This window comes from Nocardia acididurans (assembly GCF_016741815.1).
GTDB classification, from domain to species: domain Bacteria; phylum Actinomycetota; class Actinomycetes; order Mycobacteriales; family Mycobacteriaceae; genus Nocardia; species Nocardia acididurans.
Map to the genome: position 1 here is coordinate 1 of NZ_JAERRJ010000018.1, position 57,244 is coordinate 57,244.

At 67.0% G+C, this 57,244-nt stretch carries 55 protein-coding genes (1 of these 55 cut by a window edge); 17 read left to right on the plus strand and 38 right to left on the minus strand.

Annotation, left to right across the window (positions count from 1 at the left end; genetic code table 11):
- Nucleotides 1-438: 438 nt before the first annotated feature.
- Genes JK358_RS34860 through JK358_RS34900 form a run of 9 tightly spaced genes read right to left on the minus strand, consistent with a single transcriptional unit; the run spans nt 439 to nt 9,077 of the window.
- Nucleotides 439-1,407, minus strand: a complete 969-nt coding sequence (locus JK358_RS34860) for an MlaD family protein (RefSeq protein ID WP_201956572.1) — start codon at nt 1,405-1,407, stop codon at nt 439-441.
- Nucleotides 1,404-2,477 carry an MlaD family protein gene (locus tag JK358_RS34865; RefSeq protein ID WP_232852436.1) on the minus strand — a complete coding sequence of 358 codons (1,074 nt, stop codon included), beginning with the start codon at nt 2,475-2,477 and terminating at the stop codon, nt 1,404-1,406. Before JK358_RS34865 ends, JK358_RS34860 begins: the two co-directional genes overlap by 4 nt.
- Nucleotides 2,477-3,574, minus strand: coding sequence for an MlaD family protein (locus JK358_RS34870; RefSeq protein ID WP_201956587.1), 1,098 nt, complete (start codon nt 3,572-3,574; stop codon nt 2,477-2,479). Before JK358_RS34870 ends, JK358_RS34865 begins: the two co-directional genes overlap by 1 nt.
- Nucleotides 3,574-4,599, minus strand: coding sequence for an MlaD family protein (locus JK358_RS34875; protein WP_232852437.1), 1,026 nt, complete (start codon nt 4,597-4,599; stop codon nt 3,574-3,576). The genes JK358_RS34870 and JK358_RS34875 overlap by 1 nt, the downstream gene beginning before the upstream one ends.
- Nucleotides 4,587-5,612, minus strand: coding sequence for an MlaD family protein (locus JK358_RS34880; RefSeq protein WP_232852438.1), 1,026 nt, complete (start codon nt 5,610-5,612; stop codon nt 4,587-4,589). Before JK358_RS34880 ends, JK358_RS34875 begins: the two co-directional genes overlap by 13 nt.
- A gap of 3 nt (nt 5,613-5,615) precedes the next feature.
- The gene (locus JK358_RS34885) at nt 5,616-6,644 is read right to left on the minus strand and encodes an MlaD family protein (protein WP_201956590.1); all 1,029 of its coding nucleotides are present in this window, start codon (nt 6,642-6,644) and stop codon (nt 5,616-5,618) included.
- 20 nt (nt 6,645-6,664) lie between these two features.
- A complete protein-coding gene (locus JK358_RS34890; RefSeq protein WP_372440785.1) occupies nt 6,665-7,528 on the minus strand; it encodes an ABC transporter permease in 864 nt (287 codons plus the stop codon).
- Complete coding sequence (locus JK358_RS34895) at nt 7,525-8,421, minus strand: MlaE family ABC transporter permease (RefSeq protein ID WP_201956607.1); 897 nt, start codon at nt 8,419-8,421, stop codon at nt 7,525-7,527. The genes JK358_RS34890 and JK358_RS34895 overlap by 4 nt, the downstream gene beginning before the upstream one ends.
- A gap of 23 nt (nt 8,422-8,444) precedes the next feature.
- A complete protein-coding gene (locus JK358_RS34900; protein ID WP_232852439.1) occupies nt 8,445-9,077 on the minus strand; it encodes a LapA family protein in 633 nt (210 codons plus the stop codon).
- A gap of 229 nt (nt 9,078-9,306) precedes the next feature.
- Between JK358_RS34900 and JK358_RS34905 the strand changes: the two genes are divergently transcribed.
- Complete coding sequence (locus JK358_RS34905; RefSeq protein ID WP_201956609.1) at nt 9,307-10,317, plus strand: AraC family transcriptional regulator; 1,011 nt, start codon at nt 9,307-9,309, stop codon at nt 10,315-10,317.
- Between the two features lie 119 nt (nt 10,318-10,436).
- On the opposite strand, the gene JK358_RS34910 is transcribed toward JK358_RS34905, so the two are convergent.
- Nucleotides 10,437-11,393, minus strand: coding sequence for an SRPBCC family protein (locus tag JK358_RS34910; RefSeq protein ID WP_201956612.1), 957 nt, complete (start codon nt 11,391-11,393; stop codon nt 10,437-10,439).
- The gene (locus tag JK358_RS34915; RefSeq protein ID WP_201956615.1) at nt 11,390-13,018 is read right to left on the minus strand and encodes a hypothetical protein; all 1,629 of its coding nucleotides are present in this window, start codon (nt 13,016-13,018) and stop codon (nt 11,390-11,392) included. The genes JK358_RS34910 and JK358_RS34915 overlap by 4 nt, the downstream gene beginning before the upstream one ends.
- A gap of 267 nt (nt 13,019-13,285) precedes the next feature.
- On the opposite strand from JK358_RS34915, the gene JK358_RS34920 reads away from it, so the two are divergent.
- Nucleotides 13,286-14,308 (plus strand): AraC family transcriptional regulator, encoded by a 1,023-nt coding sequence (locus JK358_RS34920; RefSeq protein WP_201956626.1) that lies wholly within the window; start codon nt 13,286-13,288, stop codon nt 14,306-14,308.
- A 1,154-nt stretch (nt 14,309-15,462) separates the two neighbouring features.
- Complete coding sequence (locus JK358_RS34925; protein ID WP_201956629.1) at nt 15,463-16,806, plus strand: lipase family protein; 1,344 nt, start codon at nt 15,463-15,465, stop codon at nt 16,804-16,806.
- Between the two features lie 66 nt (nt 16,807-16,872).
- Here JK358_RS34925 and JK358_RS34930 read toward each other — a convergent pair whose 3' ends face one another.
- Nucleotides 16,873-17,283, minus strand: a complete 411-nt coding sequence (locus JK358_RS34930; RefSeq protein ID WP_201956645.1) for a VOC family protein — start codon at nt 17,281-17,283, stop codon at nt 16,873-16,875.
- Nucleotides 17,284-17,317: 34 nt separating this feature from the next.
- A complete protein-coding gene (locus JK358_RS34935; protein ID WP_201956673.1) occupies nt 17,318-17,662 on the minus strand; it encodes a TfoX/Sxy family protein in 345 nt (114 codons plus the stop codon).
- Nucleotides 17,663-17,775: 113 nt separating this feature from the next.
- On the opposite strand from JK358_RS34935, the gene JK358_RS34940 reads away from it, so the two are divergent.
- Nucleotides 17,776-18,792, plus strand: coding sequence for a helix-turn-helix transcriptional regulator (locus JK358_RS34940; protein ID WP_201956676.1), 1,017 nt, complete (start codon nt 17,776-17,778; stop codon nt 18,790-18,792).
- Between the two features lie 41 nt (nt 18,793-18,833).
- On the opposite strand, the gene JK358_RS34945 is transcribed toward JK358_RS34940, so the two are convergent.
- The 6 genes from JK358_RS34945 to JK358_RS34970 all read right to left on the minus strand — a co-directional run bounded on the left by JK358_RS34945 (nt 18,834) and on the right by JK358_RS34970 (nt 22,507).
- Nucleotides 18,834-19,286 carry a VOC family protein gene (locus tag JK358_RS34945; protein ID WP_201956678.1) on the minus strand — a complete coding sequence of 151 codons (453 nt, stop codon included), beginning with the start codon at nt 19,284-19,286 and terminating at the stop codon, nt 18,834-18,836.
- Nucleotides 19,287-19,337: 51 nt separating this feature from the next.
- Complete coding sequence (locus tag JK358_RS34950; protein ID WP_201956681.1) at nt 19,338-20,234, minus strand: VOC family protein; 897 nt, start codon at nt 20,232-20,234, stop codon at nt 19,338-19,340.
- A gap of 34 nt (nt 20,235-20,268) precedes the next feature.
- Nucleotides 20,269-20,652, minus strand: a complete 384-nt coding sequence (locus JK358_RS34955) for a VOC family protein (RefSeq protein WP_201956685.1) — start codon at nt 20,650-20,652, stop codon at nt 20,269-20,271.
- Nucleotides 20,653-20,677: 25 nt separating this feature from the next.
- The gene (locus JK358_RS34960) at nt 20,678-21,379 is read right to left on the minus strand and encodes an NADPH-dependent F420 reductase (RefSeq protein WP_201956688.1); all 702 of its coding nucleotides are present in this window, start codon (nt 21,377-21,379) and stop codon (nt 20,678-20,680) included.
- Nucleotides 21,379-21,771, minus strand: coding sequence for a VOC family protein (locus tag JK358_RS34965; RefSeq protein WP_201956701.1), 393 nt, complete (start codon nt 21,769-21,771; stop codon nt 21,379-21,381). The genes JK358_RS34960 and JK358_RS34965 overlap by 1 nt, the downstream gene beginning before the upstream one ends.
- 154 nt (nt 21,772-21,925) lie before the next feature.
- Nucleotides 21,926-22,507, minus strand: coding sequence for a TetR/AcrR family transcriptional regulator (locus tag JK358_RS34970; protein ID WP_201956703.1), 582 nt, complete (start codon nt 22,505-22,507; stop codon nt 21,926-21,928).
- Nucleotides 22,508-22,758: 251 nt separating this feature from the next.
- On the opposite strand from JK358_RS34970, the gene JK358_RS34975 reads away from it, so the two are divergent.
- Entirely contained in the window at nt 22,759-23,769 is a 1,011-nt protein-coding gene (locus tag JK358_RS34975) for a helix-turn-helix domain-containing protein (protein ID WP_201956717.1), read from the plus strand.
- A gap of 430 nt (nt 23,770-24,199) precedes the next feature.
- Nucleotides 24,200-24,442, plus strand: coding sequence for a hypothetical protein (locus JK358_RS34980; RefSeq protein WP_201956720.1), 243 nt, complete (start codon nt 24,200-24,202; stop codon nt 24,440-24,442).
- A gap of 353 nt (nt 24,443-24,795) precedes the next feature.
- Here the strand turns inward: JK358_RS34980 and JK358_RS34985 are convergent, their stop codons facing one another.
- The 6 genes from JK358_RS34985 to JK358_RS35010 form a co-directional block, all read right to left on the minus strand.
- Complete coding sequence (locus JK358_RS34985) at nt 24,796-24,942, minus strand: hypothetical protein (protein ID WP_201956723.1); 147 nt, start codon at nt 24,940-24,942, stop codon at nt 24,796-24,798.
- 89 nt (nt 24,943-25,031) lie between these two features.
- Nucleotides 25,032-26,003: a glycine betaine ABC transporter substrate-binding protein gene (locus JK358_RS34990; RefSeq protein WP_201956726.1), complete on the minus strand. Its 972-nt coding sequence runs from the start codon at nt 26,001-26,003 to the stop codon at nt 25,032-25,034.
- Nucleotides 26,000-26,737: an ABC transporter permease gene (locus JK358_RS34995; RefSeq protein WP_201956728.1), complete on the minus strand. Its 738-nt coding sequence runs from the start codon at nt 26,735-26,737 to the stop codon at nt 26,000-26,002. The genes JK358_RS34990 and JK358_RS34995 overlap by 4 nt, the downstream gene beginning before the upstream one ends.
- The gene (locus JK358_RS35000; protein WP_201956741.1) at nt 26,734-28,059 is read right to left on the minus strand and encodes an ATP-binding cassette domain-containing protein; all 1,326 of its coding nucleotides are present in this window, start codon (nt 28,057-28,059) and stop codon (nt 26,734-26,736) included. The genes JK358_RS34995 and JK358_RS35000 overlap by 4 nt, the downstream gene beginning before the upstream one ends.
- Complete coding sequence (locus JK358_RS35005; RefSeq protein WP_201956745.1) at nt 28,056-28,700, minus strand: ABC transporter permease; 645 nt, start codon at nt 28,698-28,700, stop codon at nt 28,056-28,058. Before JK358_RS35005 ends, JK358_RS35000 begins: the two co-directional genes overlap by 4 nt.
- 200 nt (nt 28,701-28,900) lie before the next feature.
- Complete coding sequence (locus JK358_RS35010; protein WP_201956748.1) at nt 28,901-29,644, minus strand: nuclear transport factor 2 family protein; 744 nt, start codon at nt 29,642-29,644, stop codon at nt 28,901-28,903.
- A gap of 114 nt (nt 29,645-29,758) precedes the next feature.
- Here JK358_RS35010 and JK358_RS35015 point away from each other — a divergent pair, with 114 nt between their 5' ends.
- The gene (locus JK358_RS35015) at nt 29,759-30,301 is read left to right on the plus strand and encodes a TetR/AcrR family transcriptional regulator (protein WP_201956752.1); all 543 of its coding nucleotides are present in this window, start codon (nt 29,759-29,761) and stop codon (nt 30,299-30,301) included.
- 3 nt (nt 30,302-30,304) lie between these two features.
- Here JK358_RS35015 and JK358_RS35020 read toward each other — a convergent pair whose 3' ends face one another.
- Together JK358_RS35020 and JK358_RS35025 are read right to left on the minus strand one after the other, a co-directional pair.
- Entirely contained in the window at nt 30,305-30,844 is a 540-nt protein-coding gene (locus JK358_RS35020) for a TerD family protein (RefSeq protein ID WP_201956754.1), read from the minus strand.
- A 30-nt stretch (nt 30,845-30,874) separates the two neighbouring features.
- Nucleotides 30,875-31,042, minus strand: a complete 168-nt coding sequence (locus JK358_RS35025) for a hypothetical protein (protein WP_201956756.1) — start codon at nt 31,040-31,042, stop codon at nt 30,875-30,877.
- Nucleotides 31,043-31,060: 18 nt separating this feature from the next.
- Here JK358_RS35025 and JK358_RS35030 point away from each other — a divergent pair, with 18 nt between their 5' ends.
- Nucleotides 31,061-31,720 (plus strand): hypothetical protein, encoded by a 660-nt coding sequence (locus JK358_RS35030; RefSeq protein WP_201956760.1) that lies wholly within the window; start codon nt 31,061-31,063, stop codon nt 31,718-31,720.
- A gap of 9 nt (nt 31,721-31,729) precedes the next feature.
- Here the strand turns inward: JK358_RS35030 and JK358_RS35035 are convergent, their stop codons facing one another.
- Nucleotides 31,730-33,976, minus strand: a complete 2,247-nt coding sequence (locus JK358_RS35035; protein ID WP_201956764.1) for an acyltransferase family protein — start codon at nt 33,974-33,976, stop codon at nt 31,730-31,732.
- Between the two features lie 201 nt (nt 33,977-34,177).
- Nucleotides 34,178-36,703 (minus strand): rifamycin-inactivating phosphotransferase, encoded by a 2,526-nt coding sequence (rph, locus tag JK358_RS35040; protein WP_201956778.1) that lies wholly within the window; start codon nt 36,701-36,703, stop codon nt 34,178-34,180.
- A gap of 265 nt (nt 36,704-36,968) precedes the next feature.
- Between rph and secY the strand changes: the two genes are divergently transcribed.
- The 4 genes from secY to JK358_RS35060 all read left to right on the plus strand — a co-directional run bounded on the left by secY (nt 36,969) and on the right by JK358_RS35060 (nt 42,557).
- Entirely contained in the window at nt 36,969-38,288 is a 1,320-nt protein-coding gene (gene secY, locus JK358_RS35045) for a preprotein translocase subunit SecY (RefSeq protein ID WP_201956781.1), read from the plus strand.
- A 14-nt stretch (nt 38,289-38,302) separates the two neighbouring features.
- Nucleotides 38,303-39,067 (plus strand): LuxR C-terminal-related transcriptional regulator, encoded by a 765-nt coding sequence (locus tag JK358_RS35050; protein ID WP_201956784.1) that lies wholly within the window; start codon nt 38,303-38,305, stop codon nt 39,065-39,067.
- A gap of 80 nt (nt 39,068-39,147) precedes the next feature.
- Complete coding sequence (locus tag JK358_RS35055) at nt 39,148-40,962, plus strand: tetratricopeptide repeat protein (protein WP_201956788.1); 1,815 nt, start codon at nt 39,148-39,150, stop codon at nt 40,960-40,962.
- 158 nt (nt 40,963-41,120) lie between these two features.
- Nucleotides 41,121-42,557 carry a TerD family protein gene (locus JK358_RS35060; RefSeq protein ID WP_307817886.1) on the plus strand — a complete coding sequence of 479 codons (1,437 nt, stop codon included), beginning with the start codon at nt 41,121-41,123 and terminating at the stop codon, nt 42,555-42,557.
- Here JK358_RS35060 and JK358_RS35065 read toward each other — a convergent pair.
- Nucleotides 42,512-43,606: a YihY/virulence factor BrkB family protein gene (locus JK358_RS35065; RefSeq protein WP_201956790.1), complete on the minus strand. Its 1,095-nt coding sequence runs from the start codon at nt 43,604-43,606 to the stop codon at nt 42,512-42,514. The two genes, JK358_RS35060 and JK358_RS35065, sit on opposite strands and share 46 nt — an antisense overlap.
- Nucleotides 43,607-43,728: 122 nt before the next feature.
- On the opposite strand from JK358_RS35065, the gene JK358_RS35070 reads away from it, so the two are divergent.
- The gene (locus JK358_RS35070) at nt 43,729-45,441 is read left to right on the plus strand and encodes a DEAD/DEAH box helicase (RefSeq protein WP_307817887.1); all 1,713 of its coding nucleotides are present in this window, start codon (nt 43,729-43,731) and stop codon (nt 45,439-45,441) included.
- Between the two features lie 69 nt (nt 45,442-45,510).
- On the plus strand, nt 45,511-47,061 hold the full coding sequence (locus JK358_RS35075; protein WP_201956792.1) for an APC family permease: 1,551 nt from the start codon (nt 45,511-45,513) through the stop codon (nt 47,059-47,061).
- A 27-nt stretch (nt 47,062-47,088) separates the two neighbouring features.
- Here the strand turns inward: JK358_RS35075 and JK358_RS35080 are convergent, their stop codons facing one another.
- Together JK358_RS35080 and JK358_RS35085 are read right to left on the minus strand one after the other, a co-directional pair.
- Nucleotides 47,089-47,538 carry an excalibur calcium-binding domain-containing protein gene (locus JK358_RS35080; RefSeq protein WP_201956795.1) on the minus strand — a complete coding sequence of 150 codons (450 nt, stop codon included), beginning with the start codon at nt 47,536-47,538 and terminating at the stop codon, nt 47,089-47,091.
- Between the two features lie 159 nt (nt 47,539-47,697).
- A complete protein-coding gene (locus tag JK358_RS35085; protein ID WP_307817888.1) occupies nt 47,698-48,465 on the minus strand; it encodes an AraC family transcriptional regulator in 768 nt (255 codons plus the stop codon).
- A 54-nt stretch (nt 48,466-48,519) separates the two neighbouring features.
- Between JK358_RS35085 and JK358_RS35090 the strand changes: the two genes are divergently transcribed.
- The gene (locus JK358_RS35090; RefSeq protein WP_201956810.1) at nt 48,520-49,086 is read left to right on the plus strand and encodes a class I SAM-dependent methyltransferase; all 567 of its coding nucleotides are present in this window, start codon (nt 48,520-48,522) and stop codon (nt 49,084-49,086) included.
- Between the two features lie 52 nt (nt 49,087-49,138).
- Nucleotides 49,139-49,588 carry a GNAT family N-acetyltransferase gene (locus JK358_RS35095; RefSeq protein ID WP_201956824.1) on the plus strand — a complete coding sequence of 150 codons (450 nt, stop codon included), beginning with the start codon at nt 49,139-49,141 and terminating at the stop codon, nt 49,586-49,588.
- A 143-nt stretch (nt 49,589-49,731) separates the two neighbouring features.
- On the opposite strand, the gene JK358_RS35100 is transcribed toward JK358_RS35095, so the two are convergent.
- The 6 genes from JK358_RS35100 to JK358_RS35120 all read right to left on the minus strand — a co-directional run bounded on the left by JK358_RS35100 (nt 49,732) and on the right by JK358_RS35120 (nt 55,877).
- The gene (locus JK358_RS35100) at nt 49,732-50,292 is read right to left on the minus strand and encodes a hypothetical protein (protein ID WP_201956827.1); all 561 of its coding nucleotides are present in this window, start codon (nt 50,290-50,292) and stop codon (nt 49,732-49,734) included.
- A 1-nt stretch (nt 50,293) separates the two neighbouring features.
- Nucleotides 50,294-52,018 carry a DEAD/DEAH box helicase gene (locus tag JK358_RS35105; RefSeq protein WP_201957081.1) on the minus strand — a complete coding sequence of 575 codons (1,725 nt, stop codon included), beginning with the start codon at nt 52,016-52,018 and terminating at the stop codon, nt 50,294-50,296.
- 270 nt (nt 52,019-52,288) lie between these two features.
- The gene (locus JK358_RS39670; RefSeq protein WP_231084934.1) at nt 52,289-52,483 is read right to left on the minus strand and encodes a DUF7455 domain-containing protein; all 195 of its coding nucleotides are present in this window, start codon (nt 52,481-52,483) and stop codon (nt 52,289-52,291) included.
- Nucleotides 52,484-52,951: 468 nt separating this feature from the next.
- Nucleotides 52,952-54,193: an RNA-guided endonuclease InsQ/TnpB family protein gene (locus JK358_RS35110; RefSeq protein ID WP_307817889.1), complete on the minus strand. Its 1,242-nt coding sequence runs from the start codon at nt 54,191-54,193 to the stop codon at nt 52,952-52,954.
- 36 nt (nt 54,194-54,229) lie between these two features.
- Nucleotides 54,230-54,673, minus strand: coding sequence for an acyl-CoA dehydrogenase family protein (locus JK358_RS35115; RefSeq protein ID WP_201956840.1), 444 nt, complete (start codon nt 54,671-54,673; stop codon nt 54,230-54,232).
- Between the two features lie 169 nt (nt 54,674-54,842).
- Complete coding sequence (locus JK358_RS35120) at nt 54,843-55,877, minus strand: AraC family transcriptional regulator (protein ID WP_201956843.1); 1,035 nt, start codon at nt 55,875-55,877, stop codon at nt 54,843-54,845.
- Between the two features lie 135 nt (nt 55,878-56,012).
- Between JK358_RS35120 and JK358_RS35125 the strand changes: the two genes are divergently transcribed.
- Nucleotides 56,013-57,244: the 5' portion of an aldehyde dehydrogenase family protein gene (locus JK358_RS35125; protein WP_201956846.1), read on the plus strand. 94 nt of this gene lie beyond the right edge of the window; the window shows 1,232 of its 1,326 coding nt (coding positions 1-1,232); its start codon is at nt 56,013-56,015; the stop codon falls past the right edge of the window.

A 57,244-nucleotide genomic window follows, 5' to 3' on the forward strand; every position in this document is an offset into this window, starting at 1 on the left:
TTTGGCATCAGATTTGGCATCACGACAGGGCAGGAACCGTAGGACTGCGGGGGACCAAGCGGACACGGTGAACGATTGATATCCCGCTGACCTGCACGCATGGGACGCAGCGGTTCGGGGTTGCACAGGTGAAACCGCGTCCCGTTGGCTCATAACCCAGAGGTCGCAGGTTCAAATCCTGTCCCCGCTACTCACGAGGGCGGTCCTGACCAGTGGGTTTCAGGACCGCCCCCCACTTTTGTCGAGGTTTCTGACAGCGGCGTTGGCATCACGCCGAAACGGTCATGTCGGTCAGCGGCTGAAACCTCTTGAAATGTATGGCTACCAGGCGCTTTCGATGGGACACAGCGGGATGCATGGGACTGCGATCGTTAGGTTGCCAGCCCTGATCGCACGACCTCGCTGGAGCCGCCACGATTGGATGGGTAGCGTAGTGGGCTATCGCGGAGTGATCTGTAGTTGCAGAGCGCCGTTCGGGGATACGCCGGCCAGGGCCTGTTCGATCAGCGCCGACAGGTCGATGCCCGTGGTGGAGGCCGCAGCGCTGTCGATCAAGGGGCCGACGACGGGGTAGAGCTTTTGTAGGTCGGGACCGATGCGTTCGACTCGATCGATGACCTTGGGCAACAGTGACAGCAATCCATTGTCGTCGGTGTAGGCCTGGGGTACGGGTCTGGCGTTGATCAGGTGTTGCAGTGCGTCGACCACCTGGTTCACCTTGACGCCGAACTCGGCGAATTGCGGTCCCGCCTCCGACATTTGGGCCCCGGCCTCGGCGACCTGCGCACCGGGGACCTGGGCATTGATCAGCAGTTGGCGGATCTGCGGCATGCGTGCGAGCAGAGTGGCCGCGAGGAGATCCGAGGCCCGCGCCAGCGTGGGGACGAGCGCTGCAGTGCCGCCCAGGGCCTGAGTCATGGTCTGCACCAATGATTTCAGGGTGTTCGGATCGAGTTGGCGCACCAGGTCGGTGAGGTTGCCCGCGAGCTGAGGCAACGGCAGCGGTGTGCGGATGCTCGTAGTGCGGATCATTTCGCCGTCGCTCAGATAGGGGCCGTTCCCGGTGGTGGGACGGAAGTTGATGTAGGGCTCGCTCAACGCCGACAGGCTTTCGATGACCACCGAACTGTCGGCCGGTATTCGCGCCCCAGGGTCGAGCAGGAAGTGGACTTCGACCCCGTTGACGGTGTTACGCACCGAGTCGATCTGTCCGACACGCACTCCCGACAGCAGCACCGGCGAGCGCGGCACCAGATTGGCCGAATCGGGGATCAGCATGACCGCGCCGGTGTGGCGGGTGAACCAGTCGACGCGGGCGATGCCGGTCAGGAGGTAGGCGACCGCGAGGACCGTGATCACCGCGATCGAGCCCAGCGACAGTATCGAGGACAGTTTGGGTCGTCTCATCGGACCATTCCGATCATTCTCAAGGTCGCCACGATCCGATCGACCTGATCGGGCGTGGACACCGGCGTGGCCGAGGCTTCGGTGTGTACGTGTACGCCACGAATGTCGACGGTGGGCCGCTGCGCCCACGGAATGAGCTTGTCGCGCAGAAAGGCGGTGAGCTGGTTGAGATTCGACGGTGCGGTCAGATCCAATGGCCGAGCCGAGTTGAACAGCATCGGGACGAACGCGCGGGCTGTGGCATTGCCGCTCTCGGCCAGTGGTGTGAGCCACGTCCAGGCGTGGGCGATACCGCCGAGCGAGCCGACGATGCCGATCACGTGGATCAATGACTGGGTGATGTTGGTGAGGTCGACAACCCCCTGCGGGGTGAGGATCTCCCCGAGCTGTTGCTTGTTGTCCAGCAGCAACCGCGCGTTGACGTCGATCGACTGGAGAAAGACATCGATGCTGTCGGTGTGCTGGGCGGCATCGACGAGGTCGTTCTTCAGAATGGCGGCGATGCGGGCGATTTCGCCCGGGTCCGAGGGCAACGCCGCATTGACCTGGTCGACGAAATCCTGCGCGGATTGCAGCGAACCACCGGAGACGAAGGTTGCCACCCCGGAGAGCAGGTCCTCGACTTGGAGTGCCGGTTTGGTCTGACTCTGCGGGATCGTGGCGCCCTCGTCGAATGTGGGCCCGGTGGCCGCGGTGGGGATGTCCAATCCGATGAAGAGGTCCCCGAGCAGTGTGTCCTGCCGCAATTGCGCGGTGGTCGTGATCGGCAATCGGGTCGAGGTCTGGATCTCGACGTCGGCTATCACCGAACCGGGCGCCGTGTCCGAGGGATCGATGACACGAACGTGCCGCAACAACCCGATCTGCGCGCCGTTGGCCATCACCCGCGCCCGCGACGGCAGATTCAGGGCGTTGCCGAACTGAATGTGGACGGTGTACGTCTCACCCCGCACACCGGTGCCGGGCACCGTCAGCGCGGCCGGGTCCACGCCGCAACCGAGCGTCGTCAGCAACGCGGTGCTCAGCGCCGCCGCGGCCAGCACCCGCCGAATCATGCTCGGCCGCACCATCATCGGCCTCCCATCAAACTCAGCACCAGATCGGTGAGATCGAGGCCGCTCATGCCGTTGTCGGCCGCGACGCATTTGCCCGGGTCGAGGACGGCGACCGCGGCGCAGATCTGGTCGGCGGCAGGCTGTGCCAGCGCGACCTTCGGCGCGGCGTAGGAGATCATGGTTGCTCCGGTCTGAGGGTCGGGGACGGTCCGAAACGCGCTGACCACCGCGGGTGTCATGCCGATCAGCCGCTGCAAGGAGCCGACATCGGAGGCAATGAGCTCCAAGGTCGGCACGGCGCGGTCGAGCAGTTCGAGGATCGTGCCCGCGTACTTGGTGCTGATGTCATTGAGCCACGGCAGGATGACGACCACGGAATCGATCAGCTCCACGACCTGGTTCCACACCTGATTGGTCAGCTCGATGACGCTCGCGAGGCCGGCGAGCATCTCGTGCAGGTCGCCCCAGCCGTCGGCGACGCTCTGTGACAGCGACGACAACGTGTCGATCAGCGATCCGATATGGGCGATCGATTCATCCGGTGACTGCAAAGCCGCCGCCAGTTGAGTGATGATGTCGTGCAGTTTGGGTCCGGTGCCGGTGGTAGCGGCGTCGAACGCGGTGATCGCCGCGGCGAGGGTCTGCTGCCCGGCGGGGTCACCATCGCCGTTGAGCTGTTTGGCGAGCGTGGTCACCGCGTCGAGGGTCGCGGAAATGCTTTTGGGCGTGGCGGTCTGCGTGATGCAGGTGCCGGGATCCCAGTCATCGCCTTTCGTGGTGTTGACGGCGAGACGACGGTCGGCGACGAGGGTGTCCGACACGGTGGCCGCCGTCGTCTTCCCGCGCAGCGGGTGCGCGGCGTCGATCCTGAAATCGACACGCACACCGGTGCCTTCGGGACGGATGCCGGTGACCGTGCCGACCCGGATCCCGCGCAAGCTCACTTCGTTGCCGGTGTAGAGGCCGATCGCGTCGGGCATGATCGCGCAGTAGGCGATCTGCTTCTTCAAAGGTTGCAACAGCACCAGCGCGGCGACGCCGGCGAGTACCGCCGCCAGCACCGCGCCCATCGCGGACAGGAAACCGCGCGAGCCGAAAAGTCTGGCCAGCATCAGCATCCCCTCCCCGGGGTCGGCACGCACACCGGCCGCGGGGTCACCGTGGTACCCGACTGGTCGATGCCGATGCCCTCGGGCGTGATCATCGATTGCAGGCGCTGCCCGGCCTGGGCGAGGTCATCGGCCACCACGCCCAGCTTCTGCCCGAGCTGGTCGAGATCGGGTTTGGCGGCCAGCAGCCGGTCGGTGAGCGGTTCGAGCTGTTGGGTCCACGCCGGTTCCAGCGCGGCGATGCGGGAGACCAGTTCGGTGGTGACCTGCAACGCGGTCAGCACTTCCCCGCGACGGTTGAGCACCTGGGACTCCATCTGCCCGAGCTTGGTCAGCATCGCGCCGACGATCTTGCGGGATTCACTGAGCATGCTGAGGTACTCCTCGGCCACCGCCAGCGCATTGCGCAGATCCTGGTTCTGGGTGTTGATGATCCCGACGATCGTCGACATCCCGTTGACTACGGAGTCGATCGAGCCGGGGCTGTTCTGCAGGGCTGCGGTGAGGTCGGCGACGCTGCTCCGCAAGGTGTTTCCGTCGATCCCGGACACGACCCGCTGAGCATCCTGGAACGTCTGAGCCAGGCTGTAAGGCAACCGAATTCGTTCCGCTGGAATGGTTTTCGACCCGAGCGGGGCGTCGCCCGAGGGTGACACGGCGATGTAGTGCCCGCCGATCGGGGTCAGCATCCGAATGTCGAGGGTGGTCGTATCACCCAGGGCGACACTGGTTTTCACGGTGAAGCGCATGAGCACCGCGTCGTCGGTGAGTTCGACGCTCTGCACCGAGCCGACCGAGATGCCCGCGATGCGCACATCGTCGCCGGGCCGCACCGAGTCGGCTTCGTTCAAAACCGCCGAATAGGTGTGCTTGCCCAGCGGTACGAAGTACATCACCGCGCTGGCCACGATCATCAAGACGGCGGCGGCCAGTCCCGCGACGCCCAGTAGCCGCTGCGAGCGTGCGCTGGTGTCGGTCCCGTATCGCAGTCCCCACAGCCTGCGGGCCATGCCTGTTAGCCGTTGCATACCGAAATCCTTTGCCCTGCAATGAGAACCGCCAGCGCAGTGGGGACCTCGGCGACGCCGTTGCGGCAGGTCATGTCGATCTGGCCGGCGGCCGGGCCCGACGGGATCACCGCGATCAACGACTGGACCAACCCGGGAATCTTGTTGAGCAGATCGATCGCGGCGTCGGGATCGGGGAAAGCCAGGCGCAGATCGGCTTGCAGATCCGGATTGTCAGGGTGGGTCAGCCCGATCGCGGCCAGCAGATTGTTGAGCGCGCCCAGGATCGGCGGCGCGACACCCACGAAATCCATCAGTCCGTCGAACTGCTTCTGGAGATTGACGAAGATGTCGGAGATCCCCTTGATCAGGGTCGCCGCCTCGGGGGACTTGCCACCGATCTGCTGGGAGACCTGTTCGAAGTTCCGCAGTAGCACCGAGATCAATGCCTGGCGATCGCTGGCGTATTGCGACAGCGTGCCGATCGCCTCGAGGGTCGGGCTGACCGCGGAACCGTCACCTTCGATCACCGCGATCGCATTGCGGGTGAACTGGTTCAGCGCGTCCGGGGAGAATTCCTTCAGCACCGGCGCCATGCCGTTGAACAAGGCGGTGATGTCGAAGGATCCGGTGGTGTGGTCGGTGTCGAAGAGGCTTCCGGAGTCCCGTCGCGGTCCCGCCGTATCGGGTTGTTTGACGTCTATGTAGCGCTGTCCGGCCAGGTTCTGGTATCTGATCGCCAGCGTGCTGGTCTGGTAGACCGGGCGATCCCGGACCACGGTGAATCGCACGCGAGCGCGCGTGCCGTCGAGGTCGATGGCGGTCACCTTGCCGACCGCGACACCGAACATGCGGACGTCGGCATTGGTGCGCAACCCGCTCGCGTCGGTGAACATCGCTTCGAATGTGCTGGTGGCACCGGAGATCGGCCGCTGGATCACCAGCACGATGGCCGACAGCAGGCCCACGATCACGGCGGTGAACGCGACCACGCGGACCACCAGCGCACGATTGGACAATCGGTTGATGATCATCGGTCACCTTCCCGGTGTAGTGATGTCGGTGAGTCCACCGCCGAGCAGCGGTACCGCGATCCCCGGCATGGCCCGCAACGCGACCTCGAGCTGAACGCGCACGCCGTCCGGCGTGGTGGCGAAGGATTGGTCGAGTCGCTTCAGCAATTCCGACAGATCGGCGTGGGCACGGTCGGGATCGGGCACGGTCTCGGCCAGCCGCGCCAGCAGCACCGCCGTGGAACCGGCGTAGTCGCCGAAGTGCCGGTGCACGGATTCGCCGAGTTGGCTGACCATCGGCAGCAGTTGGTCGACCACCAGGGTGACGGCCACATTGAACTGATCGAGGTTATTGCGCAGCAGGTCCGTCGCGTACACGGCGTCGACGAGTTTGACGAAGCCATTGCCGAATTGGGCGATCCCGGTGGCGAAGGACCCGTATTGGCCGATGAGGAACGAGGTCGAGTACCGCTGAGTGTCGGCGACGGTGCGGCCCAACTCCAATACGGTCTGCAACAGCGGCGCGAAGGAACGCAGCTGGGTTCCGGCTTGGCTGAGCACCTCGGTCATCTGCGGGGTGAGGATGCTGGTCGTGGTCTCCGACAATGATTGCATCAGTGTTCCCATGGTGACATCGGCGATCTGACTCTCGGCCAGGTCGATGACCGCGCCGTTGCGCAGGGCCGCTCCGCCGCTGTCGGGGCGCAGGATCACCTCGCTGAGCCCGAACAGGTTCGACGGCGCGTACTCGACGTCGAAACGATCTGTCAGGCCGGCGATCTGGGCGTTCTCGAGCGCCAAGGTGAGGACCTGATCACCCTCGGGCCGGCTTTCGACCTCGGTGACCTCACCGACCCGTACGCCGTGCAGCCGCACTCCGGCACCGGTAATGATGCCGTCGGCACTTCGGCTGATACGCAGTTGAATTCGCGTCGCACCGGGGTCCGGTCGCGTGGTGACGCACCAGGCGGTGATCGTGATCGCGAGGACGGTGATCACCACCAGGGCACCGGCGAGGAGCGCGCGCCGCGGGGTCGCGCCGACCCCAGGCATTCCATAGGCAGGCAATGTGCTTATCCCGTGAACGTGATGGACGAGTTGAGACCCCACAGCAGCACCGTCAGCGCCATGTCGAGGGTGATGATCGCGATGAAGCTTGCGCGCACGGCGTGACCGCTGGCCACCCCGACGCCCTCGGGACCGCCGGTGGCGAAAAACCCGTAATAGCAGTGGATCAGGATGATGACGACACTGAAGACGAGGATCTTCACAGTCGCCGCGACGATGTCGTGGAGATTGACGAATTGAAAGAAGTAGTGGTTGTACACCCCGACCGACTGGCCGTGCACCACCAGCACCATCGCCGAACACGACAGGTAGCTCAGTAGCAGAGTCACGAGGAAGGTTGGCACCACGGTGATCGCGCCCGCGATGATCCGGGTGGTCACTACGAACGGGATCGACCGCAGACCGAGCGATTCCAGTGCGTCGATCTCCTCGGAGATGCGCATGGATCCGATCTCGGCGGTCATCCGGCAGCCGGCCTGCCCGGCGAATCCGACCGCGGCGACGATCGGTGCGAGCTCGCGGGTATTGGCGAAGGCGGAGATGACGCCGGTCAGCGGCCCCAATCCGACCATGTTCAACGCGGTGTAGCCCTGGATGCCGACACCGGCCCCGATGGCGATACCCATGATGACCAGCACCGGCACTGTGCCGCCGCCGACGATCACCGAGCCGCGTCCCCAGGTCAGGTCGGTGATCATGCGCATGGTCTGCGGGCGATAGCGACGCAGCGTCGATGGGATGGCCGCGAGCGCCTCCCAGACGAAGAGGAAGACGAAGCCGCCCGTTTCGATTGCCTTGCCGGGCGTCATCTTTTGGGGCAGACGAACCATTCGGCCCAGCCCGAACGGCAGATACGGTGCAGCCATCACGCCACCTGGATCGGATAGAACATGGCCACCAGCTGCGTCATCGCGACATTGACCACCGCGATCGACACCACCGACAGCACCACCGACGCGTTGACCCCGTCGGCGACTCCACGCGGGCCGCCCTTGGCTTCCAGACCCCGCTGACAGCCGATCAGGACGACCAGCAGACCGAATATCGATGCCTTGGCGAACGAGATGGCCACATCGATCAGGGAGGCGAACGCGCCGAAGGTCGCCCAGTAGCTGCCCGGAGTCACACCCTGGATACCGGTCGCGACCGCGTATCCCGACAGCACGCCGACGAAGACGATCAAGACATTCAGCAGGGGAGCGACGAACAGCATGGCGACCATTCGCGGGATGACCAGCCGGTGGACCGGATTGATCCCCATTGTTTTCAGGGCGTCGATCTCCTCGCGGATCGAGCGAGCGCCCAGGTCCGCGGCGATGGTGGCGGCGCCGGCGCCGCCGAGCAGCAGTCCGGTGGCCATCGGTGCTCCCTGCTGGATGATTCCCAGCCCGCCCGCCGCGCCCAGCATCGAGTCCGCGCCGACCTGGTGAACCAGGTTGCCGACCTGCACTGACACGACGACGCCGAAGGGAATGGCCATCAAGACCGCCGGGAGCGCGGTGACAGTGATCAAATACCAAGTCTGACGCAAGGTTTCGGTCCACTGGAACCGTCGCGTCACCAGATCGGTCACCGCGCCGACGGTCGACTCCACCCCGAGCGCCACCACCCGGCCCAGTGTCTCGAGACTCGACCACACCGTGTCGCTGGCATTGCGCCGGAGGATTCCGATGAGGCCGTCGTGACCTCGGGACGAGCGCGGCCCAGTGGGATCGGTGAGTTGCCCAGCGCCGGGCAAGAATTGCTTCGGAGCGCTTTTCATCGCGGAAACTGTTCTGCCCCTGATCATTTCGACGGCAGAGCCGCAGTCATGCCGCCGACGTCGGAGATCATCCATCCGGCGCCGCGATCCAGGGTGATGCTGTAGGTGACGGTCGTCTGAGTTCCGGCTGGGCTCTGCGAACTGCTCGAGGTCACGTTGAGGAACACATCGACCACGTACACGCCGTTCTTGTCCGACATCACCTTCGCGGCCACCGGCGTAGCCGTCGACGTCCACTGCAGGGGCGCCAGGATCTCACCGAGCTTCGGTCCGGTGGCATCGAACTTGTTCGCCAGCACCGAGGTGGTGTTGGCCTTGAGCCGCACGATCCACTCGTCCATGTGCTGGTAGTCGACGGTGGCCGCCCCCACGGCGTACTCGGTGGCGGTGCGCTCGGCGCGCGCCGCGTTATCCGCGACGACCGCCGCGGCGTGCAGATCGGCCCGCGCGGACCACCACAACCCACCCAGTACCGCGCACCCGATCAGCAGCGCCGTCACCACAGCCCCGGCGAGCAGGGTAGAGAGCCGAACCGGCACCACGCGTGCCGGCGAATCGCGTCGATCCCATAGCGCGGAGGCCGGGGTTGCGCCGTCCGCGCTCTCGTCCGTGTCGCGGTCGGGTGCCGATATCGGCTCCTTCTCGGTGGTTGTCATCTGGTTCCCCTCCGGGCTGCGGTGATGAAAGATGCTGCGGCGCGGCCGTGTTTCGCGGGTTCTGACGCCTGGTCGTGCGCGCAGTCCGGGTTCGAGATCTACTCTGCGAGACCGGAATTCGGTGACTTAGAACATATCTCCGGTAACTGTGGGCAAACTATGCGCGAACATGCCCAAGAAGTGATATTTTCTGCCACAGGTCGTGTCGATCATTTGAGGAAACAGCGTTATGGACAAGCACGCTCCCGACAATCGACTCCGGTCGGCCGGCGGTGCCGCGATCGTGGTCGACGTGGGCGTCGACCACGGGATATCGGTGCGGCGATTGCTCCGGGGTAGCGAACTGAGCGAGGCGCAGCTCCGGGATTCGACGGCCGAAATACAGACCTGGCAGGAAATGGCGGTTATCCGCAATCTTCTCGAGTCCTCCGAGTCTTCCGGGCTGGGACTCGAAGCCGGACTGCGATACACGATCGTCTCGACCGGGGCGTGGGCCCAAGCGTTCGAGTACTGTTCGACCCTGCGTCAGGCGATACAGCTCGGGATTCGATATTCCGAGCTGACCCATTCGTTCTGCCGAATGAGCCTGCGTGACGCCGTCGACGATGTCGAGTTCCATGTCGAGGCCGATGGCCTGCCCGAGGACGTGCGGATCTTCAGTATCGAACGCAGCCTGTGCGCGGGCCTGATGATGTATCGCGCGGTAGTTCCCGAAGTACCGGTGACCCGGCTCGCACTGAATTATCCGCGCCCGCCGGGCAGAGCACGCTATGCCGAGATTTCCGGCGTAGAACCAGTTTTCGACGCCGCCGAATCCTTCGCCGGCCTGGATCGAACGCTCATGGACATGCCGCTGGCCCGCGCGAATGCCTCCACTGCGCGCTGGTACGAACAGCAGGCACGGAACTTGTTGGGTCAGCGACGACCCGGGACGGGATTCGCCGGCCGGACCAGAGAATTTCTGCTGGACAATCCCAACCATATTCCGTCGGCCGTGGAAACAGCTGCACACTTCGAGATCAGTGTGCGCAGCCTGAACCGTCGGTTGACGGCCGAGGGCGTGACTTTCCGCGAATTACTCGAGCAAACTCGCGAACAGCTGGCAGAAGAAATGCTTCGTGCCGGATACAGCGTCGAGCAAACCAGTCGGCGGCTCGGCTACGCCGAACCCGCCAGCTTCCAGCATGCCTTCCGGCGCTGGAAGGGCATCTCGCCGGGCCGGTACGCGCGGACCAAATAGCCTGCGGCACAGCGCACTCGCGCCGACAACAACTACCGCGGCGACGAGACGAGGGCGGTGCCGAAGCACCGCCCCCGATTCCCGGTGCCGCGCATCACCGAGCTGTCACTGTCCAGCCGTCACCGCCGGGCAAGGTGTCGCTTCAACCCCCAGTTGACGGTTTCGAGGCCGAATCGCCACACCGGAATGACGGCATTCGGGATCAGCGTCGACAGCGGTCCGCTCACGCACTCGGCGTGCCGCAGACGGACGCGGCCGTCGTCGAGGGTTTCGAATCGCATGCCGTGCCGCACTCCACCCAGCACGCGCACCTCGCCGCCCCACTCCAGTTCGCGACCCGGATCGACAATCTGCCAGCGCGCCAACGGAACCGGTATCCACCCGCGTTTGCGCATTCCGACCCACATGTGGGTTCCCGCGACCGGAGTATTGCCGCGGGCCCGGAACGGCAGGACGGTCCACTGGTACCAACCGCCCAGATTGGTGACGGTGTCCCACACCTGCTCTATCGACGCGTCGAGCACGACCTCGGTCTCGGCCGCCTTCACTCGCGGCGCGCCGTCGAGCCGTCGCTTCTTGGCGCGCTGATAGCGCAGCCCATAGCCGAACACCAGCTTCATGCCCAGTGACATGATCGGATCGGCTACCACGCGCAGGGAGCGGATCTGTGTGGTGCGCCCGGCGAGCACAGCCGGTTCGATCGCCACGCGCCAGCGGATCGCGCTGCGCGGGCCGAGATCTTCGAACCACATCACCGCGGCCAGTCGCCGAATGCCGGGGACCGCGAGTTCCCCAAGATAGAACCACATTTCGCGGTATGGCTCGAACGCCGTGAAGTAGCCGGTGTTCAAGTGTCGCCCGCCCATGCGGAGGATGCGCCGCGATCCGTCGCCCTTCGGCGGTTCGGTCAACCATTCTGTGTGCCACGGCGGCATGTCGATCTCGTCGAGCAGCGACCACAGCTCCGCAACCTGTACCGCGAAGGAGGCGCGCCCCTCGATCACCAGCGGAGCGTTCTCGTAGAAGTCCGAATCGGGTTTGACAGCTTCGAGGAATTTCACGCCCACGGCGCTCACCCAACTTTCCTGCGGACGAAATCAGATACTTCGCGGGAGCCGCCGGCTCCGACGGTCCCGAGCACGAAATCGACGATCGGCACGGCCACCGGGTCGGGCGACCCGTCGGCGCGTGGGCTGCCCGACACCACGTCGATGTGGGAGTATCCGGCCATCACATGCGCATCGCCGAGGTTCATGAACTTCATGGCGGGCGCCTTGTGCATATGCCCCTCGAAGATCGACACCAGCGGTTTGGCGCGCATCCCGCGTTCGTGCCGGATGGCGGCCAGATCACCGGCGCGCACGCCGACCAGCGCGAACGCCTGATCGATCAGATAGCGGGGCGTGTGGTAGGGCTCGAACCCGGCGATCATCGCCCGGGCGACGTCGTGCAGGTCGCCGACCGCCGACTCTTCGCTCTTCCAGCCGTATCGGTGCGCCGGATCCGCGGGCGCGGTCAACGGTGCGTAGCCGAATACCGCCCAGACCAGGCCCTTGAGCGCCGGTACCCGCCACAGTCCGCTCGGCACCGGGAAGTTCCGCGGGCGCACCGGTCCGTCGAGACTCCCGCAGGAGATCATCACCGGGAGCGCTGTGGTCCCGCGGCCCATCCACATTCCTGCTTCGGCCGCGCACGTCAGCTGTAGGCCGACGGGATCGGGTCGGCCCGTCAGGGCTTGACGCCACGTCGTGGACCCCACCACACGCGACAACGCCCGGAATTGCCGAGCACCTTCGGTTCCGGAGAGCGCGGCCTCGATCCGCTGGATCAGTGTGCCGTCGGCCTCGGGCGTGAGGTAGGCGTACAGGGCGAGCAGCCGCCACGTATAGGACGCCATTGCCAGCAATCGCCCGTGCGATCGCGGACTTCTGCCTTTTCGCGTGGCGGCCACGACGCCCCGGTAGGCCAGGCCGCCCGCCGCTCGCGCTGGCGCCGACAACGCCCGCACCGCCGTATTGCTCCGCGTGCCGAAGTCGCAGTCCAGTGGCGTGTCCAAGGCGATGTAGCCTCGACACATTTCATGTCCGGGTGTGCCGTCGAAGTCCCAGGAGCCGAACGCCGCGGTCAACGACGACCCGCCCGAGTGGCCGCCGAGGAAGGCCTTCGCGCGCCGCACCTCGGGGTCCGGTATCTCGCGCAGGAACACTTCGCGCAGATCCTGCGCGATGCGCGCCCACCCGAAATCGGCCAGGAACGCCATACGCGCCCCCGAACCGAACCCCTCGAACCGCTTCCCATCGACCTCCGCGCCACCGAAGTAGTACTCGAAGGCGATATCGGGGTCACCAGCGGCGAGCGCGGCCTCGAATCCGGTTGGGTCGTCGGCGCTCTGACTGCGCCTGGCCAGGGCCCAGAACTCTACGCTGCGACCACGCGCGGCGGCCTCGAGCAGCACACAGCGCGCGACCCCGTCCAGGGATTGCGCACCACCGAAGTTGCCCGGCTGGATCAGCAGGATCGCATCGTGATCCTCGGAGCGTTCGGGTGCACCGACGCACCGGTAACGCAGATAGGAGATCCAGTCCACGGCCGCGGGGTGAGGCGGATCGTTCTGGGGCAGAGGAGAATACAGCCGCACACGGCTGATCTCCACCCGATCGTCGCGATGAACGATCTCCTCCACCCGATCAGCGGTCTGCATCGATAGCTCCTGACGTCATTGTCCTCAGACGGCGCATCGCGGCGGCTCGGCGCGTCGCCGAGCCGCATAGTCCTTGTGCGACAGACGCTTCGGAAGTCACGTCGCGACGCCGCTGTGCCGAAGAGTAAGTCGTGAGGCCGAGCCGAACCATGAGAGCAACCGACAACAAAGTGATAATTCATGCCATCTCCAGGTCAGGGCCGTATTTCTCGTTCTGAGACCTTCGTGGGTTACAGTCTGAGACAGCCAAGCGAAAGGACTCTGAGCATGGACGATCCCGATTTTCTGAGATCGTTGCGCTCGACCGTTTCGACCGCGATCGTCGTCGATATCGGGCGCGAGTACGGCATCCCGATGCGGGCGCTACTGCATGGCACCGGGCTGACCGAGAATGGTGTGCACGACATCCACGCCCAGATCGAGGGGCGGCAGGAACTGGCGGTGATTCGCAATCTGCTCGACGCCTGCGACGCCCCGAACCTGGGGATGGTCGCCGGTCTGCGATACACCCTGACCACAACCGGCACCTGGACCCAAGGATTGGCGAGTTGCGCGACCCTGCGCGACGCCACTCGCTTCGCGATCCGCTACGCCGGGTTGACGCATTCGTTCTGCCAGCTCCGGCTCGAGGAAGTCCAGGGGGAGGCCAGGTTTCACATCGAGGCCGACTGGATCCCCGACGACGATCTCCGGGCGTTCTGCATCCAGCGCAGCCTCTGCGGGACGCTGATGTTCTACCGTGCGATCCTTCCCGACGGCGAAGTGTCGAGGCTTGAGTTCGGCTTCCCGTCCTCGCCGGGACCCGACCGGTTTCTCGGCGCTTGGGGAGTGACACCGCGGTATGACGCCGATAGTTCGATGGTGGCCATCGAGGCGCGGCTACTCGATCGAACGCTGCCGCGGGCGAACCCGGACACCGTCCGCTGGTACGAACAGATGGCGCGCAGGCTACTGGATCAACGCCAGCCCGAACTCGCCACCCGCATTCGGCAGTTCCTCCTCGAGCATCCTGATCGCGTGCCGAACGTCGCGGAGACCGCACAGCATTTCGAGATGAGTGTCCGCAGTCTGGCGCGCCGGCTCGCCGTCGACGGAGTCTCGTTCCGCGAGCTGCGCGACGCGACACTCGAGCACCTGGCCGAAGAACTGCTGCTGGCCGGTTACACCGTCGAGAAAACCAGCCTCCGCCTTGGCTATGCTGAGCCCGCCGCCTTCCAACACGCTTTCCGCCGCTGGAAGGGTGTACCGCCGGGACGTTTCGTCCGGGAGCCCTTGGTCCCATACCAGTGAGCGCCATGCGGGCTTTTGACGATAGCGCGGTGGCCCGGCGGGTTATCGGTCATGTTCGACGCCGGATCGCCATGGAAACCCTGCCGCAGGGGACAGACGACGGCAAAGAAGGTACCAAACCTGTTTCGGCGGTGGCGCGCAAAGTTGCTTACAGCCGTAAACGCCTGGTCCGGCCGCGACGGATTGGCATCAGATTTGGCATCACGACGGGGCGGAACCCGGCTGGAAGGATGGGATCAGGCGGACGCGCTGGACCATTGATCGTTCGTTGACCTGCACAGACGGGACGCATGGGGATGTCACGGCATGCCCCGGACGGTGTTCCGTTGGCTCATAACCCAGCGATCGCAGGTCACATGCCGCCGCGACGGTCGGACGGAGTCCCGGGTGCATCGGTGGATGGTCCAGAGGACGGAACCGGTGGGATGCGGTGGGAATTCCAGTGCCATTTTGCGTGCCATTTTGCGGCCCGAATGGTGGGAAACCAAGGGTTTCGGCCGGACTTGATGGGCAGCGTCGGGATTGTGAAATCGCAGGTCAGAATAGAGGAACCCCCAAGATAGCCAGGTCAGCGGCTGATCTTGGGGGTTCTACGAAATGATGAAAAAGTGATGCGCTAGGACCAGGCATTTCGCCCGCTCGGTGGGCGTTTTGTGGCTGTGAAGTGCCACTTTGGGTGCCACTTTGAGCTGGTTCTGGACGGGTCCTCGTCGGTCGAGTCCTTCCTCATCGGTGGGTGGATGACGAAGGGTTGGCTGTTTATGCTGGTCAGGGCTATCGCGCATTGCTGAATGGGTCACAGAGCGCCAGTTTGGTGCTGTTGAGGGATTCGGATGGCGGGCCGGTCGGCTGTGGCCGACCACGTCTTCCGCTTACTGCCGTCCGGGAAGTGCGCTCATGCCGAAGTTGCGTGCGGTTTGGCAGATGGTTGGGAAGCGTTTGACCTGAGTGGTCGACCCATCTGGCTTGCGGGCAGCATTGGATACGGCCACTGAGCCAAGTTCGTCCGACGCCGGGGTGATCGGTTCGGTCAAGGGATCGGATGTGTTCGGTCATCGAATCCGAAAGTGCTAGTACCTAGCGTGATCGCTGGTACAAGTGCACAGATCGAACCGGGAGCACATTCGATGAGGAAACACCGCCTGGGTGCCTGCATGGTCGCGGCGACGATGCTGGTTCTGCCGTTCACCACGGCATCCGCACAACCGCCGGTGCCGATCGAGCCCATACCCGCTCTGACGGTCCCGCCGGAATTCGACGACTTCTACAAGCCCTCCGCCGGGGTGGTCGCCGCCGCCGAGCCCGGGCAAATTCTGCGGAGCCGTGCCGTTTCCCCGGCGCTGTTCGGGTTCCTGCATCTGAATATCGATGCTTGGCAGTTGTTGTACCGCACCACCGACAGTCACGGCGAGCCGGTGGCGACGGTGACCACGGTGCTGGTGCCGCGAGGGCCGGCACCAGAGAGCGGGCGGAAACTGCTGTCGTATCAGATCGCCGAGGACAGCCTGCCGCAATACTGCGCGCCGTCGTATGTGCTCCAGTCCGGCGCGATACCCGCCAATTACGTGGGCAGCATCGAGGCGCTCATTCCGCTGGCGGCCGGTGTCGGACAGGGCTGGACGGTGTCGATACCGGACTGGGAAGGACCGAATCTTGCGTTCGGTGCCGCCCGGCTCAATGCCCAGGCCACCCTCGACGGGATTCGCGCGGTCGAAAATTTCTCTCCCGCACAGCTTTCCGGATCCTCGACCCCTGCTGCTCTGTGGGGTTACTCCGGCGGTACGGTACCGACGGCGTTCGCCGCCGAGATCGCCGCCGGCTATGCGCCGGAGCTGAACATTGTCGGCGTCGCCGCCGGGGGAGTAGCGGGCGGAACCCTGCCGATCGCCTTGCGGCACAACAGCGGCGGCGTCTACTCCGGCCTCGTGACCGTCGCCATCGAGGGATTGGCGAACGAGTATCCGGAGATGCGAAAGGTCCTGGAAGACAATCTCGATACGGTCGGCAAAATGGTCCTCGGCACGAAAAAGCTGTTCTGTCAGTCGGTGAACACCGTGATTCTGCCGTTCTTCGACTATCTCGCGCACTTCCGGGGTGACCCGCTGCAGTATCCCGAAGTCCAGCAGGTGCTGGCCGATATCGCACTGGGACAGCGAGTTCCGTCCATGCCGGTGTACTTCTACCATGCCCGATACGACGAGATTCTCCCCAATGTGGGAACTGATCAGGTCATCGACGGGTACTGCCGGGAGAACGCCCCCAGCGTGACCTATGTTCGGGAAATGCTGGCCGAGCACATCTCCGGCGCGGTCACCTCGATTCCCGGAGCCTTCTATTGGTTGAAGGACCGGCTCAACGGTGTGCCCGGGACTCCGGGGTGCACGACCACCAATCCGGTGAGCACTCTCACCGAACCCCAAAACTTGCAGGCGATCCTGGAGCTGGTTTCACTCGATGTTCGCGCCCTGCTCGGCGAGGCCATCGGAGCGGATCGATAGGCTCGTCACAAGAGCGGTGGCGGTGCGCGCGACCTGCGCACCGCCACCGCTGTGCCGCATCGGCAGTCAGTACGCGGGTTGCAGCAGTTCGACCCCGCAGCCGGAGTCGTCGAGCAGGATCGCCGACAGGCCCCACGGACGTTGCGTCGGCGGCTGTACGAAGGTCACTCCACGCGCGGCCAGCGCCGTGTAGTCGGCCTGGCAGTCGGTCACGGTGAAGGTGCAGCTGGTGAGAACTCCCTTGGCGATCAGGGATTTCAGCTGTTCGGCCGACTCGGCGTCCATGACCGGCGGGCCGGGAACCATGAGGGTGACCTGTACGTCGGGTTGGTTCGGTGCGCCGACGGTGACCCAGCGCACGCCCTCGCCGAAAGGCACGTCGACACGTGCGTCCAGGCCGAGGGTGTCGGTGTAGAATTTCTTGGCCGAGTCCTGGTCCAGGACCCAGGCGATGGCGGTGTTCAATCCGGTGATCATGATGTCCTCCCTTGCTTCGTGAATTCGGTTGGTGTCACTTCTTTTTCGGCTTGAGCTTCTTGGGCGGCAGCTCGGCTGTGACCTCGAAGGCCCAGTCCAGCCAGTCGTCGAGCACCGGGTCGTCGAGGGTTTCCTCGTCCAGCAGCACCCAGCCGTTCTGCGGCTTGCCTCGGAACAGCAGTTGCCGTGCTCCCGGGCGGGCGAGCGCGTCGTCCATTCCGTCGGGTCCGACGCGAACCATGAGCCCCTCGTCGTACAGGTTGGCCAGCGCGTTGTCCTGCCACAGGAAGGTCAGGCCCGCGAACATCTTCTTCGCGGTCACCCCGCGCGGAGCCAGCCGTTCGGTGATGCGGTCGGCGAGTACCTCGTCGTATGCCATAGCGCCCTCGCTTTCTGTGCCGATGACTGTTCGTGCCGTTCGTGAAGTGCCGAAATCAACGGTAGAAGCCTTTTAGGACAGAAGATGTCACCAAAGCCTGGGATGCTGTGAAAATGACCCACGACCTGCCTGCACGCATGCTGCGACTGCTGTCACTGCTGCAAACCCGGCGTTTCTGGGGCGGGAACGAGCTGGCCGAACGCCTTGAAGTCACCCTACGCACCGTGCGCCGCGACATCGAACGACTCCGCGAGATGGGATATCCCGTCGAGGCCACCACCGGCCACGCCGGCGGATATCGTCTGGCTTCCGGCACCGATATGCCGCCGCTGCTGCTCGACGACGACGAAGCGGTCGCCCTCGCGGTGGCCCTGCACACCGCCTCGAGTGGTGTCGTCGGGATGGAGGAGACCGCGTTGCGTGCGCTGGCGAAACTGGAGCAGATCCTGCCCGCCCGCCTGCGGCACCGGGTCACCGCGGTCGGCGCCGCGACCGTCCCCATGGGGCCGCTGCCTTGGAATCCGGTGCCGCGCGCCGATCCGACCGTGCTGGCAACGTTGGCCGCGGCCTGCCGCGACCACGAGATCGTCGGTTTCGACTACCGCACTCGCGATGGTGCGACCGACCGGCGGCGCATCGAGCCGTATGCTCTGGTGTTCGTCACCGGCCGCTGGTATCTGCTCGGCCATGACACCCGTCTCGCCGACTGGCGGGTCTACCGCGCCGACCGCGTCAGCGACCTCACGCCCACCGGCCATCGCGCGCCCTCGCGCGAGCTGCCCGCCGACGACCCGGCAGCATACGTCGCCGCCCGCCTGGCCACCGGTCCCGCCCGCTACCGGGCCGAGGTCACCGTTCCCCTCGATGCCGCCACCGCCGCCGCCCGCGCCTTCGCGCTGCCCGCGCGCGTGCACCCCGTCGATGACCACACCAGCCGCCTGGACCTGTCGTCGGATAGCCCGCGCGACCTCGCCGCCCAACTCCTGGGCCTTGCCCCGGAGGCGACCGTCACCGGAACCGCCGAACTCGCACCGCATCTCGAACAGCTCGGCCGCTTCCTGCTCGAGGCCGCGCGCTCGCTCGCTGCATCGGACGAACAGCCCCCGGGCCAACCGGCGCGATTCGGGTGATGCGGCAGTGCGGTGCCGAAACATCATGCGGGACAGGTCTTTCACCGCGTTCTGGGGTTGAGGCAGATGGGGGTGCCCTCCGGGTCGAGGACGATGGTCCAGGGCTGGTGACCCTGCCAGTCGGGATTCGCGCCCGGCTGGTACTCAGGCACGGTCGCTCCCAACTCGACCGCGCGGGCGGTCGCGGCGGCGACATCGTCGACGCTGAGGTCGAAGTGGACGCGCTTGGGGTGGTCGGGATCGTCCGGCCAGCGGGGCGGGGTGTGCGCGGTGACCGCGCCGAAACACAGGGTGGTGTGGCCGTCGCCGACCAGCGCGTAGTCGGCGCTGCTTTCGTAGATCTGCCAGCCCAGCAGGTTGCTGTAGAAGGCGGCCAGTGTCGGCGGGTGTGCGGAGTCGATGGTGGCACAGGTGAATTCGATGGCCATGAAAGGTTCCCGTTCTGGTCTGCGTGCGATGCCGACGGAGGTGTTCGTGAGGAATTCCTCGCGCAAGGCTCGCTCCTTGTCGTCGCGAAATTGTTCCGGCTCGAATGTCGTTGTGGATCAGTGGCGTTCGAGCAGGCCGAGGGTGTTGCCGCTGGGATCGGTGAAGAAGGCGTACGCGCCGCCGGAGGGAAGGGAAACCTCGGATTGGAAGGTGCTGCCGCCGTTCCGGCCGATCGTCGCCAGCGTGGCGGCGATGTCGGGGGTTTGCAGCAGGACCACCGGCTGACCGACGCGGTAGAGCTTCTCGGCGGGTCCGGCCGCCGGGTCGTCCGCGCGGGCGATGCCGATATCGGGTCCGGCGCCGCTGGTGAGGATCGGATAGCCCGGCGATTCTTCCTTCAGGCGCAGTCCGAACAGCTGCTCGTAGAACGCGCGTGTCGCGGGCACGTCAGGAGTCGAAATGGCGACCAGCGTCGCGGGTTCGGGGGTGGACGCGGTCGGCGGCATCGGGGCGGTCCCGGCCGGTTCGGTCAGCCCGATCGTATTGCCGACCGGGTCGGTGATCATCGCGAACGTGCCGCCGACCTCGATGGGCGTCTGCGGCTGTGTCACCTTGCCGCCCAGGGCTTCCGCTCGCCGCAGCGTCGCCGGGATATCCCAGACGCCGAAGAAGACGATGTATTTGCCGATCCGGTACAGCGGTTCGAGCGGTCCCGCCTCGGGATTGCCGAGCATGGCGATGCCGATATCGGGTCCCGCCCCGGCGGCCATGATCGGATAGTTGGGGTAGTCGGCTTTCAGCGTCCAGCCGAAGGAGTGCTCGTAGAAACCGCGATCGCGGGGGATGTCGGCGGAGGTGATGTCGATCAGACTCACCTGCGCCGGAGTCGTTCCAGCAGGACTCGACGGCATATCCCGGCGCGTGGGCAGTGCCAGGAGGAGTGCCGCGGCCAGCACCGCCGCCGCCAGGACGGCCGCGGATCGAGCCGACCAGCGAAATATCGAGCGATTCATGACAATCCTCCTGGCACCGGGACCCGCGTCGGGGTCAGCTCAGCGGCTGGATCTGGTTGACGCCGATGACGTATCCGTTGAGGTCCTTGAAATACAGGACGCGGCCGAAGTCGAACTTCTCGTCCTTGACGATCTCGACCCGTCCGATGATCGAGTCGATGAAGGCGGCCGCATTGTCGAGGTTGAGATAGAACCAGCCCGACATCGTGCCGATCAGGGTGTCGGCCTTGGCGGGAAGGAACGCGTACGCTTCGCCCGCACCCATGACTTGAGCGAAGGCTTCGCCGTCCTTGACCAGCAGATGCAGATCGTCGGGGGCGATGTCGCGGACGACATCGAAGCCACGCTCGGCGTACCAGTCCAGCGTGGCGGCGGCATCGGGAACGATCATCAGCGGGCTGACGCGGCGCATTTCCATGGTGTTCTCCTTGATCGAGGGTGAATCAGATGACTTTCAGGCCGAATTGGCGGCCCAGAGCGAATTCGATCGCCATGTGCAGGTAGCACTCGAGCTCCAGGGCGCGGGCATTGGCCAGGGCTCCGAGGTCGAGAATGTCGTTCCAGCCGTATTCGTTGAGTAGTTCGGCCGCAACGGTTTTGGCGCAGGGGTGATCGCCCGCGAGGAACATGGTGTGGTCGGCGTCGCCGATCGACTTCGGGTCGACCACCACATCCTGATGCTGGGTGACGAAGGTCTTGACCACCCGGGTGCCGGGCAGGGCGCGCTGGATCCGTTCGCCCAGACTGTCGGTGATCGCCGGATCCATCGCCGGCATGACACCCCACGGGACATGCCAGGGAAGGTCCGGCTCGGGCTCGTGGACGAACGGGACCGCGTAGTCGATCAACACCGTGCCGGTCAGCTCTGCTCGGACGTTCACGAGCGCGTCGACGGCGTGGCTTCCTTCGATGCCGTTGATGACGACATCCGCTGCCGCGGCGGCCTTTTCGAAGGACACCGGGGTGGCCTGTGGATAGCCGACCAACCAATCCCGGTATGGCGGTGCGCCGGTGCGATCCGGTCCGGATCGGGCCAGGGTGGCGACCGGATCACGCGTCCCGACCGTCACCCGGTGGCCCAGTTCGAGTAGCCGCGCGATGTGGGCACGGGCCCCCGCGCCGGTACCGAGGACGGCGACTTTCATCAGACTGCCTGCTGGATGAGGAACCAGTCGTTGCCCCACGGGTCCTGGAATGCGCCGACTCGGATCGGGCCGACGGTGCGCGGCGGCGCGATCACCTTGCCGCCGTTGGCTTCCACCTCGGCGGCGGTGGCATCGATATCGTCGGTGTCCAGGAACGGTACCGGCTTGTTGACCTGCCAGATCGATGTGAAATCGGTCGGCGATTCGGGATTGCCCTCCCACATGATGCCCACCTCCGCGCCGCCGTCTCCGGTACCGAAGACCGGGTAGCCGGGCAGGTCGATATTGACCGACCAGCCGAAGGTCTTGGCGTAGAAGCGGCGCGCCTGCTCATGGGCCGCGTGCGGCACCGTGATGTCCACCAGTGAGCACTTGTTCGGCTTCTTGCTCATCTCCTCAACCTCCTAGTTGGGAACCGGGCGAGAGCTCACGAGTGATGTTTGCTGAACGATTGCCAATTTACAGTACATTCGTACAAGTACGCAAGTACAAATATGTGCGCCGTGGAGAATTCGCCTGGTGGGGCGGGGGTTCGGCTCGTTCCGCCTAGTTCGGCAGGTCCGGATTCGGGGTGATGATGCGGCGCAGGATGGAGACGATCTCCGCGCGGGTCAGCGGCGTGCTGCGGGCGACGCCCTGCAGGCTGATCCCGCTCATGGCGGCGGCCGCCGCGGCAGCGGTGTCCGCATCGACGTAATGCCGCAGGGTGTCGTAGCTGATGTTGGTGTAGCGGTCCGCGAGCGGGCGTAGCGCTGGGCGGCGCAGAGCAGCGAGGTACAGCTCGGATTCCAGGACGTACTGGTCGTGTTCATCGTCGAAGCTGTGCAGCAGTGAATCGGTGAGAGCCCCGACGAGTTCCGCGGGGGTCAGGACCGGATGTGCGGCGTGCCAGCTCGCCAGATAGTCGGCGAACCGGTCGACCGCTCGTTCCAATGCCGCCGCGATCAGATCGTCCTTGGTGGCGAAGTGGTAGGTCGTTGCACCGAGCGGCATTCCGGCCTCGGCCGCGACCGCGCGATGCGTGAGTCCCTCGATTCCCTTGGCTGCGATGACCCGCTCGGTGGCCGCGGCCAGCGATTCGACGCGGGCTGCGGGATCGCGCCGCCGCCGCGCAGGTTTGTCGGCCATCTGGGCTCCTGTCGGTGAGTACTCACGGCACAGTACAGTACGGATGTACAAATACTCGGGAGGGTTGTCGGCGCTGATACTCGGATGATTTCGTCGCATCGACGGTGCCCCCACTTGATTTGTGCATGCGGACAAGTGGTCACGCCATTTTCCTGGGGAAACAGTCTCGATGACCGAACACATCGAGTTCTCGACCAATCCGGTCGCCTCGGCGCTACTTTCTGGGTCGGCTGGTGTCAGAAGGTGGCGTCGTGGAAGACAACTGGTTTCCGTTGCCTCGAGCCGAGGCGTGTGTGGCCCTTGCCGCTCGCAAAGGCTGGGACTTATCGGATATTCCGGGCGCGATCGGAACGCCGTCCAGCGAGGCGTCCGGTGTTCGTCTGACCGCTTTGCTGATCCGCCGGCTGTGGCAGCTGACCGGCGACGAAATGTTCGGCCTCGGGTCGCATCCGGTGCCGCGCGGCGCATTTCAGGTGCTGTGCCTGGCCGTGAGTTCGGCTCCCGACCTGGGTACCACCCTGGAGCGTTTCGCTGACGCCGCGACGGTCTTCCCGGGCTTGCCTCGATTCTCGCTGCACGTGGGCCGGCAGGAGACCCGGTGGGCGGCGGACGTCCGGCTGATCGACGACGCCGAGCATCTCGTCGCTGATGCCTCCGTGGTCTTCACCCACCGGCTTCTCGGCTGGTTGACCGGTTGCCCGCTGCCGGTACGCCGGGTCGAACTCTGCTATCCGAAGCCCCACGACGTCACGGCACTCGAGCGAAACCTTCCGGCGCCCATCGCCTTCGATTGCGAGTCCGCGGCGCTGATCATCGACAGCGGCCTGCTCGGCACTCCGATCGTGCAGAGCGAACACGAGCTCGGCACGTTCCTGAGCACGGCCCCCTCCGGATTCCTGGCTCCACCCGAGCATCTCGCGTCGCTCCGCGAGCAGGTCCGCTGCCTGCTCGACGCCGAGCGCGGCGGCCAATGGAAGACAGTCGAGGCGATCGCCCGACACCTGAACATGAGCTCGGCGACGCTGCGCCGGAAGCTGCGCGCCGAACACACGACGGTGTCCGAACTACGCGACGAAGTCCTGCGTACGGCTGCCATGAATGGCCTGAGCCAGGGCCGGGAGACCATCGCGGAACTCGCGGCGCGGCTCGGGTTTTCGGAACCCAGCGCCTTCACTCGGGCCTTTCGCCGTTGGACCGGCCTTACCCCTCACAACTACCGAACGGCCTTCCGTCAAACGACTGAGAAAGCGACCGTGGCCTGAGCATCCCCCGGCGCCGGCTCGAGCACTCCGTCAACGAACCCGATCCGTGCGTGTGGTCGGCTCAGATGCGAGCTCCACCGCGACCCGCGCGATCTCAGCGGGTCGGCTCGTGCCTGTAGTTCTTGGGCCAGCCAACGGTCCGGATTATCGGGATGTTGTGGGAATCGTAGTGCCATTTTGAGTGCCATTTTGCGGCCCGAACGGTGGGAATCGAAGGGTTTCAGTCGGATCAGGCGGGACGCGTTGGGACGGTGAAATGCCAGGTCGGAATAGGCAGAACCCCCAAGATCGCCCGGTCAGCGGATGATCTTGGGTGTTCTACGAGATGATGAAAAGGGATTAGCCGTGTGATGCTGGGATGACGTTGCGGCAGCGCCGGAGCATGGCATTTTCGCGGTGGTGCCACTGTTCCTCACCGGGGATGGCCCGGGTGGCAAAGGAATCTACGTACGGCATCGTCGACACTGCCTTCCTCGGCATCGACACCGCCGTTCCCGGCACTCTCGCTGCCGATGACGGCGCAGTCGAATTCGGTGACGACACCGAAGGGCTCGATATCCTCGACGAGATCGCGCGCCGGGTACATCTCACCGACGGTCGTGTCATGGCGGTGCGCGGAGAAGAGATTCTCGGTGGTGGTTCGGCCGGCGCGATTCTGCGGTATCCGATGTAGTCCCACGCCGTTGTCCGGATGACGACAGCGATTCGTGAGCCGCCGTCGAAGTTTGGACGACGCCGGGGAACTCAACTCTGTCCCCAGCTATAGATCCAGGAACTTCCCCGCGTCGCGGCGATGACTTTAACGGTGGCCGTCCGGCGGCCGCCACTGAATTAATTCCGCTGGCGGCCGGCTGCCTGTGGTTCGACGTGGAGCGTGGTCATCGTCAGTGCGCAGAGTGTCCAGGCCAGGACGAGTCCGGAGGCGTTGATCAGGAACAGGGTCCAGCTGTGGGCGGGCTGGATCACGAGGTCGTAGGCGAAGACCGTGCCGCTGGCGCGGATGGCCCGATCCCCTGTGGGCCGTGGTCACCGTAGCCACCGCCGCAATCCTGCTCGGCGCGGGGTGTCACGGAAGACCGCGGCGAACCACACGGTCACGAGCAGCAGGAAGCTGCCCACGAGGAAGCCGACTACGGGGATTCCGGCAACGGAGAAGGACAGGATCTTGCGCATGACGCGCCCCTTGGTTCGGACGAGTGCGACACCGGTGAGTCCACGATAGCTCGCCGAAGCTCGAGGGGCCGCAACCACTTTCGGCGCGCTCAGCGGATGAGGTTTTCGGAGCGGAGCCAGTCGTAGGCGACGTCGGCGGGGTCGCGGCCGTCGATGTCCACGCGGCCGTTGAGGTCCTGCATCAGCCGATCGGTGAGGCGTTCGGAGATGGTGGCCAGCAGGGGGCGGAGCTGGGGGTGCTCGTCGATGACGGGGGCGCGGACCACGGCGGCGCCGCTGTACGGGAGGAAGAACGCCTTGTCGTCGGTGAGGACCTTCAGGTCGAGGTTCTTCACTCGGCCGTCGGTGGTGTAGACCATGCCGAAGTTGCAGGGGGAGCTCTTGGCCGTGGCGGGGTAGACGACGCCGGCGTCCATGCGGGTGACGTTGCCGGACGGGACGCCGCTCGGATCGTTGTAGGCGATGCCGTATTTCGTCAGCATGGGGATGAAACCGTCCGAGCGGCTGAAGAATTCGTCGTCCACACAGAATGTGCGGTCGGCGACCGGGAGGGCGGCTACATCGGAGAGGGAATTCACCCGCAGGCGTTGGGCTGTGGGGGTGGAGGCCGCGAAAGCGTAGGTGTCGTTGAAGTTGGCAGGCGGAAGCCATTCCAGGTTGTAGTCGCGTTTTTCGATGTCGTGGACGCGCTGCCACAGTTCCCGCGGGTCGGTGATGGTCTCGGTTTCGTTGTGGTAGTTGACCCAGCCGGTGCCGGTGTACTCCCAGAGGATGTCGGCGTCACCGTTGAGCTGGGCTTGGCGGGAGGAGGCCGAGCCGGGTGCGCCGGTGAGGTCGGTGACGGTGGCTCCGGCGGCGGCCAGATAGGTGGCGGTGATCTTGCCGAGGAGGACGCCCTCGGTGAAACTCTTCGAGGTGACGACGAGTTTCGCGCCGTCGAGGGGTTTGTCGCCGCCGGGCAGGGTCGCGTCGTGGAAGGTGCCGGAGGAGCTCACCAGGCCGCAGCCGGTGAGTAGCGAAACCACCAGCAGCGCAATCGATCCGGCGCGCAGCGGCTTCATGAGACACCTCGCGGGGTGGCGGCCAGTTCGACCACCCGGCCGAGCCAGTCGACGACCAGCGCGAGCAGGCCGACCAGAATCGCGCCGGAGATGAGCAGTCTGGGGAGGAACAGGGTGACGCCGGTGGTGATCAGGGTGCCCAGGCTGGTCGCGCCGATGAAGGTGCTCAGGGTCGCGGTGCCGACGAGGATCACCAGCGCGGTGCGCACGCCGTTGAGGATGACCGGTACGGCCAGCGGCAGCTCGACCTGGACGAGGGTGCGGGTGGCGGAGTAGCCGATGCCGCGGGAGGCTTCGATGGTGCGCTGATCCACCTGGCGCAGGCCGATGATCGTGTTCTGCAGGATGGGCAGGATCGCGTACACCACGAGACCGGTGACGGCGGTGCGGAATCCGGTGCCGAGCCAGAAGGTGAACAGCACCAGCAGGCCGACCGCGGGGGCGGCCTGGCCGATATTGGCGATATTGACGGCGAGGGGTTCGAAGCGTTTCAGCGCCGGGCGGGTCAGCGCGACGCCCAGCGGTATCGCGACGACCACCACGATGAGCGTGGCCACCACGGTCAGTTCGATGTGCGCGAGGATCGTGGTGCGCAGCGTGGCCCAGCCCAGGGCGGCCTGCTCGGTGGAGGTGAAGGTGGTGGACCGGTACCACAGCAGGTAGCCGATGCCGATCACGAGAATGATGATCGGCTCGAACCAGACATCGATCGGCAGGCGGCGCAGCCGATTCACGACGGTCCCGCCGATTCGGACTCCTGGTCTGCCACTTCCACTGAATCATGCTGATCGGCAAGGGATCCCGGCTCATCGGCGGCGGCGACCACCGGTGTCGGCGCGGGATCTGTTCCGTCGACATAGGTTTCGTAGGACAGGTCCTCGTCCTCGGGATGCCCCTCGGCGAGTTTGGCGCGGATCAATTCGGTGACCGCCACGATGCTCAGCGACCCGACGACCGCGCCCCGGCCATCGGTCACCAGGGTGGCTCCCTGACTGGTGGCGAGCATGGCGTCGAGGGCGTCGTTGAGGGTCGACGAGCGTGCCACCACGGGCAGCCGTCGATCCAGGAAGTCCGAAACCTCGGGTTTGCTGGCCACTTCCGCGAGCGTGGGCCACGAGCGCGGCCGTCCGGCCCGGTCGACCACCACGATCCAGTCGTGCCCCGCGGCCCGCGCGCGGGCGATCACCTCCCCCGACGGTTCACCGATCCGCGCGGTGATCACCGGGTCGTATTCCACATCGCGGACGCGCGAGACGGTCAGATAGGCCAGTTTCGCGCCGGAGCCGACGAATTCCTCCACGAACGGCGTGGCCGGATCGGTGAGGATCTCCTCCGGTGTCGCGTACTGCTCGATATGCCCGCCCTCGGACAGGATCAGCACCTTGTCCCCGAGTTTGGTGGCCTCCTCGAAGTCGTGCGTCACGATCACGATGGTCTTGCCGAGTTCGTGCTGGATGGCGATCAGACTGTCCTGCAGGCGAACTCGCGTGATCGGGTCGACGGCGCCGAACGGTTCGTCCATGAGCAGCACGGGCGGGTCGGCGGCCAGTGCCCGCGCCACGCCGACGCGCTGCTGCTGCCCGCCGGACATATCCTTGGGCAGCCGGTCGGCGAAGGTGGCGGGGTCGAGCCCGACCAGATCGAGCAGATATTCGGTGCGTTCGGTGATCCGCTTGCGGTCCCAGCCGAGGACGCGCGGGATGGCGCCGATGTTCTTGGCCACCGACCAGTGTGGGAACAGGCCACCTGATTGGATGACATAGCCGATCGACTGCCGCAGCCTGTCGGGATCCTCCTTGGTGACATCACGTCCGTCGATGAGGATCCGGCCCTCGCTCGGCTCGATCAGCCGGTTGATCATTTTGAGGGTGGTGGTCTTCCCGCACCCGGAGGGGCCGACGAATGCGACGATATGCCCGGCCTCGATCTCCAGGTCCAGCCGTTCGACGGCCGGTTTGTCCTGTCCCCGATAGTGTTTGACGACTCCGTCCAGCGTGATGGACGCGCCGGTCACCGTGCGCTGCTCCGGTATGGCCGGGCCGGTCACCTCGGTCATGCGAGTCCCTTCGCGATGGTGAGACGTCCGAGAAGGACGAGGAGCGCGTCGAACACCAACGCGATGGCGATGATGAGAATGGTTCCGGTCAGCGCCATTTCGAGGGCGTTCGCGCCGCCGAGCCGGGACAGGCCGTTGAAGATGAGCGATCCGAGGCCGGGGCCGAGCACGTAGGCGACGATGGCGGCCACGCCGACCACCATCTGCGTGGACACCCGGATGCCGGTGAGGATCACCGGCCAGGCCATGGGCAGTTCGACGGTCAGCAGAATGCGCCATCGCGAGAATCCGATGCCGCGCGCGGATTCGATGACCGACTCCGGCACCGACCGCAGACCCACGATGGCGTTGCCGATCACCGGCAGGGTCGCGAAGAACGCCAGCATGAGGAACGACGGCACCACCCCGAGCCCGAACGGGACCAGCAGCAGCGCCAGCAGTGCCAGTGAGGGAATGGTCAGCGCCACCCGGCTCGAGGTCAGCGTGAGCGCCGACAGCAGCGGCAGCCGATAGACCGCGACCGCGATGAGCACCGCGATGATCGTGCCGACCAGGACGGTCTGAAAGGCCAGGGACGCATGCTGATAGGTGAGGAATGCCAGCACCTCGCCCCGCCCCCGGATATAGCTCCACAACTGCACGGGATTCCCCTTGTCGGTCGAAGACCGGGTCGGTTCCTGTCTGCGTGAGCCCTTCGACAGTAACGGAGAGTGCGGTCGGCTCCGGGCTGGCGCGCGGTGGAGGGTCCACCGTTGTGCTCTGACGGAACCATGCCGCCAACAGCATGAATACCTTTGCGGTCAGCCGGATCGAATCCCGGCCCGGTGATTCGCCGCCGGAATCACCGCTGCCGTCCGGTGAGATTCAGCGCGGTCGCGATCCGGGTGGCCAGGCCCGCGCCGCGCATCAGCCAGGTGAAGGAGCCGCTCGCGGGGGCGGGGAGCAGCCCGGCCGTTTGGACGGCGTCGAGGAGGTCGTAGAGGGTTTCGCCCTCGTACATGAGGTGGTCGGCGTTGAAGTGGTAGCGGTCGACCGCCGTGCATTGGACGAACGCGCCGTTGCCGGGAATGGCCGCGGCGGTGTCGTCGTAGGGGTGCAGTTTCAGCGGGCCGGTCAGGTGGCCGCTGCCGTAGTAGCGGACGACCATGCGGACTTCGCCGTCGGGCGCGATGTCGAGGTAGGACTGGCCGGGGATGGGGTCGTAGCGCCAGTCGGGGATGGCGTCGAAGAAGGCGAAGTTGTAGGCGACGAACGCGTCGAGGCCGATCATGGTGGCGCCGAGGGTGGTGACATCCTTGTAGCGGAGGTCGGCGGTGTAGAGCTCGTGGTTGCGGGTCATGTCGCGGGATTGCCAGCTCCACCAGTACTTCTTGGCCCAGTCCAGGGTCCAGGCGATGTCGAAACCGTGCTCGGCGTAGAAGGCGATCTTCTCGTCGTATTCGGCGAACCAGGTGGTGGTTATGGCGGTCAGCGCCTGTTCGTCGAGGACTTCGACGGGTTCCGCGCGATTGGTCAGGATTCGGGGGATCGGTTGTGCCAGGCGGGATTTGCCGAGTGCTTCGTGGAATTGCCGGTCGGTGAACATGACACCTCCATCGGGAAGCAGTTGCTTTATGAAGCAGATGCTTCCTGATATTGTCGGCGGGTGTCAAGGAGCTATGGGGGCCGCAGTTCGGATGATCGTGTGGGGGAGCGCCGGATGCGGCTCGTCGATGCGGGCATCGCGATCACCGGGACGGAAGGTGTTGCGGGCCTGGGCATGCGGGCCGTATGCCGGGAGGCGGGGCTGAGTCAGAAGTTCTTCTACGAGAGCTTCACCGATATCGACGAGCTGCTGCACGCGGTCTACGCCGCGACACTGGCGCGATTGGAAGAGGAGATCGGGCCCGCTGTCTCCGCGCGCGACCTGCCCGGGGTGTTCGACGCCGCCGCGCGGTTGATGGAGGCGGACCCGCGGGTCTGCCGGATCCTGCTGATCGAACCGGTCGCCGATGCGCGGCTGCGCCGCCACGTGCGCGACACCATCCCCGCGATCACCATTGCCGCCCTGGGGGACCTGGCGGCCGGGTCGCCTGCGGATCCAGCGGTCAGGATGCGGTTCTCCGCGCTGTTCGGTGCGCTGATCTCGCTGTTCGTGGAGTGGACCGAGGGCAGCCTGGGCAGTGACCGCGCCGCCTTCGTCCGCCATGTCTGCGGTGTCGCAACGCAACTCGTCCCGCAGCTCGGTGTGCGGCCGCGGTGACGGCTAGAGGAAGCGGCCGAGTTCGGGGGCTGCCTCCACCGGGTGTTTGGCTTCGATGCCCTGGTTGATCTCGCGGAATTCCCACACGCCGCCGGGCCGGAACAGGCCGCCCATGACGAAGCCGGTGCCGGAGACGGCGGCGATGTCGTAGCGGGCCAGTTCGGTGGTGGTGGCGCTGTTGGCGATGCGGCAGAAGGCGTTCTCCACCCGGGCGAGGTTCTGGCCGGTGTAGCAGGTGACCACGAAGAGGACGGCCGTCACGTAGGACTCGATGCGGGTGAGGTCCACGGTGATGATCTCGTCGTCGCCGGGGCCCTCGCCGGTGAGATTGTCGCCGTGCAGGCGTACCGCGCTGTCGGTGGAGAGCATCTGCTCGTGGTAGACGACATCGGTGAGGCCGGTGTCGGCGTAGATCATGGCCGCGACGTTCAGGTCGATGTCGGAGTGTTTGCCCCAGAGTTTGCGGCGGGCCGGATCCCAGCCCAGACCCACTCGGAGATAGACGATTTCGGTGCCCTGCTCATCACGGAGCGGAAATGTCATGAGCGTCCTGCCTTAGTACTGCTCGACTCGTCAGCGATCACCGGTGGGTGCGGGTTGCTCGTCGAGACGCGCGTGCAGCCGGTCCCGGACCTGGTCCGGGGTGTAGGCCCGCCGTTTGCGTTCCGATCGCACGATGACCACTCCGGTTGCCGCGACACCCGCGGCTCCTGCCAAGCCGAGTACCTTCCACCAGCGCATAGGCATAGGCTAGTCGCTGTGCCCAGCGAAGCGCCCTCGAGTGTCGGTTTGGATGAAGCGGTGGAGCTCGCGCGGACGGGCGACTTATGGCTGTTCCGTGGACATTCCGGGGCCGACCGGGCCATCCGGGGGCTGACGAACAGCCCGGTCAACCACGTCGGCATGGCGGTCGTCATCGACGATCTGCCCGCGCTGATCTGGCATGCCGAGCTCGGCAAGGCGCTGCCCGACATCTGGTCGGGCAATCATCATCGCGGCGCCCAGCTGCATGACCTGCGCGCCGCGGTGACGCGCTGGTCCGAGGTGTACGAGCAGCGGGCGTGGCTGCGGCAGCTGGATCGGCCGGTCACCCGTGCGATGGAGGACGCCGCGTTGCGCACGGTGGCGCGCCTGGACGGCATGCCCTTTCCGTCCACCAGCGCACTGGCCGGGCGCTGGCTGCGCGGCCGGGTGCCCTTCCCGAAACGCGCGAAAGAGCCTGCCGCCGATGCCGGTCTGGAGAACGCCTACTGCGCGGAGATCGTCGCCATGACCTATCAGGCCATGGGTCTGCTGCCCGCCAAGCGCCCGAATTGGTATGACCCGGGCCGATTCTGGAGCGGCGACAAGCTGGAATTGGCCGTCGGCTATCACCTCGGCGGCGAGATCGCGGTCACCATGCCCGCACCGCCCGGCTAGCCGAGCGCCTCACCACCACCGGGTGATCGCCCCCAGCTGCCTGCCCAATTCCGGTGCGAGCGTGCGGATATAGCTCGCGGTGAGATGATGCTCGTCGCGATAGATGAGCACATTGCCCTCGGCGACCTGGCACCGGTCCGGCCGGCACACCGCGTCGGACAGATCGATCGGGAAGATATTCGGATAGGCGGCCGCCGGCGCCGTGGCGGGGTCGACCGGATCCAGCGCGACCGGCCGATCGATGCCGCAGCTGTGGATGGTGGTGCCGCGGGTGGCCAGACAGTCGACGGCGCTGTAGAAGATGCCGTCGCGCCGCAGCCGGGGCGTATCGCGCAGCGCCAGTACCGCGAGGCCGCGATCGTCGAGAGCCGTCCACACGTCCAGGAATTCGGGCGGCACCTCGTCACCGTCGCTGTACGGGCGAAAGCGCGTGGAGATGGTGAACACCCAGTCGGGCCGCTCCGCCGCCAGCCGATCGAGCACCTCGAGCGACCATTCGCGGCACTCGGGGAACGGCGTCTCCGAGTAGGAGGGCTGATCGGACAGGGTCAGCGGGCAGCTCTCCTTGAGATAGGTGACGATGCGAAAGCTGTTGGCGCGCCCGAGTATTTCGAGCGCGGGAATCCACTGCTCGGAATGCGAACCGCCCACCACGGCGATGGTGCGGGTCGCGCCGGCCTCGCCGTAGACGCAGCTGCGCACCTCCCGGTCGGGCGTGATGCAGCCGTCCAGGGTGGGCGGCGGCGCATCGGCGAAACCTTGGGATACCGCGGGCCGCAACGGTTCCGGCGGCACCTCGAGCTTGTCGGTGAGCACACTCGCGCCGGGATACCGGTTGATCTCCAGCGGCGGGGCCGGACGCGGCGGATCCGCCACCGCACGCAGCTGCCAGGCCGATCCGGCGAACAGCACGGTGACGCCCAGCGCGGCGACCGCGACGCCGAGCCCGCGACGCACCCAGACCGGGGCGCCGGTGGCGTCCCGCCGCCGCAGCGGGTTCTCCAGCAGCCGCGTCGTCGCCGTCGCGAGCGCCAGCGAGACGACGATCACCACCAGCCCGTCGGCGAATCCCGCACGGGCCCGGCCGGTTTCGGCCAGATAGAAGATGAGGACGGGCCAGTGCCACAGATACAGCGGATAGGCGATGGCCCCGAGCTCGGTGCACACCCGCGAGGCGAGCACCCGATTCGCCCACGGTCGCGCCCGCGCCGACAGCCCGAGGCCGGACACGATGAGCAGGACGGCGGCCGCCACCGGGAAAACCGCTGCCGGACCCGGGAATTCGGCCGCACCGTCGAAGAGCACGCCGCACGACAGCACCATGGCCAGGCCGAGCGCCGCCGCGAATCCGCGCAGCAGCGCGGGGATTTCGACGCGATGCGCGACCACCGCCAGCGCCGCCCCGGCCAGCAGCTCCCACAGGCGCGCCCCGGTGTCGTAGTAGGTCCAGGCCTGATGCTGCGCCGCGCCGATGCTCGCGTAGCGGAACGAGACGGCCCCGAGGCCGACCAGCACGAGCAGCAGCACCCCGCGGGCGCGCGGCAACCGGGTGCGCAGCCGGGCCCAGGCGGCGGCGATCACCAGGATCAGCAGATAGAACTGCCCCTGTACCGCCATCGACCACAGATGCTGCAGCGGACTGATGGAGGGATCCGGTGCGGCGTAATCCATTTCGGCCGCCGCCAGATACCAGTTCTGGAGGTACAGCCCGGAGGCCAGCAGCTGCCCGCTGATGTAATCCCACTGGGTGTACGGCCGCAGCGCCACCGTGGCCACCGCGGCCGCGCCGAGCACCAGCGTCAGCGCGGGCAGCAGGCGGCGTCCGGTGCGGCGCAGCGTCCACCCGATCAGCGGGCCGCCGGTGTCGCTGCGCCGCAGCAACATTCCCGTGAAGAAGAACCCCGACAGCACCAGGAAGATGTCGACGCCGCCGGAAACCCGGCCCATCCACACATGAAAGGCCACCACCAGGGCGATGGCCACGCCCCGCAAACCGTCGAGGTCATCGCGGTGCGCGTGCCCACTCGCCAACGGGGCCACCGTATTCGGCGCGGGCACTCCGTGCGTGCTCGGCGCGGTGACACCATGGGTGTTCGGCGCGGGCACTCCGTGCGTGTTCGGCGTGGTGGCACCGTGTGCGTTCGACGCGACGGCACTGTGTGCGTTCGGTCCGACGGCACTCTGGGCGTTCGGTGTGGTGGCACTGTGCGCGTTCGATCCGACGGCACCGTGCGCGGCGGCGGGACCGCCGGTCATCGGCCGGCGGTATGGACGAGCGCGCACCCTGAAACTCCCATGACGACTGCCCCGCTCCGGACCCCGAAACGGTGTTGCCGACCCGACTTCCGGCACGCCGCCCTCGAGAATGCACGAGCGACGGTGCCGGAAGCAAACTGGGAGTGACTCGGCGACGAACCTCCGTATCGGGGGGACGCTCCGCGCCGAATCGCGTCGCTGCTACAGGATTTCGACGTACCCCTCACCGCCGTTCACCCGGATGCGCTGCCCGTCGCGGATCAGCCTGGTGGCGTGCTCCACGCCGACGACGGCGGGGAGGCCGTATTCGCGGGCGATCACCGCGCCGTGGGTCATCACTCCGCCGACCTCGGTCACCAGCCCCTTGATCGCCACGAACAGCGGCGTCCAGCTGGGATCGGTGTAGGCGGTGACGAGAATGTCGCCGGGTTCGAGATCGGCCTGCGCGATATCGGCGAGGACGCGGGCGCGGCCCTCGATGGTCCCGGCGGAGACCGCCATACCGGGCAGTGCGCCCGCCGGGAGATCCGCCCGCCGATAGGTTCCGCTCAGGGCCTGGCCGTCGGAGGTGAGAACCCGTGGCGCGGTGAGGGTCCGGTAGAAGCGGAATGCGGCCCGGCGCTCGTCGATCAGCCCGGCATTCGCGTGCTGCCGGCCGACCACCTCCTGGATTTCGTCGAAGGTGAGGTAGTAGATGTCCTCGGGTTCGCGGAGCACCCCGGCCCGCGTCAGCCGTTCGGCCTCCCGCAGCAGCGCCTGCTTGTACAGGAAGTAGCGGCTCACCATGCGGTACTTCGGATACTCCCGATAGCCGGAGAAGGTGCGCACGCGGTCGATCATGCGCGCGGTCTCCTCCGCCTTCCGCTCGCCGTCGGGCAGTGTGCGCAGGCGTTGCAGCAGAAGGTCTTTCGTCTGTTCGGCGGTGCGCAGGCCGTCGTCGAAGAGTCGCCGCGCCGCACCGGGTGCGAAGTTGTCGATATTGCCGAGGATCGTCGGCAGCAGCGTCTCGGGGGCTTCGCTCCAGCGCGGCCTGGTGATGTCGATCTCGCCCGCGCAGCGCATGCTGTACCGGTCCAGGAAATCCGCGAGGGCGGCACGCGCCTGGACGCCCCCTGGATATGCGGGGAGCTCGTTCATGAAACCCGCGCCGCTGTGCTCGATCCGGCGCAGGTAGGCCACCACCTCCGGATACGGGCGCAGGGCGTCGGCGACGTCCAGCAGCGCCAGGCCCATCTCCGAGGTGACATTGCCGGGGACGGATTGGGTGAGCGCGTCGGCGGCGTTCTTCTCGCCCAGCCATTCCCGGAGCCGATCGCCCAGCCAGAACGAGGCGTCCATCGCGGCGGTGATCACCTGTAAACCCGTCGGCGTGAACAGAACTCGCCGCAACTCCTGGACATCGTCGCGAATGAAATCGAGCAGCGCCGGCCCGGACAGGTCCGCGATGTCCTTCGCCAGAGTGGCGAGGGAGGCTTCGCTGTCCGCGATCAGCTCGGCGACCAGGGCGGGGTCGGTGTCGATGGTCGCGGGTACGGTGCCGGGCACGGCGGCCGGTGTCGCGCCGGAATCCTGCTGCGGCACTTGGCGAACGAACCCGCGCTCGAGCACCGTCCGCAGCGCGTCCCCGATCAGCGGATCGGATTTGCCGAGCGCCTCGACGAGGGCGGCGCCGGTGGCCGGCGCCGACAGCATCGCGGTGACGTCGACGAACAACCGCCCGCCCGCGTCCCGCATGGGCCCCCGGCTGGTGAGCTGCCACATCGAAATCCCCAGGGGTTTCATGGCATCGGTCATCATCTGTTGATGGCCGACCGAGACGTACACGCGGTGGGCGTCGTCCGCCGCGGCGGGAATCGGGAACAGCGTGGTCAGTGGCCTGCTCTGCACGATGCGGACCGCGTCGCCGTCGAGGCACCACTCGATGTCCTGCGGGCTGCCGAAATGCGCTTCGATGCGGCGGCCCAACCGCGTGAGCCGCAGCACCTCGGCATCGGAGAGCACCCGCGCACCGGCGCTCTCCCGGCTGATCTCGTCGCCGCGCACCCGATAGACGTCGGTGTTCACCTGCCCGGACACGAGCGCCTCGCCGAGACCGAAACCGGCGTCGATGGAGGTGACCGTCCGGTCGGAGGTGAGCGGGTCGGCGGTGACCAGGACGCCCGAGGCGCGCGCCGCGACCATCCGCTGCACCACCACCGCCATGCGAATCTCCCGCTGGCCGAACCCGTTTCGCAGACGGTAGGTGACCGCGCGCTCGGTGAACAGGGAACCCCAGCAGCGGCGGACCTGCTCGAGGATCGCCGCCGCGCCCACCACGTTCAGGTACGAGTCCTGCTGGCCCGCGAAGGACGCGGTGGGCAGATCCTCGGCCGTCGCACTGGACCGGACCGCGTAGGCGTCCGCCGCGCCGAGCCGGGCGTGCGCGGCGCGGATCTCGGCGGCCACCTCCTCGGGAATCGGGAGTTCCTCGATCGCCCGCCGGATCGCCGCGCTGCGCACCCGGATCGCCGCCTGGTCCTCGGGCTCGACCCGTGCCAGGTCGTCGAGCCCGGCCTCGACCGCGGGCGCACCGGCCACGGTCCGCGCGAAAGCCTCGGTCGTGACGCAGAAGCCGTCGGGCACGTCGACACCGTCGACCCCGAACAGCTCGCCCAGGTTCGCGCCCTTGCCGCCGACGATCGCCACCTGGGTCCGGTCGATCTCCCCGAACTCGCGCACATACCGCATTCCGCTACTCCTCACCTGGTGGTTTCGCTGATCCGGGAGCGATTATGGACCACTGTTCGCGCCCTCATGAGGACCCGGAAACGCGTATACAGTGGAAAGGGGAGGGGTTGAACGGCGGGCAATCGCGGCCCGTGGGTTCCCTCTCTCGGGGGAGGGCGAATTCCGCCTCGTGGGCGACGTGCCCGCACTGTGCGCAGCCGTAGCGTCGAAGGCCCTGGACAGGATCGATCTCGCTGTCCGGCAAGCCGATTCGTCAGGAGGATCTGTGCTCTCCGCCTTCGTCCCGGCGGTGCGGAATCCGGAATTGCGGCGCCCGATCGTGTTCACGCTGGGATTGCTCGCGCTGTACCGCCTCGGGGCCGCGCTGCCCTCGCCCGGTGTCGACTACGCCGCCGTGCGCGGCTGTCTCGAAACCGTGTCCGGTGAACGATCGGCCGGGATATACCAGCTGATCGACCTCTTCTCGGGCGGCGCGATGCTGCAGCTGTCGGTGTTCGCGATCGGCATCATGCCGTTCATCACCGCGAGCATCATCACGCAGCTGCTGGGCGTGGTGATCCCGCGCTTCGAGGAGCTGCGCCGCGAAGGGCAGTCCGGTCAGGCGCGGATCACCCAGTACACCCGCTATCTCGCCATGGCGCTGGCGGTGCTGCAGGCGTCGACGCTGGTGGCGCTGGCGGCCCGCAAACAGCTGCTGCGCGGCTGCCCGGCCGATCTGCTGGCCGACACCTCGCTGTTCGGCATGATCATCATGGTGCTGGTCATGACCGCGGGCGCGGCGCTGGTCATGTGGTTCGGCGAACTGATCACCGAGCGCGGCATCGGCAACGGCATGTCGCTGCTCATCTTCACCGGCATCGCCGCGGGACTGCCGAGTCAGGGCCGGTCGATTCTGCGGGGCAGTGGTGGGCTGATCTTTACTGCCGTCTGTGTCGCCGTGGTGGCCCTGATCGTCGCGGTGATCTTCGTCGAGCAGGCGCAGCGCCGGATTCCGGTGCAGTACGCCAAGCGGGTGGTCGGGCGCAAGATGTACGGCGGATCCTCGACCTACCTGCCACTGAAGGTGAATCAGGCCGGTGTCATCCCGGTGATCTTCGCGTCCTCGCTGCTGTATCTGCCGAACCTGCTGGCGCAGTTGACCGGAAGCGCCGCGGGGGAGTCCGCGCGGTGGCAGGAGCTGATCCAGAAATATCTGGTCGACCCGAACAATCCGGTCTATGTCTCCGGCTATTTCGCGATGATCGTGTTCTTCACCTATTTCTACGTGGCGATCACCTTCGACCCCGAGGAGCGGGCGGACGAGATGAAGAAGTTCGGCGGGTTCATCCCGGGGTACCGGCCCGGCAAGCCGACCGCGACCTATCTGAACTTCGTCCTGAGCCGGATCACCCTGCCCGGTTCGCTCTACCTCGGCGCGGTGGCCGTCCTGCCGAATCTGCTGCTACACATCGGTCCCGGCACTCCGGCACAGAATCTCGCCTTCGGCGGCACCTCGGTGCTGATCGTGGTGAGCGTCGGCCTCGACACGGTCAAGCAGGTGGAGAGCCGGATGATGAACCAGAACTACACCGGATTCCTGCGCTGAAGCAGACTGTGCACATGGGATCGCTCTCCAATCGCCCCCTGCTGCTGCGGCTGGTGTCCACACTGGTGCTCGCGCTCAGCGCGACGGTGCTGTCGGCGGGCACCGCGCAGGCCGTCGCGCCGGTCGCGGGCCGCCTGGCGACGGTGCTGGTGGCCAACGATCATCTCGTATTCCGTTCGGGTATCAGGGCTGTCATCGACACCGAGCCGGATCTCCGCTGCGTCGCGGAGGTCGGCGACGGCGCCGCCGCCATCCGGGAGATGCGCCGGCTGCGGCCCGACATCGCCATCCTGGATCTGGATATGCCCGGTCTCGGCGATCCGGCGGCCCTCGACACCGTCGCCGAAATCGGCGGCGGCAGCCGCATTCTCACCCTCGCCACCGAGCACACCGACGAAAACCTCTACCGGGCAATGCGTCTCGGGGCCAGCGGGTTCCTCACCAAGTCGCTGCCGTCCCGGGACCTCGTCGCGGCCGTCCGGACCGCCGCGCGCGGTGACACGCTCATCGATCCCCGGCTGACCCGCCGCCTCATCACGCGGCTCACCCACGGCGTCGAACCATTCCCCGCCGCACCGGAATTGGCCTCGCTCACCCCGCGCGAACATCAGGTGCTGCTGCTGATGGCCAAGGCCCGCAGCAATGCCGAGATCGCCGCCGAACTCGGCGTCGGGGAGCAGACCGTCAAGACCCATGTGTCGAATGTGCTCGCCAAACTCGGTGTCCGCGACCGGGTTCAAGCGGTCGTCTACGCGCACACCCGCCGCATCGTGGAGTGAATTCGGCGGGCGGATCCGCGCGATGTCGGCAATCATGTTGCGCGTAAACGCAGAGGACAACCGCGAGACGACGGGGAGCGATGGCGGCGGTATCGGAAACAAGTGACGGGCTCGGCGACAGCCGGATCGAGGCGCAGGGCGAGGTCGCGGTCGCGGTGCTCGCACTCGACAGCGGGGACGTGACGCACGCGGCGGACCATATCGGGGCGGCGCTGCACCTGGATCCCGCCCTGCCCGAGGCGCACGAGGCGCTGGCACGGCTCGTGGTGGCCGCCGGGGGAGTGGACGGGGCCCTCGCGTGCTATCCCACGGATCGCCCGTACGCCGGTGCGATGGCCGCGCGGGCGCACCTGCTGGCCGCGGGCGAGCACTGGGACGCGGCGGTGTCGCTGCTGGCGCAGGTCGTCGCCTTCGATCCGTCGCTGCCGTGGGCGCGGGTGGCGTGGCTCGAACGGCCCGGTCTCGCCGCGGCTTTGAGCGCCGAGACCGTTCTGCACGCCGTGCTGGCCCTCACCCGCGAACTGCCCGAACCGGTGCCGGAGCAGGGACGCGCCACGCTCGCACCGCTGTACGAGCTGCTGTGCGCCGCCGTCGAGCGGCCGGAATCGGATTCCCGGCTGCTGGCCATGGGATCGGGGCTGGCGCGGCGGTTCACCGCCTTCGAACGCGCGGAATCCCTTGCGCTGCGGGCCCATCGAATGCAGCCGGATCAGATCACCAGTGTGATGCTGGGGCAGGTGTATCGCGCGACCGGCCGCGCCGACGACGCGATCACGGTGTGGCTCGAACAGCTGCGGCGTGATCCCGCCGACGACTATCTGCAGACCGATCTCGCCGAGCTGTACGCCGACACCGGCCGCCCCGAACTCGGCGTGCCCTGGCTCGAACGCGTGCTCGCCGCCGCCCCGGCGCACGAGAAGGCCGCGCCCGCACTGCTCGGGCTGCGCTACCGCATCGATCAGGACCCCCGGCATCTGGTCGCACTCGCCGACCACTTCCGCGACCATCCGGACCACCACTACGCGAACGATCTGCTGACCCGGTTCTGCGGCGACGCCTCCTGGCTCGGCTACCTCGAGGCCGCGACCGAATCGCTGGTGAACCTGCTGCACCAGGTGATCGAGGAGGGCCCCGAGGGGTATCGGGATCTCGAACTGCGGTGCACGGTCTCCGCGATCGAACCGCCCAGCGCCGCCCTGACCCTGCGGCAGGTGATGCGCAAGGTCGACATCACGGTCTCCGAGGCGGGCGACCCCGATCCCCGGCGCGGCGACGACGAGTGGAATCCGGCGGGCGCCGTGGTGTGGCACTACCCGGGCGACGGCCTGCTCGCGGAACCCGCCGTCCCCGCGCCGTCCCCCGACGCGGCCGAGAAGATCCGGCAGACAGCGCAATTGCGCTGGCCGCACCTGCCCGCCGCCTACGACTTCGCCGTCCAGCTCTCGGAGGTGCCGCTGCCGGACCTGCTCGGCGCGCTGGTCCATCCGCCCGCGACCCCCGACAACGAGATACTGCGCGACCTCCTCACCCAGTATCCGGACCTGTGGGTGCGCGCGGTTCAGATGTGGTCGTGCCTGGGTATCGCGCACCATCGGGCCGATGAGCCGTGGGACCAATCCACCAGGCGCGCAGTACTTCTAAACCTGTTGCACGGTCCCGAGGACTGGGTCTGCGAGGCGGCCGCGGTCGCGCTCATCGCGATCGCGTGGACCCGGCCCGACACTCGCGCGGATATCGGCCACGCGATCTGTCACCGCTTCGTGACACTGGCCCAGGCCGCGCGGTCACGGGCGGTCACCATTCTGGAGTCGTTCTGCCGGTTGACCCTCGCGTGCCCGTGGGTGGACGAGGAGTATCTCGGCCTCGCCCGGAAGCTGGTGGCCGCCACGGACTGACCGGCGGCGCGCGTGACCGGGCCGCATCGAACAATGAGCACGAACGAGAACCTGCTGGAACGCTGGGCCGATCCGACGCCGGTGGCGGCCGGCGCGGGTTTCCGCTGCGCGGATTCGGGCGGTGAGGAAGCGGTTGGCATGCGGGGCGATACGGCGGGGTGGGAATCGGTCGTGCATTGTCGGCCGATTCGTATAGGTTGGCAGTCGTGTCGATGATGAAGGGTGCCAATGTTCCGGTGCCGATGAACGCCGTTCGCGTCGAACTGGGGTGGCAATCGGGGCCGGGAATTCCGGACGCGGACGGATCCGCGCTATTGCTCGTCGGGGGAAAAGTCCGGTCCGACAACGACTTCGTGTTCTACAACCAGGCGGTGCATCCGTCCGGTGCGGTCCGCCACGAGGGTAAGCAGCGCGGCGCGACTGTCGTCGACGCGCTGTCGGTGGATCTGGGGCGCGTCGAGCCGCAGATCGAGACCATCGTGATCGCGGCCTCCACCGATGGTGGGACCTTCGGTCAGTTCCGCGGCATCTACGTGCGCGTGGTCGACGCGATGAACGGCGCCGAGGTGGCGCGGTTCGACAGCACCGACGCCAGCACCGAGACGGCGTTCGTGCTCGGCGAGTTGTACCGGCGGCAGGGCGCGTGGAAGTTCCGCGCGGTCGGCCAGGGGTACAACACCGGGTTGGGCGGGCTGGCAACCGATTTCGGCATCTCCGTGGACGAACCCGCGCCCGCGCCGCAGCCGTACGCGCCGCCGCCCCCGCCGCAGCCGCAGTATCAGCAACCGCCGCAGCAGCAGTTCGCGCCGCCCCCGCCACCGCAGCAGCAGTTCGCTCCGCCGCCCCCGCAGCCGCAGTACCAGCAGCCGCCGCAGCAGCAATACGCGCCACCGCCTCCGCCGCAACAGCAGCAGTTCGCGCCGCCGCCACAGCAGCCTCCGGCCCAGCAGGGCGCCCCGGTCAACCTGACCAAGATCTCGCTGACCAAGGAAGCGCCCACGGTCTCGCTGACCAAGTCCGGCGCCACCGGCGGCAACCTGCGCTTCAACCTGAACTGGGTCAACAACAAGCGCGGTCTGTTCGGCGGCCGCAAGAGCGGTCAGGGCGGCATCGACCTGGACCTGTGCTGCTTCTACGAATTGGCCAACGGCGCAATCGGATCCGTGCGCGCGCTGGACCGCCGGTTCGGCGACCTGCACAATCCGCCGTTCATCCGCCTCGATCAGGACGACCGCACCGGCGCCAGCGCCAACGGCGAGAACATCGACATCAACCTCGATTTCACCCAGTTCTTCCGCCGCATCCTGATCTTCACCTCGCTCTACGACGGCGCCCGTGATTTCCGCGGCGTACAGGCCACCGCCACCCTCTACCCGGTCAACAGCATCCCGATCGAGATGACCCTCGACGGCTGCGTCGACGATTCCCGCGACGCCGTACTCGCCATGATCGAGAACGTGAACGGTGAGATGGTCGTGCGCCGCGAATGCACCTTCATCCGCCCGCCGCACGGCCAGCCCGGTGGCGGCGTATCGGAGATCAACCGGATCTACAACTGGGGCTTCGAGGTCCGCGCCGGCCGCGGCAAGGACTGAATCTCCAGCGGGACCGTATCGGTCGAATCGGGTTCCGTTGTCATCGCGTCCCTATCCGGTGACAACGGTTCCCGCTTGCGCTGCCGCGCCGCCCACCACGCTTTGATCTGCGAGAAGCGGGTGGCGCGGGCGGGCCAGAACTCCTGCACGCTGGCATTGAACTCGGCGCCGAGAATCACGGCGAAACCGAGGAAGAACGTGAACAGCAGGAAGGCGATCGGCGTGGCGAGCGCGCCGTAGCTGATGCCCGTCCGGGTGATCCAGGACAGGTAGCGGCGCAGGCCCTCACTGGCCGCCATGAAGAACACGCCCGCCACCAGCGCGCCGCCGAACAGCCGATGCCAGGGCAGCGTGCGATGCAGGGCCAGTTTGTAGAGCGTGGTCAGGCCGACGATGAGCAGCAGCGCCGTGCCCGGGTAGTAGAACGCGTCGATCAGGCGCAGGCCCGGCTCCTTCCACCCGGTCGGCAGCACCCGCCCGATCAGCGACGGCCCGAGTGCCACCAGCGGCAGGATCAGCACCGACACCACCAGGAAGCCCACGTACAGCAGCAGCGCGAACACCCGCTGCCACACCGGGTGGCGGGCCTCGGCCTGCCCGTGCGCGGCGGTGATCGCGTCCACGAAGGTGGCCATGGCCGAGGACCCGGCCCACAGCGACAGCACGAAACCCACCGACACCACGCCGCCGTGCCCCTTGCGCAGCACGTCGTTGACCGTCGGCGCGATGAGATCGTCGACCACGGTGGGGCTGAACAGGTTCCGGCTGAAGGTCAGGATCTTGGACTGCACGATGTCGACCGTGTTCGGGCCGAACCAGTGACCCACATACCCGAGGCTGCCCAGGAGTCCGAGCAGCAGGGGAGCAAGCGACAGCGTCTGCCAGAAGGCGGCCGCGGCGGATTTCGCGAAAATCGAATCGTCCCAGGCCTTCACCGCGACATGGGTGACGAGTTCCGGAATGCGGCGCAACCGTGTGACGGTGCGCACGCCCGGCCCCTCCGGCGACGGCGCGCCGGAGTGTCCAGGGGGAGGGTCGTGCTCTTTCATCGTGGCCTAAGCATCGCCTACCAGCGAAAGGATTGGGAGCGGACCCGCGATGTGTCGTGCGGCACTACAACGGGCTGTGTCGGATTGGTGCGGTGTCGGTTCGGATCGCTACTCTCTGTCGAGTGACTTCGGGTGGTGGCGGTTCGCTTCGTGCATGGCAGCGTAGGGCTCTCACCAAGTATCTGACGCAGAAGCCACGGGACTTCCTCGCGGTGGCGACGCCGGGCGCCGGTAAGACCACGTTCGCGCTGCGCATCGCCGCCGAACTGCTCGCCGACCGCACCGTCGACCAGGTGACGGTCGTCGCGCCCACCGAGCACCTCAAACACCAGTGGGCGTCCTCGGCCAAGCGCAACGGCATCCAGCTGGATTCGAACTTCTCCAACTCCACGGGCGCGACCTCGGCCGACTATCACGGTGTGGTCGTCACCTACGCGCAGGTGGCCTCGCATCCGTTCAAGCATCGAGTGCGCACCGAGAATCGGCGCACCCTGGTCATCTTCGACGAGATCCACCACGCCGGTGACGCCAAGAGCTGGGGTGAGGGCGTCGAGGAGGCGTTCGGGGACGCGACCCGGCGACTGGCGCTGACCGGTACGCCCTTCCGCAGTGACGACTCCAAGATCCCGTTCATCACCTACGAGGTGGACCAGTCCGGTTTCGAGAAGTCGCGCGCCGACCACACCTACGGCTACTCCGAGGCGCTCGCCGACGGCGTGGTGCGGCCCGTCGTCTTCCTCGCCTACTCCGGTGAGGCGCAGTGGCGCGACAGCGCGGGGGAAGAGTATTCCGCCCGCCTGGGTGAGCCGCTGAACGCCGAACAGACCGCGCGCGCCTGGCGTACCGCCCTCGACCCCGCGGGCGACTGGATGTCGAAGGTGCTCACCGCCGCCGACACCCGGCTGCGGCAGCTGCGCGCCACCGGCATGACCGACGCCGGCGGCCTGGTCATCGCCACCGACCAGGAGAAGGCGCGCGACTACGCCGAACTGCTGGAACATATTTCGGGCACCAAGCCGACCATCGTGCTCTCCGACGATCCGGGCTCCTCGGCGCGCATCGACGAGTTCAGCGCCAGCACCGACCCGTGGATGGTGGCGGTGCGCATGGTGTCCGAGGGCGTCGACGTGCCGCGCCTGGCGGTCGGCGTGTACGCCACCAGCGCGTCCACCCCGCTGTACTTCGCGCAGGCCATCGGGCGCTTCGTGCGTGCCCGACGCACCGGTGAGACCGCGAGCGTGTTCCTGCCGTCGGTGCCGGTGCTGCTGGATCTGGCCGCGCAGCTGGAGTTGCAGCGCGACCACGTGATCGGCAAACCGCATCGCGAGAAGAACGAGCTCGACGACGAAGTGCTGATCGACGCCAACAAACAGAAGGACGAACCGGGCGAGGAGGAGCGCAAGTTCATCGCCCTGGCCGCGGACGCCGAACTCGATCAGGTCATCTACGACGGTGACTCGTTCGGCACCGCGACCTTCTCGGGTAGTGACGAGGAGGCCGACTACCTCGGCATCCCCGGGCTGCTGGACGCCGATCAGATGAAGGCGCTGCTGCGCGACCGGCAGGCCCGCCAGATCAAGGACCGCAGTGCCGCGGCCGCCGCCCCCGAATCCGGGGCCGGGATCGCGGCGGCCACCGAGCGGGCCGCCACCTCCGATCGGCTGAGTGAGTTGCGTCGCGAACTCAACAGCCTGGTGGCCATGCACCACCACCGCACCGGCAAACCGCACGGTGTCATCCACGGTGAGCTACGCCGCGAATGTGGTGGCCCGCCAACCGCTTTGGCCACCGCCGACCAGCTCGAGCAGCGGATCGCGGCGCTGCGCCGAATGTGAGTCACCGGGGGCCGGGAGCGACCTACGGGCGATTCAGTGTTGCTGACTGATTGCCCTTACGCTTAGCCGGTGACACAGCCCAGCACCCTGCGATCCGGTGCGCTCTCCCTGGCCTCCAGCGTCGTCATCGGCGTGGCCTCGGCCGGACCCGCCTACAGCATCACCGCCACCCTCGGCCTGGTGGTGGCCGCCGTCGGCCTGCAATCACCGGTCATCGTCGTGCTGGCGTTCATTCCGATGTTGCTGGTGGCCATCGGATATCGCGATCTCAACGCGGTGGAACCCGATCCCGGCACCACCTTCGTCTGGGCCACCCGCGCCTTCGGACCGTTCACCGGCTGGATGGCGGGCTGGGCCATCGTGGTCTCGGATCTGCTGGTGATGGCGAGCCTGGCGCAGATCAGCTCGCAGTACACCTTCCTGCTGCTCGGGGCCGACGGGATCGGCTCGGACGCCACCAGCCCGTGGGTGCTGGCGCTGGGCATCGTGTACCTGATCGCCATGACGCTGGTCGCCGTATTCGGCATCGACGTGTCCGCGCGGCTGCAGTCGTGGCTGCTGGCCGTGGAATTCGGCATGCTGGCGGTGTTCTCGGTGGTGGCGCTCGCGCGCGTGCTGCTCGGGAACGCACCCGCCGGATCGAGCCTGCCGCACTGGGAATGGTTCAACCCGTTCGCGATCGGCTCCTTCTCCGACTTCGTCACCGCACTGCTGCTCATGGTGTTCATCTACTGGGGCTGGGATTCGGCCGTCGCGGTCAACCAGGAGACCGTGGACCCGCGGCATACGCCCGGACGGTCGGCGGTACTGTCCACCATCACCCTCGTCGGGCTGTACCTGCTCGTCACGGTGGCCGCCCAGGCCTTCGCCGGAACCGGTACGGACGGACTGGGATTGGCCAACCCCGACCACGTCGACGACGTTCTGGGCGCACTCGGCACGGCGGTCTTCGGCGACAGCGCGATCGGTTCGGTACTGGTGCACCTGCTGTTCCTGATGGTGCTCACCTCGGCCGCGGCCTCCACCCAGACCACCATCCTGCCCACCGCGCGCACCACCTACTCGATGGCCCTGCACCACGCGCTGCCGGACGCCTTCGCCCGCATCCACCCGCGCTACCGCACGCCGATCTTCTCGACCTGGGTGTTCGGCGGACTGTCGATCCTGCTGTACGTGGTGCTGAACTTCGCCTCCGGCGGGCGCATGATCGCCGACGCGGTGACCGCCATCGGCATCTCCATCGGGCTCTACTACGGCCTCACCGGGGTCAGCTGCGCCTGGCTGTATCGAGACCGATTCGCCTCGGACCCACGGGCTCTCGTGATGAAGGGCGTACTGCCCGCACTCGGCGGCTTCGCACTGCTGTTCGCCGCGGGCTGGACGGCGGTGACCTCGTTCGCGCCCGCCGAGGACACCGCGTCCTGGAGTATGCCGTTCCCGCCGCACTGGCATATCGGCAGCACATTCCTGCTCGGCGTCGGCACCCTGCTCATCGGCGTGGTGATCTACGTGATCCTCGCCAAGATCATGCCCCCGTTCTTCCGGGGCGAGGTGCTCGCCCGGGAACTGCCGGAACCCTCCGACACGATCATCGAATCGGATGCCTTGCCGCGCAGCTGATCTCGTTCGCCACGCGGCAGGCTCGGCTCACTTCTCGCAGGCCACGCCGTCCCCGTCGCGATCCAGGTCGGAGCGGTAGCCGGGATCCCCGCGATACAGCGGCGCGGCACCGGCGGCCTTGGCCGCGGCACAGTTCTTGTAGTACGCCGACGCGGCCTGGGTCGTGGGCGGCACGGTCACCGCGGGCGGCGCGGGTACCTCCACCCTGGTGGGCACCTCCGGCGCCGGTTCCACCGGCACGGTCGGCGCGCTCGGCGCTCCCGCGGGCGCTGTGGTCGGGGCCGGCGGGAGGAGTGAGGTCGTGGCCGGTGCGACCGTGGTGGTGGTGGTGGTGGTGGTGGTCGTGGTGGTGGCTGCCGCGACCGTGGTGGTCGTGGTCGATTTCGCGGTCGACCGGGTGCTGCTACCGCAACCGGTGACCATGGCGACGGCGGTGATCGCCGCGGCCGCGAGCAGCACGATATGTCGATACTTCATGTAATTCCCAATTGGTCGAATGTGTTGACACGACCGGGAATTCGAGCAGACCCCCAGGCGCTTCCCGGCCGGGCGCACACATTGCCACGCCCGCCGGACAGTCGCGGGGATTTCCGGAAACTGAATGCTTCGCCCTGAGTACCCGCCGCTTCGCGGACCTCAGCGGGCGAAATACCGGCCGGGCGGAATACCGACCTCGCGGCGGAACGCGGCGACATAGGCGCTCGGGGTGGCATAGCCGACGCGGGCGGCGATCCGCGAGACCGGCAGGCCGTCGGCGAGCAGCGGCAGCGAGGCGGCCAGCCGGATCTGAGTTCGCCAGTGGCCGAACGTGATTCCGGTCTCCGCCAGGAACGCGCGAGCCAGTGTGCGCGGGCTGGCGGCGGCGTCGGCGGCGAGCTCGGCGAGGGTGCGCTGATCGGCCGGGTCGGCGATCAGCGCGTCGGCGACCCGGCGGGCGCGCGGATCCTCGGGCAGCCGCGCGCCGATGGGTATGACGTCCACCGGTTCCAGCAGGTCGAAGATCACCGTCTCCGCGTGGCGGCGCTGGGTATCCGGGGTGGTCACGGCGGTGAGGTGGCCGAACAGCTCGTGCAGCAGCGCGGTCACCCGCAGCATGGTGGGCGCGGGGAAGACGACGGGGGTGCGGTCCGGCTCCAGGTAGATGCCGCTCATGTGTGCGCCCTCGTAGGTGCCCGTGCGGTGGCGTACCCCGCCGGGAATCCACAGCGCCCGGGTGGGCGGCAGCACCCAGCGGCCCCCGGGTGTCTCCACGGTGATGACACCCTGTGTGGCCCAGGCGATCTGGTGCTGCGGATGCTCGTGCTCGTCGAACCAGAGCCCCGGCGGCAGGACACCCGCGCCGAACACCATGGCCGTGGGACCGGTGGGAGCGGGGAATACCGAGGTGTGGCTGTTTGGCGACACGGTTTGTCACTCTAGGCCGTTTCGGTCTCGGTTAGGGCGTCCTAACGTGGCGGTATGGGGATGAACATTTTTCACCAGCTGTGCTGCCGGTCCTCGGTATGGGAGCGGGTGACCGCCACCCGTATCGTGCCGTGGGCGCTGCGGGAGGTGGAGCTCGGCGACAAGGCGCTCGAGGTCGGACCGGGGTACGGCGCGAATGTGCGCACGCTACGGGAACGCACACCGGAACTCGTCGGACTGGAGATCGATCCGAAACTGGCGGCGCGACTGCGCACCAGGCACGCGTCGGAGCTGCGCGTCATCGACGGCGACGGCACCGCTATGCCGTTGCCGGACAAGGAATTCAGCTCGGTGGTGTGCTTCACCATGCTGCATCACGTGCCGTCGCCGGGAGCGCAGGACGAGCTGTTCGCCGAGGCGTTGCGGGTGCTGCGGCCCGGCGGAGTGTTCGCGGGCAGCGACGGGCTGAACAGCCCGGCCTTCCGGCTCATGCACCTCGGCGACACCTGCGTGCCGGTGCCGCCCGCGACCCTGGCCGATCGGCTCACCCGCATCGGGTTCACCGATATCGAGATCGACACCGCGCCAACCATGTTCCGCTTCCGCGCCCGGCGGCCCTGAACCGCCGGAAAACCATTCGATCGCCGGGCGAGCAGGTGCCTAGCCTGGTCAGATGATGTCGATCAGACTCGGACGGCCGGAGGAAGCGGCGGAGCTCACCGAACTGGTGATGCGGTCCAAGGCGCACTGGGGTTATCCGGCGGAGTTCCTGGAGCGGGTGCGGCCGGAACTGACCCTGCACCCAGAACAGGTGGTGCCGCACCGGACGCTGGTGGCCGAAGTCGAGGGCCGGGCCGCCGGCCTCGCGACCGTGGTCGGCGAACCGGACCACGGCGAACTGGATCTGCTCTTCGTGGATCCCTGGGCGATGGGCCGCGGCGTGGGACGCGATCTGCTGCTCGAGGCGGCGGAACGCGCACGCGCCGAAGGATTCACCCGGCTCGACATCGAGTCCGATCCCAGGGCCGAGACGTTCTACCTCCACCTGGGCGCGGTGCGGGTGGGTGAGTCCGTCTCACGGTCCTCCGGACGGGCCCTGCCGCTGCTGCGACTTGCCCTGTGAGGCAGCGTGCGCGACGCGGTGGTCGCCGGGCGCGCTGACCGGCGGGCGCGCACGCCGGTGGGTGCGCTGACCGGCGAGTGCGTAGCCGACGGGCGCGCACGCTGGTGGGGCGCTATCCGACGGGCGCGCACGCCGGTGGGCCGCTAGCCGACGGGGACGTCGAAGAACGTGGCCGGGTCCAGCGCCTCGATCGCGGTCCAGCGCGGCGCGGGTAGGTCCACGGCCTCCTCCTCGCCGTCGCGCGCCATCCGGTAACCCTGGAGATCCAGTGCCAGCCACGGGTTCTGGTCCACCCGCAGGGCCAGCGCGTAGCAGGTGGCGAGCATGTGCAGGCAGCGCTGGTTGCGGGCGCGGCAGGAACAGTCGGCGTTCGCCAGCACCGGGGCCAGGGTGATGCCCGCCGCGCGCAGGGCGGCGTGCACGTCGTCGCCGAGGGTGAGGGCGCCGGCCGGGATGTGGTCGGCGATGGCGCGCACGGTCGCGGCGGGCAGCGGGGTCAGCTCCAGATAGGTGACCGAGGCTTCCGCGCCGCGATGGATGGCGGCCTTCACGTGGACGCCGTCGATCTCGAGCTGTACGCCGCCGTTGCGGGCGACGCTGCGGGCGCGGGGGAGCAGGGGTTCGGGCTTGGTGAGGGACAGTGGTTCGGCCAGGCGCACCCAGTCCTTGCCCCACGGGGTGTAGCCGAAGTCGTTGTCGGGCATATCAGTTGCCTCGTTTCCGGCGCAGCAGTTCGAACAGGCGGTCGTCGTCGAGGCGGGCCAGCGCGGCCACCCCGGCGGTATCGGTGAGGTCGGTGAGCGCCGACTTGCGGTCGTGCATGCCCGCGATGTGCTCCTCGACGGTGGTGCCCGAGGTCAGCGTGGTGACCGTGACGGTGCGGGTCTGCCCGATGCGGTGCGCGCGATCGGAGGCCTGCGCCTCCACCGCCGGATTCCACCAGCGGTCGAAGTGGATGACATCGGCGGCCCGGGTGAGGGTCAGGCCGGTGCCCGCCGCCCGCAGGCTGAGCACGAGAACCGGTGGGCCGTCCGGGGATTGGAAGTCTTTCACGATCTTCCCGCGCTCGGCCTGATTCAAGCCGCCGTGGAAGAACGGCACCGTCACCCCGAACTGTTCGGCGCACTGCCGCACCAGCAATTCCCCGGTGCGCCGGTACTGCGTGAACACCAGCGTCGGCGCACCCACCTCGACATTGTTGGCGAGGATGTCGAAGCAGACATCGAATTTGCCGGAGCGGCCCGGCAATTCGTCGAGTTCCCCGGTGATGAGGCCGGGGTGGTTGCACACCTGCTTCAGTTCGGTGAGCACCGCCAGCACCCGGGTGTGCCGGGCCGCGCCCGACCCGAAGCCCTCCGACTCGGCCTTGTCGAGCAGCCGGTCGTAGAGGCGTTCCTGCTCGTCGGTGAGATCACACACCAGATCGGCGTGGATCTTCGGCGGCAGGGTGGTGGCCACCTGGGACTTCTTGCGCGCCAGCACGATCGGCTCCAGTGCGTCCCGCAGCCGGATCACCGCCGCCGCGGAGCCCTCGTGGATCGGCTTGACGTACCGCCGCCGGAACTGCGCCTTGTGCGTGAACTCCTGCGGCACCACCAGATTCAGCAGCGCCCACAGTTCGTCGAGGTGGTTCTCCACGGGTGTGCCGGTCAGCGCCACCCGCACCTGCGCCGGAATCGCGCGCGCCGCCTTGGCCACCTGGGTGCGCGGATTCTTCAGCACCTGCGCCTCGTCGAACACCGTGCTCGCCCACCGGGTTCCGCTCAGCGCCGCACCGTGCCCGCGCAGCGTCGGATAGCCGGTGACCACCACCGTTCCCGCCTCCGCCGACAGCTCACCGCCCCGGTAGGCGGACGCGCGCAGGCCCGGCGCGAACCGTTCGATCTCGTGCACCCAGTTGCCGACCAGCGAGGTCGGGCAGACCACCAGCTGCGGTCCGTCCTGCGCGCGCCCCAGCAGAAAGCCGATCGCCTGCACCGTCTTTCCGAGGCCCATCTCGTCGGCGAGCACCGCGCCGCCGTAGGTGCCGGTGGCTTCGCACAGCCAGGTGATGCCGCGCGCCTGATACGGCCGCAGCTCCGCCTTCAGCGACGACCGCAGCTCGGCGTCGAGGGCGAGGGTGCGCTCGAACGCGCCCAGCGCCCGCGAGGCGGCGACCACGGCGGTACCGGCGGCATTGGGTACCGCGTGTGCCGCGGGTGGCAGCGCGGGCGCGTCACCGTGGAACGCGGCCCGCCAGGCGGCGACCGACGCCCCGGCCTCCGCCAGCTCGAGTCCCGCGAACCGCGCCGGTTCGACCAGCGCGCTCGGCACCCCGGTCACCGCGATCCCGTCCGGTCCGGGCACGGCCAGCTCGACCGTCTCCGGCTCACCGATCCCGTCGGGCGCGCGGCCGGGTGCGTGCCCGGTCCACGTCCAGACCGCGAACATGTGCTGGTCGGGCAGATAGGTGGCGTGCACGGGGGACAGGGCGACTCCTCGACTCGGGGTGATCAGGCCGGACAATCTCGGTTGTATCCAATCGGCGCGAATCGTGCACATAGGCATACGCCGTGCTGTGACGGCGATCACGCCGGGTGCCCGGAAACGCAACAGCGGGCGACCGTCTGGTCGCCCGCTGCCGGGTTTTCTGTTGGGAAGATGAAATTGTCGAGCGGACCCCTCGAGGCTGAAACCGAAGCCCTCGAGGTGGAGGAGCTGTTACAGCGCCGGTGCCGACTCCGTGTCGATCACGGCTTCGAGCTCACGGAGACGATCCATGTGCTCATTGGCGTGATGCTGGCAGAAGAGCAACTCACCACCGGCGGGAAGGGTCGCACGTACACGTGCTCCCGCGCCGCAGCGGTCACAACGGTCGACCGCGGTCAGTGGGGTGCTTGTCAGGGTTCCTGGCATGACTCCTCCGTCCCGGCTCCGGGTGCTCGCACACCCTTTGCCAAGTGTGGGGGCTCGCGGTCCACTCCGCGAACCTCGCTACCGCTACTTCCCAGCAGTGGTTGATGACTACTCTGTCAGACGTTTGGTTATCGGTCTTTGTTCCCGTGGAGTTTCCTCTGTGTTTTGCCTAACACGACCTGCGGTTTCGCTGAAAGCGAACAGGCCTCGGGGAATACCCGCGGGAGCCGGATGACCGCTCCCGTTTCACGCTGATCGAGTTGTCTATCGGGAGACTACCCGGCACGTCCGACACTCACACTCCGATTGGATAACCCTCAGGCCACGAGGTAGCAAGCTCACAGCCACGAAGGGTCCAGATCGAGGGTCGTGCGATCACGGGAATCCAGGAGCGCGAACATCGCTGCGGTGCGCGGCAATTCCCAGCGGAAGAATTGACGTCCTCTCCGGTCCGGAGGCCAGAGATTCCTACGCGCATGTGGAAGCATGCGATCGGTGGGTTCCTGCTTCTTCGCGCGCTGCCACACCGGGGTGAGGTCTTACATGCGCTCCACCGACACCGGTCGAGTGTCGCCCACCTGCGTGGGAGGCGTTTAGCCTCTCCGCCCGTCCGGCGGCGAGGATGTTGCGGGCGGCGTTGAGATCTCGGTCGTGGGAAGTGCCGCAGCGCGAACAATCCCACGAACGAATCGCCAGAGGTTTGGCTGTGTCGACTGTCCCGCACGCCGAGCACATCCTAGTCGATGGGAACCATCGGTCAATCCGAACTATGTCGCGACCGTACCTGGCGGCCTTCTCGGTCAGCATGGTCGTGAACAGGCTCCAGCTGGCGTCGTGCACTGATTTTGCCAACCGGGTGTGCGCCAACGCGGCCACACACAAGTCTTCGAGATAGATCGCTTGGTTCTCGCGAACGATCTTCGTCGACAGTTGGTGCGCGAAATCGCGGCGTGCGTCACTCACCCGGGCATGTACTTTGGCTACCCGGATGCGGGCCTTCTCTCGGTTCTTGCTGCCCTTCTCCTTGCGGGACAGTGACTTCTGGGCTTTGGCCAGTCGCCGCTCGGCGTTGCGAAGGAATCGAGGGTTGGCGATGGTGGTGCCATCGCTGAGGACGGCGAACGACGACAGGCCGAGATCGATCCCTACTTCGGTATCAGTGTGCGGCAAAGGGTTTGATTCGACATCGACAACAAATGATGCAAAGTACCGACCGGTGCTGTCCAAGATCACGGTGACACTGGACGGCTCACCCGGGAGGTTTCGTGACCACCGGACTCTGAGCTCCCCGATCTTCGGCAGCCGGAGCCTTCCGCCTGGGGTGATTGCGAAGCGAGCATTGCGTGTGAACCGGATCGTCTGCCGGGTGTCACGGCGGGATCGAAACCGAGGCGGTCCCATACGCGGGCCGCGGCGCTTGCCGGAAAGGGAATGAAAGAAGTTGCGGTAGGCCGTGTTCAGATCTGCGAGGGCCTGCTGCAGTACCACTGCCGACACGTCGGACAGCCAGGTGCGTTCGGTGGTGCCCTTTGCTCTCGTGAGTGCTTTGGACAATTCTGCATCGTCGATGTAGGGCTTGGCGTCGCGTCGTGCTTGTTCGCGGGCCGCGAGTGCATCGTTGAATACCACACGCGCGCATCCGAACGCGCACGCCAGCGCCGCTTGTTGCTTCGGAGTGGGTTCAAGGCGGTACCGGTATCGTAGCTGCACAAAATGAACGCTATGTTCTCATTGGCCGCAGCGGACCTATTCGGGTGCGGCAAGCCCGAAATGTCGCGTGTTGCAAGGGGGTTGGAGTGGCTGGCAGGCTGAGTCGGGGTCCGATGCGACACTTCTGTGGAACCAGGACATGCAGGCGGTGAAGACAGTATGCGGCAGCTGCATGCCGCCGATCTCGTAATCCATTGCCGCGCCCATCATCCCGGCGTCGGAGAAGGCGCGCAGGGCGCGGCCGACGGCGGGGATGATGTGCACCTTCTCGCCGTCGAACGTCGGCTCGGTCAGATCGTTCTCGCGATTGTGCGGGGCGAAGTACCTGGTGGCCAGTTCCTGGCTCAGCTGCAGTACCTGGTCGAAGGTCTCGCGGGAGTGGTCGGCGAACCGTTCCCGCCCGGTGAGCGCCTCCACGTCCAGCCAGTCGTAGAGCAGGAATTCGATATCGCGGGCGGACATGATCAAGGACGGCTGCATGCTTTCCACAATGCCGCCTCCCCGCGACTTTTGCGCGCGGCGGGGTGCCGTTGGCGTCGCGGACGCGTGCTGCCGGTCAGGTGGGTATCTGAATTCTGGACGTACCCGGTGAGTTACCCGGCCCGAACGAAATCAGTCGGTCACCTCCCGAAACCGACCGTGGCCGGGGCTAGGAGCGTACGGCCGAGCGGCCGCGATGCAGACGTCCGAAATGTCCGGGCGACTGGCCTTTCCAGGTGCGGAAGGCCGAGGCGAAGGCCGATACGCTGGCGTAACCGAGGCGGTCGGCGGCCTGCTCGACGGTGAGACCGGCGATCAGCAACTCTTCGGCAAGCATGCCGACGGTTTCGGTGGACAGTTCTCGGAAGGTGGTGCCCTCCTCGGCCAGTCGGCGACGGAGCGTGCGCACGCTGACATCGAGGTCGGCGGCGATGCGGGTCTGATCGGCGGAGCCGCCGTGGCGGATGAGCAGCTGGCGCACCCGGCCGCTGAGCCCGCTGCGGCTGCGACGGCTCTCCATGAGGTCGGCGCACTGCTGCTCGTAGTAGCGGGAGGTGGACAGATTCGACTGCGGGAGCGGGGTTTCCAGGGAGGCGGCGCTGAAGAACATGCGCGACTGCGGCATGGAGAACTGCACCTCCTCGACACCGAAGACCGCGCCGAACATCTCGTAGATGGGGTGCGGATCCACGTAGAGCTCCACGCGCACCGCGGGGAAGCGGATGGGAATCAGGTCCTGCTGCACGGTGGCGATGGCCGCCAGATCACGTTCCAAGCAGAAACGCCGGATTTCCGGAGGGAGGAAACTGTCGTCGCGCACGACGCACACGTCCACGCCGCGGTCGTCGATCCAGTGCCGGGCGGCGGTGAACGACAGGTCCGAATAGCGCAGCGCCACCTCCATGGCGTGCCGCATGGTGGGGCTGCTCATCAGCGCAAAACCCAAGACGCCCAAGGACGGTGGATGGCACAGCAGCCCGGCGAGCAGGCCCATGCCGGGTTCGTCGTCGGTGGCGGCGACGACATTGCGCATGAGCGTCAATTCCTGGACGAGGGTGACCTCGGTGTTCGCCTCCCGCAGGGCGGCTTCGCTGATGCCGGTGTCCTGCAGGATGGTTCGCAACGACAGACCCCGGCCGACGGCGAAATCGGCCAGCAGCGCGCTGCTGGTCATGGATCGCAGTTGCGCCAACTCTTCCGTCACTCAAGCAGTCTCGCAAACTTTCGGCGTCCGTAGAGCTGTTACCGGTCGGTAAGTTGCCTGGTGCGGCCTATATTCGCCGATTCCTGGCCCATTGTGGGCTGGTTGCCCGAAACCCTCAGCCATACGGTGAGATTCATGCACACAGTGCGCGCCCCGCACGTCCGGGTGCCGGATGCCGGAAAGGTCCGTCCGCCGATGCTCACCGTGATCGCGCCCGCCGACGGCCACGTGATCGACACCATCCCCACCGACAGCCCCGAACGGGTGCGGGACGCCGTCGAACGGTTGCGCGGCAACAGCGAACTATGGCGGTCGCTCGGCGTCGTGGGCCGTGTGCACTGGCTGACCATGTTCCGAAACTGGTTGCTGGACAACAGGGATACCGTCGTCAGCCTGCTCGGCTGGGAGACCGGCAAACCCGAATCCGAGACCGAGGCGGAATTCGCCCTCGCCGTCGACACCCTCGACCACTACCGCGCCCAGGCCGCCGACTTCCTCGGCGGCCGGTATCCGCAACTGTCCCTGCGTCCTTCGGCCGCCATGCAGCTGGCCGTCACCGACCGCAGCTGCGCGGTGGTCGGGGTCATCGGGCCCTGGACATATCCCCTGGCGCTGGCCATGTTCGACGCCGTGCCCGCACTCGTGGCCGGCGCCGCGGTCATCGTGAAATCCTCCTCCGAAACGCCGCTCACCATGCGCGCGGTCGCCGACGGCTGGGCAAGTGTCGGCGCCCCAGCGGTTTTCGACACCGTCGCCGGGCACGACGCCGGCCCCGCGGTCCTCGACAGTGTGGATTTCGTTCGTTTCACGGGATGCGTGGAAACCGGCAAGGTGGTCGCTTTGCGCGCCGCCGGCCGCCTCATCCCGTGCTGTCTCGATCTGGGCGGGAAATCCGCGGCGGTGGTCCTCGCGGATGCCGACCTGGATCAGGCGGCGGCCTGTATTGCCCTGGGAGCGCTGGCACACTCCGGGCAATCCTGCAATTCCGTAGAACGCATCTACGTGGAGAGCAGCGTCTACGAACCGTTTCTCTGCCGGCTCGTAGACGAGGCCGCCGCATTCGCACCCCTGGCCGGGGACGAGCCGGGCGCCGGTGTCATGACCTCCGCCTCCCAGGTCGCCCGCATCCGAGATCAGGTTCGCGACGCCCTGCTCAAGGGCGCGACCCTGCGCTGCGGCGGCACCGGCACCGGCCACACCTTCGAGCCCACCGTCCTCGGCGACGTCGACCCCACCATGGCCGTACTCACCCAGCAAACCCTCGGCCCGATCCTGCCCGTGGTCCGGGTCGCCGACGCCGGCGAAGCCTTCGAACTCGCCCTGCGCCCACCCGCCGGCCCCTGCGCCAGCATCTGGACCGCCGACAC

Coding starts and splice junctions, on each gene's coding strand:
- JK358_RS35095 (WP_201956824.1), top strand. CDS start 49,139: ATGATGTCGATCAGACTCGGACGGCCGGAGGAAGCGGCGGAGCTCACC.
- JK358_RS35035 (WP_201956764.1), bottom strand. CDS start 33,976: ATGACCGGCGGTCCCGCCGCCGCGCACGGTGCCGTCGGATCGAACGCG.
- JK358_RS34990 (WP_201956726.1), bottom strand. CDS start 26,003: ATGAAGCCGCTGCGCGCCGGATCGATTGCGCTGCTGGTGGTTTCGCTA.
- JK358_RS34900 (WP_232852439.1), bottom strand. CDS start 9,077: ATGACAACCACCGAGAAGGAGCCGATATCGGCACCCGACCGCGACACG.
- JK358_RS34985 (WP_201956723.1), bottom strand. CDS start 24,942: ATGCGCAAGATCCTGTCCTTCTCCGTTGCCGGAATCCCCGTAGTCGGC.
- JK358_RS34915 (WP_201956615.1), bottom strand. CDS start 13,018: ATGCAGACCGCTGATCGGGTGGAGGAGATCGTTCATCGCGACGATCGG.
- JK358_RS34950 (WP_201956681.1), bottom strand. CDS start 20,234: ATGAATCGCTCGATATTTCGCTGGTCGGCTCGATCCGCGGCCGTCCTG.
- JK358_RS34970 (WP_201956703.1), bottom strand. CDS start 22,507: ATGGCCGACAAACCTGCGCGGCGGCGGCGCGATCCCGCAGCCCGCGTC.
- JK358_RS35105 (WP_201957081.1), bottom strand. CDS start 52,018: ATGTTCGCGGTCTGGACGTGGACCGGGCACGCACCCGGCCGCGCGCCC.
- JK358_RS35065 (WP_201956790.1), bottom strand. CDS start 43,606: ATGAAAGAGCACGACCCTCCCCCTGGACACTCCGGCGCGCCGTCGCCG.
- JK358_RS35090 (WP_201956810.1), top strand. CDS start 48,520: ATGGGGATGAACATTTTTCACCAGCTGTGCTGCCGGTCCTCGGTATGG.
- JK358_RS34960 (WP_201956688.1), bottom strand. CDS start 21,379: ATGAAAGTCGCCGTCCTCGGTACCGGCGCGGGGGCCCGTGCCCACATC.
- JK358_RS34875 (WP_232852437.1), bottom strand. CDS start 4,599: ATGCAACGGCTAACAGGCATGGCCCGCAGGCTGTGGGGACTGCGATAC.
- JK358_RS35080 (WP_201956795.1), bottom strand. CDS start 47,538: ATGAAGTATCGACATATCGTGCTGCTCGCGGCCGCGGCGATCACCGCC.
- JK358_RS34965 (WP_201956701.1), bottom strand. CDS start 21,771: ATGAGCAAGAAGCCGAACAAGTGCTCACTGGTGGACATCACGGTGCCG.
- JK358_RS34895 (WP_201956607.1), bottom strand. CDS start 8,421: ATGAAAAGCGCTCCGAAGCAATTCTTGCCCGGCGCTGGGCAACTCACC.
- JK358_RS35025 (WP_201956756.1), bottom strand. CDS start 31,042: ATGCGCTGGTGGAAGGTACTCGGCTTGGCAGGAGCCGCGGGTGTCGCG.
- JK358_RS34865 (WP_232852436.1), bottom strand. CDS start 2,477: ATGGTGCGGCCGAGCATGATTCGGCGGGTGCTGGCCGCGGCGGCGCTG.
- JK358_RS35050 (WP_201956784.1), top strand. CDS start 38,303: ATGGGATCGCTCTCCAATCGCCCCCTGCTGCTGCGGCTGGTGTCCACA.
- JK358_RS34880 (WP_232852438.1), bottom strand. CDS start 5,612: ATGATCATCAACCGATTGTCCAATCGTGCGCTGGTGGTCCGCGTGGTC.
- JK358_RS35015 (WP_201956752.1), top strand. CDS start 29,759: ATGCGGCTCGTCGATGCGGGCATCGCGATCACCGGGACGGAAGGTGTT.
- JK358_RS34935 (WP_201956673.1), bottom strand. CDS start 17,662: ATGGCATACGACGAGGTACTCGCCGACCGCATCACCGAACGGCTGGCT.
- JK358_RS34920 (WP_201956626.1), top strand. CDS start 13,286: ATGGACGATCCCGATTTTCTGAGATCGTTGCGCTCGACCGTTTCGACC.
- JK358_RS34885 (WP_201956590.1), bottom strand. CDS start 6,644: ATGCCTGGGGTCGGCGCGACCCCGCGGCGCGCGCTCCTCGCCGGTGCC.
- JK358_RS34955 (WP_201956685.1), bottom strand. CDS start 20,652: ATGGAAATGCGCCGCGTCAGCCCGCTGATGATCGTTCCCGATGCCGCC.
- JK358_RS35010 (WP_201956748.1), bottom strand. CDS start 29,644: ATGTTCACCGACCGGCAATTCCACGAAGCACTCGGCAAATCCCGCCTG.
- JK358_RS34860 (WP_201956572.1), bottom strand. CDS start 1,407: ATGAGACGACCCAAACTGTCCTCGATACTGTCGCTGGGCTCGATCGCG.
- JK358_RS35020 (WP_201956754.1), bottom strand. CDS start 30,844: ATGACATTTCCGCTCCGTGATGAGCAGGGCACCGAAATCGTCTATCTC.
- JK358_RS34930 (WP_201956645.1), bottom strand. CDS start 17,283: ATGATCACCGGATTGAACACCGCCATCGCCTGGGTCCTGGACCAGGAC.
- JK358_RS35115 (WP_201956840.1), bottom strand. CDS start 54,673: ATGCAGCCGTCCTTGATCATGTCCGCCCGCGATATCGAATTCCTGCTC.
- JK358_RS35055 (WP_201956788.1), top strand. CDS start 39,148: ATGGCGGCGGTATCGGAAACAAGTGACGGGCTCGGCGACAGCCGGATC.
- JK358_RS39670 (WP_231084934.1), bottom strand. CDS start 52,483: ATGCCAGGAACCCTGACAAGCACCCCACTGACCGCGGTCGACCGTTGT.
- JK358_RS34905 (WP_201956609.1), top strand. CDS start 9,307: ATGGACAAGCACGCTCCCGACAATCGACTCCGGTCGGCCGGCGGTGCC.
- JK358_RS34870 (WP_201956587.1), bottom strand. CDS start 3,574: ATGCTGGCCAGACTTTTCGGCTCGCGCGGTTTCCTGTCCGCGATGGGC.
- rph (WP_201956778.1), bottom strand. CDS start 36,703: ATGCGGTATGTGCGCGAGTTCGGGGAGATCGACCGGACCCAGGTGGCG.
- JK358_RS34925 (WP_201956629.1), top strand. CDS start 15,463: ATGGTCGCGGCGACGATGCTGGTTCTGCCGTTCACCACGGCATCCGCA.
- JK358_RS35100 (WP_201956827.1), bottom strand. CDS start 50,292: ATGCCCGACAACGACTTCGGCTACACCCCGTGGGGCAAGGACTGGGTG.
- JK358_RS34940 (WP_201956676.1), top strand. CDS start 17,776: ATGACCCACGACCTGCCTGCACGCATGCTGCGACTGCTGTCACTGCTG.
- JK358_RS35000 (WP_201956741.1), bottom strand. CDS start 28,059: ATGACCGAGGTGACCGGCCCGGCCATACCGGAGCAGCGCACGGTGACC.